Below are 57,246 nucleotides of genomic sequence, written 5' to 3'. Positions count from 1 at the left end.
ACGCCCGCTGCCAGCAGCGCCTCCCGTTGCAACCCCTTGTCGCGGGCCTGCTCGACGGCAACGGGATCGGGGCCGGCGAGACCCACCCGCAGTGCCGCCCGGGCGGCGACCGGGACGAAGTACTCGGAGCTGGAGGTGACGCCCGCGACCGGCCCCAGCTGCTGGCAGGCCCGCGCGACCGTCTCGGCGTCACCGGTGTCGAGGACGAGCGAATCGATCCCGTCCTGGGCGAGGTACGGATAACGGGACGGATCGCGGGCGAGCATGACCGGACGTAGTCCTCGGTGCCGAGCTGCCCGGCAGTAGAGCCGACCGGTCCCCGTGGTGTTGCTCTCCACGAACACCATCACCCCCGAGGCGTCCACCGATCCTCCTTCTGCTGATTGGCCGTGGTCCTGCCGTGCCGCAGCTCACGGACGGCGCTGTTCAGCTCGGCACGGGCGGCGGTCAGCCGCGCCAACTCCCGCTGACTCCGGTCGCGGACGACCCGCAACCTGCCGTACACGTCGTCGTACCCGCGCTGCCAGTCACCGGGGCCGCCGCCGGCGTCGGTGAGGCTCGCCGCGATCGCCGGGTCGGCGACCTTGGCGGCCGCCGGGAATCGCTGCGCCACCCAGTCGATGCCGGTCGGCTCGCCGCCGGCCTCGGCCAGCTGCTCCCGGATGGCCGCACCGACGGTGTGGTGCGCGACCCGGAAGGGCATGCCGTCCTGGACCAGTCGGTTGGCCACCGCCGTGGCCGTGGTGATCCCCTCCACCGCCCGCTGTCGCATCCGGCCGGGACGTGGTCGGGCGCCGCTGACCAGAACCTGACCGAGCTGTACGACGTCGGTGGCGGCTCGCAGACCCGGCCAGGCGAGTCCGACCGCCTCGGTGCCGACCTCGATCGAGTTGGTGAAGGGTGCGCCCTTCATCGCGGTGACCGCGCCCACCCAGGACGAACTCACCCTCCCCACGGCGGCCGTGACATGTTCGAGTAGGAAGGCGTTGCGCTTCTGCGGCATCGCCGAACTGCCGCCGACGAGACGGTCGGGAAACTGGATGAAGCCGAACTCCTCGGTACTCCACAGCTGCAGGTCGGTGCCGAGCCTGCTCAGCACGACGGCTACGCCGGTGGCGTCCGCCAGCAGTCGCAGCGAGACGTCCCGGCTGGCGATGGCGTCCAGGGCGTGCACCGGTGGTTCCTCGAATCCCAGCAGCGCGGCGACCCGGGCCGGATCGATCGGCAGGTCGCTTCCGGCGACCGCACCGGCGCCCATGGGGCAGCGCCGTAGTCCCCTGGCCGAGTCCCAGGCCGACTCGATCTCCCGGGTCAGCCCGGCCGCCACGCCGGTGAGGTAGTAGCCGTAGGTGATCGGCATCGCCGCCTGGTAGTGGGTGTGCACCGGCATCACGACGTCGCGGTACTCACGTCCCCGGCTCAGCAGCACCGCGACGAGCCTCGACGTTTCCTGAAGGAAGGACAGCAGCCACTCGCGCAGCCGGGTCAGGGTGATGGTGGCCTTCATGTCGTTGCGGGAACGTCCGGTGTGCAGTACGCCGCCGACGTCCTCGCCGAGTTCCGCGGTGAGGTACTGCTCGTAGGCCAGATACAGCCCGCGCGGCATCCGGGCGTTGGCGAGGGCGGCGAAGCGGCTGTCGCGAAGCTGCTCGATCAGCGTCACCAGCGCGACCGCCGCCTCGGGATCGATCAGCCGCCGCTCCCTGAGCATGACCACGTGTGCCAGGTCCACCAGGGTGGTGCGATCGAGTTCCTCGGCGATCTCGGCCGGCGTCGGCTCACCGTAGATCTGCCGCTGCGTCCGCAGGCCGATGGGCTCCTTGATCCGGCCCGTGTCGCTCATCGCGCCGCCACGCTTGCGGTGCCGCGATGTTCGAGGACCTCGTGCAGGCTCCGTCGTCCCCAGTTGAACCAGGACCACTCCGCGTGCTTGGCAAGGGGGTGGCTAGTCTCCACCGGCCGGTCCTCGGTCGAGTCGGCCAGGTGCCCCTGCTCGGCGAGCCACCGGTCGTCGTAGACGGTGGACTGGTAGCGGTAGCCCTGGTCGGGCAGCATGACCACGGTCACCGCGTCGGGGTTCGTCATCGCCGCCCGCTCGGCCACGAGAAAGGCCGCGCCGCTGGTCGGCCCCTGGAAGACGGCGTGCTCGCGGTGCAGTTTCCGGGTGGCCCGGTAGGCCTGACCGGCGCTGCACCAGTGCACCTGATCGAACGCGGTGTGGTCGAGGTTCGGCGGGATCAGACTGTTGCCGAGGCCGCGCAGGGATCGCGCTCCGTCGGGTTGACCGAACAGCACACTGCGGTGTGTGTCCACGCCGATCAGCCGCAGGTCGGGACTGACCGATCGGAGGAAGGAGGCCGTACCGCACATGGATCCGCCCGACCCGACCGGTCCGATCAGCAGGTCGACCTGGGGCAGGGCTTCGCTGAGCAGCTCGGCCACCAGGGAGTAGGAGCGGGGGTTGTCCGGGTTCGCGTACTGCTCGGGGCAGAACGAGTCTTCGTGTTCGGCACGGATCTCCGCGAGCCGCTCCAGCCGCGCCCCCTGGTAGCCACCGCTCGCGGCCATGTGCCGGACGATCTCCACGGTCGCGCCGAGGTCGGTCAGTCGCCGGTGCAGTTCGTCATCGATCACCGGGTCGCTGACCAGGATCAGGCGTCGGCGCAGCAGCGCGGTCTGCATGGCCAGGGCGAGTCCGAAGGTACCCGAGGTGGTCTCCACGATGAGCGTGTCGGGACCGATGTCGCCGCGCGCGACAGCCTGCCGCAGGATGTAGCGTGCCGGGATCATCTTCATCAGCGTGAACACGACGCCGAAGAGGTTCGGTCCCAGTCGGACGATCTGCGGTCGTTCCACCCCTGCGGTGATCTCCTCGAACACTGAGGATCTCATCCCCGTCCTCCCGTCTTGGCCGGCTGCGAACAGAACACCTCGGTATGGGTGATGCCGGCATGTCTCATGGCCCGGACACAGCGCTCGATGTCGTCCGAGACGGACGCACGCTCCGGATCGAAGATCAGGCCAGCGACGGAACCGCTGTGCGCGACCTGCACTCCGGCGGCGGCGTGCGCCTCACCGATTGCGATCAACGTTTCGAGTTCAGGCTTGGGAAGGAAGCGCTGGTTCATCCGGGCGCTCGCCGTCGCCACGGCGCCGATCAGCGTCACGTCGGCGGTGGCGATGCCGTGCCGCAACGTCGAGAGCATGACCTGCAGTCGAATCAACTCGTCCGGGTCGTACTCGGCGGGCGTGAGCGTCAACGTGTCGACGCTGAGGTCGGGACCGGCCACACAGCCGACGACGATCACCGGCGGCAGCGGGGTGGTGAAGTCCTCCAGCACCACCCCTTCGCGCTGTGCGAAGAGCACGGTCCGGTCCTCGATCATGATGGAGTCGGAGGCGCGCTCGGCGAGTACGCTCAGTCGGGCGATCTCCGCCGGTTGCAGGGACAACCGGTACCAGTCGGCCACGGCACGGATGCTGGCGACCACGTCGCTTGTGGACGCGCCCAGGCCCAGACCGCTCATAACCGCCGTGTGATTCACCAGGTGCCCGTGCACGGCAGGGCTCCCGGAGCGCTGAGCGCAGTAGTCGACGGCGAGCTCGGCGGCCCGACGGGCCTTGTCCTTACTGCCCGGCTCAACCGTGATCCGCACCGGACCGGAGCCGGCCTTTCCTCGGAATATCGCCACCGTTTTCAGGTCGACGACCGGCATCGTGACCAGACCACGACGAGGGTTACCGTATTTGTCGTGGAAAACGCCTTGAAGCAACTCGCCATGGTGCCCCATGGCAGTGCCAACGCCGACTCTACCCCACCAGGAAGGTGTCAAATCTGTCGCGATATCGGTTTGGGCAAAAGACCTCGGTTGATGTTTACGTGGCATTTCGCGGATGTCCAACAATTCCCCCCGGACTAGGGACATACTGCGACCGCCGGAGGCTCTCACGACACCGCAACGGCTCCGTCGCAAACAGTAGCGGCGACCACCAAGTCTGTCAATGCAGCCTACAGGAACCAAGAATACGCAGGTCAGAGTGCATTGGACGAGCCCATGATCAATGCTGTGTGACATTCGACGAGACATTCATCGAACACCTTGTCACGGATGTGCAGAATTAATACCCCAGCCACCTTTCAGAATCATGACATGGTGAGCAAGTTGCGGCGGCATGTATAGTAGAATCGCCCGACATCACGCGGGATGACGGCAATGTCAATGTTGGTCGTGCAGCCGGTGAACGCGGTCAGTCCAATAAGCGAGCAGGTCGTCGTCATGACTGATGGCGAGGATTCCGGCGCCCTCCCGATCCCGGTACGCGTTCAACACGTGGACGAGAGCAGCGGTGGTGGAAGCGTCCAGCATGGCGGTCATCTCGTCGCAGATCAGATACCTGGGCCGCAACGCGAGAGCACGAGCGAGACAGGCCCGCTGCAGCTGCCCGTCGCTCACCGCGTGCGGACGGCGGTCGAGCAGGTCCTCGGTGAGTCCGACGGCCCCGGCCAGCTCGGACAGCCGCTGGGTCGCCTCGGCGCGCCGGCCGTTGGCTCGCAGCGGTTCCACAATGATCTGACGCAGCGTCAGGCGGGGGTCGACGGAGATCCTCGGCCGCTGGAACAGCACGCCGATCCGGGTTCTCAGCTCGCGTGGAACGGCGTACCGGTGTCCGCTCACCGAATCGCCGTCGATACGCACCACACCGGCCGTGGGCCGGTGCAACAGGGCGAGCACCCGGGCGAGGGTGGACTTGCCGCAGCCGCTCGGGCCCTGCAACCCCAGCACCTCGCCAGGTTCGAGGTCGACGTCGACCCCTCGGACGACGGGCCGACCCGGCGTCCAGCCGGCGGTGATCCCGTGAGCGGTCAGCATGGCCGGTGACAGGCGACCAGGTGCCCACCGTCGGTCGCCGCCAGCGGCACCTGCGCACACTCGGCGCCGGCACGCTGGCAGCGCGGCTCGAACGCGCAGCCGTCCGGTAGCGAGTCGAGCTGCGGTGGCAGGCCAGGGATCGGGTGAAAGCCGTTGCGCGGCAGGGCGGCCAGCAGACCAGCGGTGTACGGGTGCCGAGGCCGATGCAGCACCGTCTCGACGGGCCCGGTCTCGACGATGCGGCTGGCGTACATGACCGCGATGTCGTCGGCGATGCGGGCGGCGGCGTCCAGGTCGTGAGTGATCAACAGAACCGCATGCCCGAGGTCGACGAGATGCCGCAACTCGTCCAGCGTCCGCCTGGCCAGAGGCGCGTCCAGGCCGGTGGTGGGCTCGTCAGCGAGCAGGACCTCAGGATCGCCGGCCAGGGCGAGGGCGGTGACGGCACGTTGCGCCATGCCGCCGGAAAGCTCGTGCGGGTAGTGATCCAGGGCGCTCGCGGGCAGGCCGACCCGTGCCCCGGCCTCGACGGCGGCCAGGTCCGCCGCCCGTCGCCGTCGCCGGGTTGGCCGCCCGATCGTCGGCCGCAGTGTGGCCAGGGTTTCGGTGAGGTGACGGCGCACCGTGTGCACGGGGGTCAGGTGCGCGGTCGGTGACTGGGGCACGAGACCGATGCGCCGGCCACGGATCTGCCGGGCCAGCACCGGTTCCGGGGCGGTGAGCAGGTCCACCCGACCGACGCCGTCGGTAAGCGCAGCGGTGCCGGCCACCTCGGCGTTGCCGGGCAGCAGACCGAGCAGGGCACCCACCAGGACGGACTTGCCGCAGCCGCTCTCGCCGACCAGCGCGAGGCAACGCCCGGCCCGCAGTTGGAAGGACGCGCCGCTCACCGCCCGCACGGTGGTCCCGCGCGGCAGCCGGAAGCGCACCGACAGATCACGTACGTCGACGAGGACCGTCACCGGATCATCTCCGAACTTCGATACGGGTCAGTGCGCTCGCGGGCGTAACCGGCGAGCCCCGCGATGGCCAGCGCGGCCGCCACCAGCAGCAGCCCAGGGAAGAAGGAGTTCCACCAGCCGCCGGTGAGCAGGGACTGCTGACCGTCGTTGAGCATGTTGCCGAGACTGGCCAGGTGGGCCGGCAGTCCGAGGCCGATAAACGACAGCGCGGTCTCATGCCAGATCGCGTGCGGCACGACGAGGGTCGCGGCGAGGGCGGCATGCCCGGCGACGTTGGGCAGCAGGTGTCGCCGGATGACGTACCAGCGGGAGGCACCGCCGACAACCGCGGCGTCGACGAACGGTCGTTCCCGCAGGGACAGGATCTCCGATCGGACGATGCGGGCGGTGCCGAGCCAGTGGGTGAGCCCGATCGACGCGATGACCGGCACCAGGCCGGGCTGGAACATCGCCACGATGAAGATACCCAGCAGCAGATGCGGTACGGAGGCGACCGCGTCTACGCCGCGCATCAGGACGCGATCGACCCAGCCGCCGAAGGCACCGGCCACCGCGCCGACGGCGACGCCGATGACGGTGGACACCGCAGCAGCGACCAGCCCGACGATGAAGGAGACGCGCAGCCCGTACACGCAACGCAGCAGGACATCTCGACCGACCTCGTCGGTGCCGAACGGGTGGGCGAACGACGGTGGCAGCAGGGCCTGCCGCAGGTCGACGCTCTGCTGGTCGAGGTCCACGATGGGCGGGACGATCAGGACCGCGAGGGTCAGGGTGGCGAGCACCGCAACCGAGACGGCCAGCCGCAGGCGGGCCCGACGCCGGTACGCCTGACCGGGCCGGGCGGATCCGGCGCGGCGGCGGGCGGCGGGCCGCCAGTGCGGCGCGATAGCCTGCTCACCCATCGGCACGCACCCGGGGATCGGCGATCGAGTAGCCGATGTCAGCCAGCAGGTTCCCCACGAGCACCGAGACGGTCCCGAGCAGGGTCAGCGCCGCCAGCAGCGCGAAGTCGACGGTGGTCGCGGCGGTGACGGTGGCGGCGGCGACGCCGGGCCAGGAGAACACCGCCTCCACGAGCACCGCGCCGGTGATCAGTTCGGGTACCCGCGCGCCGACCAGGGTGATCAGCGGGAGCAGGCCGGTGCGCAACGCGTGGCGCAACACCACCGTGCGTTCCCCCAGGCCACGGGCGCGGGCACCGAGGACGTAGTCCTGGGTCAGCCCGTGCGCCACCGACTCGCGGATGAACAGCAGGAACCACGGCGCCTGTGCCACACCCAGCACGGCGGCGGGCAGAATCAGATGTTCGGCGACCTGCGCGACGGAGATGTCGGCGCCGGGGTCGGTCAGCCCAGCCGCCGGCAGCCAGCGCAGTCGCACGGCGAACAGCGACAGGGCGCCCAGCGCCAGCCAGAACACCGGCGTCGCCTCCAGCGTGTAGGCCACCGAGGAGACCGCCCGGTCGAACCACCCGCCCCGGTGCCACGCGGCCGCCGTGCCGGCGAGCAGTGCCAGTGCCAACGCCAGCAGCAGACCCGTGCCGGCCAGTAGCGCGGACCAGCCGAGTCGGTCACCGATGAGGGTGGCGACCGGCAACCCGAACGTGCGGGAGTCGCCGAGGTCGCCGCTGAGCAGGTGTTTCAGCCACCGACCGTACTGCACCAGCGCCGGGTCGTCCGCGCCCCAGTCCCGCCGGATCTGCGCCACCTGCTCCGGGGAGGCACGCAGAATCCGCACACCGAAGTACGAGGCGACGGGGTCGAACGGCGATGCCTTGCCGAGGACGAAGATGGTGGCGCTGACCGCGGCCAACACCGGGACGGCGAGCAGCAGCCGGCGCAGGACCAGCCGACCCAGCGCCCCGGCCAGCGACCGGCGCGGCGGTGCGCTCGTCGGCTCGGCGACCGTCACCGGACCGCCGCCGCGGCCGGAGTCCACTCCTCCAGGTTCCACCAAGGCCCGTGGATCAGACCATGGTCGTGCGGCTCCACCTGGTCACGCAGACCCGTCCAGCCCTCCCGCAACACGTACGTGTGGTTCAGGAAGACCAGGAACGCCCAACCCGGATCGTCGGCGTAGGCGCGCTGGAAGTCGTGGTAGGCCGCGACGCGTGCGTCGGTGTCGCCGGCTTGCCGGCCGCGATCCAGCGCGGCGTCCACCTCAGCATTGCGGTAGCGGGTCATGTTCACATAGCCGCCGGTGTCGGCGTACTTCGAGTGCAGCAGGGTGTAGGCGGCGCTGTCCGGGTCGTAGGGGTCGCCGCCGCCCCAGAGTCCGGCGGTGCCGGTGCGCCGTTGCAACATCTGCTCGAAGGTGGCGCTCTCCGCCCGGGCCTCGACACCGATCTCGGAAATGTTGCTGGCCGCAGCCACCGCCAACTCCTTGCGCAGCACGTCGTCGCCGGGATACAGGACCGGCAACTCGGCCCGCACGCCGTCCTTGACCCGTACGCCGTCCGGGCCCGGCCGCCACCCGGCCTCGTCGAGCAGTCGTGCGGCCTGCGCCCGGTCGAACGCGAACGCCGTGCTCGGTACGTGCCACTGCGCCAGCGCGGGCGCGACCGGGCTGCTCGCCGGCGTGCCCTGGCCGGCGAGGATGGTGTCCACCATGGCCTGCCGGTCGATGGCGAGGTTGACGGCGCGACGGGTCTGCGCCGTCGCGGTGATCGGCAGGTCGACGGGCAGCCCGATGCCACGGTAGTCAGCGCTACGGCTGGAGACGACCCGGTAGCCGGGCCGGCCTTCGTAGGTCCTGGCGAGCTTCGGCGGCAACGCGGCGGCGTCGAACTCGCCGGCGGCCATCCGCTGCGCGCGTACGTTGTCGTCGGCGGCGAACACGATCGTCACGTCGGTGACCTGCGGGGCGCCCCGGTAGTGGTCGGGGTTTGCCGTCAGCACCATCCGTTCGCCGGCCCGCCAGTCCACCAACCGATAGGGACCGGTGCCGACCGGGTTCCGGTTGAACGGCGCCGTGCGGATGTCCTGCCCGGCCAGCGCCTGCTTGGGCACGATGCCCAGGGCCAGCCGCTGCGCCCACGGCTGGTACGGGTACCTGAGCCGGAACTCGACAGTGTCGGTGTCGACGGCGCGCACCGATTCCAGCGCCTCGTAGTCCGCGGCGATGGGCGACTGCGACGCGGGCGCCACCACCGCCTCGTAGGTGAAGACCACGTCCTCGGCGGTGACCGGCTGACCGTCGGAGAAGGTGACGCCGGGCCGCAGATCCGCGGTCCAGGTCAGGCCGTCAGTGGAGACCCGGGGCAGCTCCGCTGCCAGTGCCGGCCGCAGGGTCAGGTCGGCGTCCCGGTCCACCAGGCCGTCGAACAGCTTGCTCGCCCCGTTGGGTGCGTAGCCGAGTACCGGGTTGAGGTTGTCCGGTTCCGACGCCGCGCCGATGACGATGCTGGTGCCACCCAGCGCACGATCGTCCCGGGGCGGGCCACCGCAACCGCTGACGAGCGCCACGGAGAGGGCAACGGGCAAGCCGACGGCGGCGCGAATCCACGAGATGGCCACAGATGCAAGCTAAATGCATCTGCACATCTTTGGCAATAGCGCTCAGCCCTCCGTCGCCGCGAGCAGTGGGAGCGCCCGCTGACGGACGTCGACGTAGCGCTCGTGTACGTCCGGGGTGCCGGCGGCGGCCACCTCGTCGGCAGCGACCGGCCACTGTGGCGGTTCGGCTCCACCGGCCAACGCCCAGGCCGCCTGACGTGCCGCGCCGAGCGCGACGTACTCGCCAGGGCGCGGCACGCTCACCGGTGCGCCGAACAACGCCGGCGCGACCGCCCGCACCGCACGCGACCGGGCCGCGCCGCCGACCAGCAGCACCCGGACGACCGGGATGCCCTGGGCGCGGAGGGCGTCGAGGGCGTCGGCGAGACCGCCGAGCATGCCCTCCACGGCGGCCCGCGCCAGATTCGCCGCCGACGCGTTCGCGCGGGTCAGCCCGGCGAGCAGACCGCGGGCGTCAGGCAGGTTCGGGGTGCGCTCCCCGTCCAGGTACGGCAGGAGCGTCAATCCGTCAGCGCCGGGCGGTGCCGAGAGCGCCAACTCGTCGAGTTCGGCCAGCGACCGGCCCAGCAGATCGGCGACCGCGACCAGCACCCTTGCCGCGTTGAGCGTGCACACCAGCGGCAGGAACCGACCTGTCGCGTCGGCGTAGCCGGCCACCAACCCGCTCGGGTCGGCGGTCGGGACCTCACTCAGCCCGAACGCGCATCCCGAGGTGCCCAGCGACACCACCACGTCGCCGGGTCCCAGGCCGACGCCGAGTGCCGCGCCCATGGTGTCGCCGGTGCCGGCGGCGAGTATCGCACCGGACGCGGTCTCGCCTACCGTCTCGGCAGGGCCGGCGACCCGGGGCAGTGCCACGTCCCGGCCGAAGGCGAGCCGCACCAGGTCCCGCCGGTACTCCCCGGTCGCCGGTGACCAGTACCCGGTGCCGGAGGCCTCACCGCGATCCGTCGTCGGCTCTCCCCCGCCAGCGCGCAATCGATGGGTGAGCCAGTCGTGCGGCAACAGCACCGTGCTGGTCCGGGCCGCGAGTTCCGGCTCGGCGCGAGCGAACCAGCGCAGTTTGGTGACCGTGAAGCTGGCCACCGGCACCAGCCCGACCGCGTCGGCCCACGCCTGCGGGCCACCGAATTCGCCGGTGAGGTCGACCGCGGCGCGCGCCGAGCGGGTGTCGTTCCACAGCAAGGCGGGACGCACCACCTCGCCAGCCTCGTCGAGGCAGATCATGCCCTGCTGCTGCCCGCCGACGCCGATCGCGGCCACGCCGTCCAGCAGCCCGGCGCTGGCCCGCTCGAAGGCGGCCCACCACAGGTGCGGGTCGACCTCCGTCCCGTCGGGGTGCGGGGCACGGCCCTCGCGGAGCACCTCGCCGGTGTCCGCGTCGCACACCACCACCTTCGTCGACTGGGTGGATGAGTCGACGCCGGCTACCAGTGTCATCGCACGCTCCACAGGGTCCGGTGCCGGTGTGTCGAGGCACTCGGGCGATGTTGTCGCGGCCGACTCTACGGCTGGGAGCCAGTTAGTTCAATGCCCTTCCTAAGTGGTCGGGACGCTGCCGGTCCGCGACCTCACGACCGGAGAACCACCCGGTCGTACGTCGTGGAGTGCTGCAACGCGAGCAGCACCGCACCGCGTACCTCCGCGTCCCGACCGAGAGTGGAAACCTGGATCTCCACAGCACGTCGGGCGGGACCGAGCGCGTACTGCGTCGTCGTCGCCCGGAGGTGGGGCAGCAGCAGATCGGAGATCGCGGCGAGGCCGCCACCGAGAACCAGCATCGCCGGGTTGTACGCGTTGATGACCCACGACGCGGCCAGGCCCAGGTTGCGGCCCACCTCCGCCACCGCCTCGGTCGCCACGGCGTCACCGCAGCGGGCCGCGGCAGCCACGTCCCGTACGTCGAACCCGCCGTTCAGCACCGACGCCCGGCCGGCCGCGAGCGCCTCCCGCGCGAGCCGGACCAGCGCCGGCCCGGACGCCAGCGTCTCCAGGCAGCCCACGTTGCCGCAGTTGCACGGCACGGTACCGCCCGGCATCCGGCAGTGTCCGATCTCGCCGGCCGTGCCACCGGCGCCGTAGAGCACCTGGCCGGCGCAGAGCACCGCCACCGACAGGCCGGTACCCACGTACAGCAACGCCAGGTCCCCGACCTTGGCGCCGACGCCTTCGAGATGCTCCGCGACCGCCGCCGCCTGACCGGCGTTGTGCAGGTAGACCGGCACGCCGAGGATGGCGGTCAACACCTCGCCGACGGGTACGTCGCGCCACCCGAGGTTCGGCGCCAGCAGGCAGACACCGCGGTGGAAGTCGGTGAGCCCGGGCAGCACCACACCGACCGCGGCGATTCGGCCGTCCGGCACCGCCGCCCCGACGACGCCCGCCGCCTGCGCCGCGACCTCCCGCAGCACCGCCTCGGGCGTGCCTGTCGGCGTGTCGAACTCACGACGCCCCAGCTCGTGCCCGTCGGCATCGCTGACCGCCACCGTGGTACGCCGGGCGCCGATGTGCGCGCCGACGACGAGATGCGAGGCGGCGTTGAACTCCAGCAGGATCGGCGGCCGGCCGCCACCGACCGAGGTGGCCCCTCGGCCCACCTCCCGGACCAGGCCGTCGGCGATCAACTCGTCGACGATCGCGGAAACGGTCGGCTTGGCCAACGTGGTGACCCGCGCGATGCCGGCTCTCGAGATCCGTCCGCCCGCCCTGAGGGCAGCGAGCACGAGCGACCGGTTCACCTCGCGCACGACGTTCTGGTCCGCGCCGCGTCGTGGCCCCGCGCCCTCCATCGCCTCACGCTACCCGCGCCGATCACCTGATCGGAGACCGGACCCGGCCCGGCCACCGGTCGACGTCGCGCCGTACCCGACGGGCCCGCGCTTCAGGTGGTCGAAGCGGCGGCGTCGTACGCCCGGCGCGCCGCCTCGATCGCGCCCAGATGCTGGTCGGCCCAGTCCAGGAGGACGTCGATCGATGACGGGGCGTGGCCGCTCAGGCGACGCGCTCGGCGGGAGCGGGGTACGGCTCGCGAAGGGTGAACGCCTCCGGCGACGGGCCACGGCGCAGCAGTTCCAGCCGTTCGGCGGCCTCGGCGAGGGTCGGCAGGACGCCGGCGGGAATCCACCACAGCACGAGGTGGGGGCGGTCGAGCGGCAGGAACCACTCCCGCCGCCGACGCATCGGCTCCAGGTGCGCGGTCCGGTACACGAAGCCGCGCAGCGACTCGATCGACTGCCACACGGTCAGGTTCACGATGATGTCCGGTTCGAAGGGTCGCAGGGCGGTCGCGTCACCGGACTCGTCCTGCAGTCGCCACACGTAACCGGGCGAGCGCTCGGCCAGGTCGTTGACCTCGGGAAGCAGGGCCACGAAATCGGCAAGCTCGGGGCTGTCGAGAGGGGCGCGAAGCCGGGCGATGTTCAGTTGCGCCACGTGATGGTCGGCCATGCGACCAAGCCTACATTCTATGTCAATCCTGATTGTTTTTAGATCGGATCACGACGCAGCACCCGGTCGGCCCGGGGTCGAGCCGGACGTCCCAGCCACGGTCGCCGACCAGACCGTCGAGCAGTGCCAGGTTCAAACCGCAGACCAGCGCGGGGTACGCCTGGGCCAGAGCGTGGAACGGACAGTTACGCAGCCGGATCGTCTGGTCGACATCCTCGAACGGCTCGTAGCCGAGCGTCCCCAGTCGTTCGAACACCCCGCCACCGGCGAGCTTCGCGCCCAGCTCCCGCGCTGCCGAGTGGACCGCCGGTTCCACACCGGACCGCTCGACCGCACTCGCCAGCACATCGGCCAGCAGCCGATAGTCGCGCGGCGGCAGCGTGACTGCGTGTTCGGCCGCCGACCGCCGGTACAGCTTGGCCGGCCGTCCCGCACCCGGCCCGCCACTGCGCGACGCATAGGACGTCTCCAGCAGTCCGGCCTCGGCCAGCTTGTCCAGATGGAAGGCCGCCAGGGTGCGGCCGACGCCCACCGCCTCGGCGACCTCGTTACGGCTCACCGGTTCCGCCTGTGTGACAACGTACTCGTACACCGCCCGGCGCACCGGCTCCCGCAGCGCCCCGACGGCCTCCAACGACATGCTGCCGACGCTACCCGCCCGATCACTGTCACCTGCCGAGGCTGCGGCGCCCGACCAGGTTCGCCGGTCCGGGCGGCGACACGGCCAACATGTCCGGGTACCGCACTAGTCTGCCGTCATGGCGAGCACTGAGCTGGATGAGTTGATCGTCGCGGACGCCGACGCCCTGCGTGCCTGGTTGTCGGTCAACCACGCCACGTCGCCCGGCGTCTGGCTCGCCCTCACCAAGAAGGGCGGCTCGGTCACCACCGTGACCTGGCAGCAGGCGGTCGACGAGGCCCTGTGTTTCGGTTGGATCGACGGGCAGGCCCGCAAACGGGATCACGAGACCTCCTGGATCCGGTACACCCCTCGCCGACCCCGCAGTTCCTGGTCCCAGCGCAACGTGGCCCACGTCGCCCGGCTGGAGGCGCAGGGGCGGATGCTGCCATCGGGCCGCGCCGCCGTGGAGGCCGCGAAGGCGGACGGCCGATGGGCGGCCGCGTACGCCCCACCGTCGGAAGCCGAGGTGCCGGACGACCTCCTCGCCGCCATCGCGGCCGAGCCCGCCGCCCAGGCCATGTTCGACGTGCTCACCAAGACCAACCGGTTCGCTCTCATCCACCGCCTCAACGCCGTGAAGCGAGCCCAGACCCGGGAACGAAAGATCGGCGAGTTCGTCGCCATGCTGGCCCGCCACGAGACGTTCTATCCGCAGAAAGCCCGGCCCCAGCCCACGCCGGACTGAACTTCCGCAAAAAATCTTGGCGTGCCTGTCGATCGGGGTGGGTCCTCTTCGTAGCTCTGGTGAGAGCCCGGCACCGAGCCGGACGAGACGCCTGCTGGAGGGCACGATGAGCACCACCACGAACACCACCCGCGCCACCCTGCCGGCCACCGGTGCGCTGATCGGAACCGGCGTTGTCGCGACGGCTGCCGCCAGCGTCGCCACGATGGCCGTCGCCGCCGCCGGCAACGCGGCCGGTGTCAGCCTCGACATCGGCGCAGCCCCGATCCCGGTCGCCGGCTTCAGTGTGCTGACCGCCTTCTTCTCGCTGATCGGCGTGGTCATCGCCGCGCTGCTGTCCCGCTTCGCCCGACGTCCGCGGCGCACCTTCGTCCGTACGACAGTGGTGCTGACCGTGCTGTCGCTGGTGCCGGATGTGATCGTCGACGCCGGCCCGGCCACCAAGGCGTTGCTGATGCTCACCCACCTGGTCGCGGCCGCGATCGTGATCCCCGCTGTCGCGCGCCGCCTGGCCGCCTGAGCCCACCCATCGAGTTACCGGAGGATCGTCATGAAGCAGTACCTGCTGTCCGTGCACTTCGTCGAGGGCGCGCCGGAGCCGTCCGACGAGGAGATGCAGACCATGTTCAGGGAGACCGGCCGGGTCAACGACGAGATGCAGGCCGCCGGCGCCTGGGTCTTCGGCGGAGGGCTCCGGTCGCCCGACAGCGCCACCGTCGTGCGGATCGAGAACGGCGCCACCACCATGAGCGACGGGCCGTTCGCCGAGACGAAGGAACACATCGCCGGCTTCTGGGTCATCAAGTGCGCCGACCTGGACGAGGCGCTCGCCTGGGCCGAGAAGTGCGCCGCGGCCTGCGGCCCGGTCGAGGTGCGCCCCTTCGACGACCTGTCCCGGGCCTGAACCGGAGCCGGTCACCCGACATGGACCTGGCGAACGTCTACCGCGCGGAGTACGGCCGCTGCGTCGCCACCCTGGCCCGCCTCCTCGGCGACATCCACCTCGCCGAGGAGGCGGTGCAGGACGCCTTCACCACGGCGCTGCAGAAGTGGCAGACGCTGCCGCCGAACCCCGGCGCCTGGATCGTGACCACCGCCCGGAACCGGGCCGTCGACCGGCTCCGCCGGGAGACCACCCGCGAGGCCCGGCACGCCGAAGCCCTGCTACTGCACCAACCGGACGAGCCCCAGGAGGTGGGACCGGTGCGGGACGACCAACTCCGACTCATTTTCACCTGCTGCCACCCGGCGCTCGCCCCCGACGCGCGTACCGCCCTCACGCTCCGGCTCCTCGGTGGCCTCGACGTGCCGGAGATCGCCCGGGCCTACCTGATCCAGGAGGCCACCGTCGCCCAGCGGATCGTGCGCGCCAAGAAGAAGATCCGCGACGCCGGCATCCCGTACCGGGTGCCCGCCGAACACGAACTGCCGGATCGGCTACCGCCCGTGCTCACCGTGCTCTACCTGATGTTCAACGAGGGCTACACGTCCACCGCGGGGCCGCTGATCAGGACGGACCTGTGCACCGAGGCGATCCGGCTCGCCCGCGAACTCGCCGCGTTGATGCCCGACGAACCCGAGGTGCTCGGCCTGCTCGCCCTGCTGCTGCTGACCGAGGCACGCCGCCCGGCCCGGCTCGGCCCGACCGGGGAACTCGTCCCGCTGGCCGATCAGGACCGGTCGTTGTGGGACCGGGATCTCATCGCCGAAGGCCACGACCTGGTCCGCCGCTGCCTGCGGCGCAACCGGCCCGGGCCGTACCAGATCCAGGCCGCGATCAGCGCGGTGCACACCGACGGCGCCGCCACCGACTGGCCACAGGTCCTGGCACTGTACGACCAACTGCTCGCGCTGGCACCGACGCCGATCGTCGCGCTCAACCGGGCGGTCGCGGTGGCGGAGGTACACGGCCCGGCGGTGGCCCTCGCCGCGTTGGCGGACATCGACCTACCCGGCTACCACCGGCTGCCCGCCACCCGCGCCGAACTGCTGGCCCGGCTCGGCCGCGACACGGAGGCCCGGGCCGCCTACCACGAGGCCATGGCACTGGCCACCAACGAGACCGAACGCGCCTTCCTGCAACGTCGGCACACCGAACTCACCCGGACGAGGAGAACCTCATGACCGTCACCTACACCTTCGACGTCTTCGCCAGCCTCGACGGCTACGGCACCCACAGCGGCGACTGGGGCGGCTACTGGGGCAAGCAGGGCCCCGAGCTGCTCGCGCACCGCCTCGCCGCGTACCGCGCGGAGCAGCGCATGGTCTTCGGCGCCGACACGTACCGGGTGTTCGCGCAGCTGCTGGCCGAGAGCACCGAGGAGTCCGAGGTACGCGACGCCTGGGTCACCCGAATGCGCAACCTCCCGGCGACGGTGGTGTCGAACACCCTCGAAGCTCCCCTCGACTGGCCGGACGCGACAATCGCGCGCGGCGACGCCGTCGACGTCGTCGCCCGGCTGAAGGAGGAGTCCGACATACCCCTGCGGTCGCACGGCAGCCTGTCGATGAACCGGGCGCTGATGGCCGCCGGCCTGGTCGACCGCGTCCAAGTGACCGTCTTCCCGGTGATCACGGGCCAGACCGGCACGGAACCCGTCTTCCAGGGCGCGGCCGACTTCGACCTGGAACTGCTCGAAAGCCGGACCCTCGACGGCCGCGCCCAGGAACTCATCTACCGCCCCACCCTGCACGTCTGACTCCGCCCGGCCCCTCGGCCACCGCCGCACGGGCACGGCTATCTGTCAGGGCTCTGTCAGGTATTCGTACGGCACGACGCCTTCCTGCTCGAATCAGGGACATCGCCTGGATCCGCGTGGGGGAAGGATTCACGTGCACCGCAGCGCAAATGTGGATGTGATCTCCGAGGAGCACAACGAGCAGGTCAGAAGGCTCGACCCGTTGCGGTTGGACAGCGAGCTTCGGATGTTGCCCAGGTTGAACAGGGCCGCCGATGTCGCCGCGTTGGCACGGGTGCTCGGCGCTGCGCTTCCCCCGGCGGAGAGCATCGCGGCCTTCACCACCGCGGAGTGTCTCGCCGCCATGCGTGATCTCGGCATGTATCTCGGCAGCCTGCAACGGCACGGGGTGTCCGCCTTCGACGCCGTGCCGGGCGCGACCAGGTCATTCCAGCTGCTGGGCCAGCGTACCGGGATGATTCCGCGGGACACGGTGTACCACTACACGTCGTGGAATCCGACGGGTGAGCGGGAACGGCTCTACACGGGGCACCCGATGGAGCGCAGCCTGATCAACGCGGTACGCACCTGCGTGCCGAACCTCGCCCACGCGGTCGACGTCGGACGCTCGCTGATGCAGGAGGACCCGGCCGCGCCCGTCCACGCGGAGCGGATCGCGTCGCTCGCCGCGCACATCGCGGTGGCGGACACGGTCATGAGCGGTATCCAGGCGAGCGTCACCCCCGAGTTCTTCGCGCGGGTGCTCAGACCGTTCTACGAGGACGTCCGCGTCGCCGGCCACACCTACATGGGACCGGCGGCGGCCCACATTCCGATCTTTCTCATCGACCTGCTCCTGTGGGCCTCGGACCGAGGAAGTCCGGGATATCTGCAGTTCTGCCGTGAGGTGTCAGCGCAGACCCTGCCGCAGTGGCGGGAGCGGTACGCGGAGTGGGCGAACACGCCATCCATCACATCCCGCGTCGTCGCGGCCCTCGGAACCTCCGGCGCACGGTCCCCGGACGAGATCGTCGAGGCCAGTGCGAGGAGCCTGCGGCGAGCCCTGCAGACCCTCACGTCGTTCCGCGGAAAGCATCTGGTGATGGCGCGACGCGCCTATCAGGAGGAACTCCGACTGTATGAACTGGGCAGTGGCGGCGGGAGTGTGGGGCTCCTTGAGGAGATCCTCGCCCTGACAAGACAGAACCGCGCCCTGCTCAACGCCACCGCTGCGCAGCGGGTCCAACTGCCGTGACGTACCCGGAAGGTAGGACGCTGACGATGGAGATCACGATAGTGGGGGCCGGGGTCGCGGGGCTGGCCACCGCGCTCAGCCTGCACGCGGCGGGCTTCGACCGGGTCACGGTCTTCGAGGCGGAGCCGGATCTGCGTCCACACGGGCTCGGGCTCAACATTCTGCCCAACGCCGTGCGGGAACTCGCCGAACTCGGGCTGCTCGACGAGTTGCAGCAGCACGCGGTCCGCACCCGGGAACTGGCGATGTACAACACCCGTGGGGATCTCGTGTGGCGCGAGGATCGCGGCACTCAGGCGGGTTACCGATGGCCGCAGCTTTCGATCTCCCGTGCCCGGCTCGTGACGGTTCTGGCCGACGCGGTACGACGGCGCCTGGGTGACAGGGCCATCGTCGCCGACGCACGGCTCGTCGGCCTGCACAGCGAGCCAGGTCGGACGTACGGGACCTTCATGGACCGGGACGGCACCACGCGTACGGTCGACACCGGGCTTCTCATCGGCGCGGACGGCATTCACTCCGCTGTCCGGGCGACGTTCTACCCGGCCGAGGGACCGCCCCCGGCCAACGGCATGACGATGTACCGAGGGACCGCCTGGGGCCGCCACTTCCTGACGGGCAGCACGATGGCGGTGCTCGGTGACGACCGGCGGCGACTCGTGCTGTATCCCGTCGACAGGGACAACGCCACGAACAAGTCTCTGATCAACTGGGTCGCCGCCTTCCCTGACGACGAGGCCGACCCGTTGCCGCACGATCGCACGGACGCCGCCGACCGGCGCGCGGCCGTACTTCGCCAGTTCGGCAGCTGGGCGCCGCCGGGAGTGGACCTACCCCGCCTGCTCGACGACACGGCGGACGTCCAGCGGTACCCGATGATCGACAGAGACCCGATCCCGCGCTGGAGCTTCAACGACGTGACGCTTGTGGGCGACGCCGCCCACGCCATGTATCCGGCCGGGTCCAACGGGGCCACCCAGGCCATCGTCGACGCCCGGGTGTTGTCGTGGCACCTGGCGACTCACGCCGATCTGGGCAGCGCCCTGCGCGCCTACGAGGACGAACGCCGCCCGCAGATGACCGAGTTGCAGCACGCGAACCGCTCCCTGGGGCCCGAGAAGGTGATCACGCTCGCCCACCAGCGGGCACCGCACGGGTTCACGGATGTGCGGGAGGTCTTCAGCGAGACAGAACTCGCGGAAATCTCCCGCAGCTATGCCCGGACCGGCAGGTTCGACCAGGACTGGGTCAACTCCCGACCGTCGCTGGGCGTAGCTCGGCAGCCCGGCAAGAGCGCGGGTACCAGCACGGCGGCGGCGGACCTCGCCGGGCGCAACGACGAGTCCAGGGCGGTGAAGGAGACCGGCTTCATCACCGCCGTCATCAGAGCCATTGAGCACGACCGCCCCGACGCCTACCTGGTGGACCGGTACGCCAAGCTGTTGAGCACCCCGGTGTCCCGGAAGATGACGGAGGCGGCGCTGGCCGCCGGCGGCACCGTCGGGTCCGTGATCGTCCGAGCCCGGTTCGGTGACATCGCGCTTCAAGCGGCGGCCGACGCTGGCATAACCCAGGTGGTCTGTCTGGCGGCCGGCAGTGACACCCGGGCATGGCGACTGGATCTTCCCTCGCGTACCCGGTTCTTCGAGGTCGACCTGCCGGGCCAGTTGGAGGCCAAGGAGCGGATGTTGGAGCCGGTCCGGGACCGGCTCCTCTGCCGTCGGACCTCCCTCGGCGCGGATCTTCGGCATGACACGTGGCCGCAGCAGTTGCGGGCAACCGGCTACGAACCAGACGAACCGACGGTCTGGATCATCGAGGGGCTGCTTCCCTACCTTGAGATCGAGGATTTCACCCGGCTGATCGGGACCGTGCGGAAGATGTCGACGCGCGGTTCGGTACTGCTTGTCGACGCGCCGCACACCGACTACTACACCGATCCGGCCAACGAGACGTTTCTGGCCTTCATGACGTCACGGGGATCCGCCTTCCAACTCGGCTTCGACGACCTCGGCGACTTCCTGCGCCACCAGGGCTGGACGGCGGAGGCATACACGCTGCGGCAGCTCTACGCGGGCGAGTGCTCGTGGCTGCCCGCGCCGCCCGAGCGCCTCTGCCCGCCCCGTGACCATCACTGGGTTGCTCGCGCCCAGCTCGACTGAGCAGCCTCACCCCGACCGACCTCAACGCCCAACCGATGACGGCACTCCCCTGGCCGCACCGAGCACGACCGCGGCCTCGCGGAACGGTGCGGTCGGCAGTTCCGCGATGCCGCCACCGATCTGGCCGACGCCGGGCCGTCGGTGCACGATGCCGGTGCTTACCGACGGACCAAAGCCGGCACGCGCCACCCGATGCACATCGATGCCGGTGGCGACGCCCCGGAAATCGTCGCCGGCCAGCCTGAACCGGTCCCCCGGCGCGGCGGTGATCTCGCGCATCCGGGCGGTGTGCCGCGCGACACTCGCCGCCGACCAACCAAGCTGCGCGGCGACCACGGGGCTGGCGGCAAGCGCCACGGCGCCGAGACCCACGACCTCCATGACGAAGGAGTCACCCGCGATCGGGTGGGCGTCTGCCGGGCGGTACCCGTCGAAGAGCACGACCTCGCCCACCGGCGCCTCGGTGACGAACCACCGGTCGCCGGTACCGCTGACCCGGACGCCGAACTCGTTCCCGTTGGAGGCCAGCGCGGTCACGATCGGACTGCGGTCATGGCCGTGTGCGGTGTCGGCGAGCAGGCGAGCCGCGGGTGTGGCGAACGCCCCGAACAGGTGCAGGTTGGCGCGGCACCACCGGGCCACGCGGGACACGTCCGGGCCGGACAGCTGGCGACCCAGCAGGGTGGCGAAGACCTGGGTCAGTAGCAGGGAGCTACCCGCTACGGTGCGGGCATGGCACTCGTCGCCACGGCGCAGGGACTCGGCCATGATGCGGGTCACGTTGATCGGTGTCAGCCGGGCGACCTGGTCGAGCACTGGTACGACGACCTGGCCGATCCACCGGATCTGGTCGAGCACCTGCTGCTCGTGACAGCCGAAGCGCAGGCACGCGCCAGCGCCGTTCTCCAGCGGACCGAACGCCTGCCGCCCGTCGGCGTCCGCCACGACCACGACCGGCATGGACGGCGACAGCACCCCCGTCATCGGCACCACGGCACCCACATCGACCGACGGCAGCAGCCGCACCTCGCGGCGGTCGATCAGCCGCTCGGCGGCGGCGGGGCTGTCGGCCTCTTCTTCGAGAAGCAGTGCGCCCACGATGGCCGACCGCATCGGTGCCGGCGCGTCGGCGATGTCCAGCGGCGGACCGGGGTGCAGGAAGGTGCGGCGATCCAGCTCGGCGCAGACGGCGCCGGCGAGGTGCGCTCCGGCCAGGTTGACCTGCACGCTCTCCCAGCCGGGGAACGGCTGCTCCGGGCCGTGGTCAGCGGGTGGGCCGGGCATGGCCGTCCTCCTGCGAAACCGCGGTGACCTCCGCTGCGTCGAGCGGCGGCACGACCGGACCGGCCAGCAGAGCCGCCACGTCACTGCGACGGATCAGCGCGCGGCCCAGCATGGCCAGGTCCTGTTCGTCGATGCCGTGTTCCCGCATGAGGGCCCGCGCCGGTTCCGTGATCACCAGGGCAGCGGGCACGACCCGTGGGGCTTGCGGCGTACGGTCGGCCTCCTCGCGGTCCGGGCCGGCAACCGGCGGCGGCGCCTGCGACGGCGGCGTCAGTACCGCCACGACCTGACCCGGCCGGCAGTCGGCGCCGGCCGGCAGTCGGCGGCTCAGCACCCCGGTGTGCTCGGACACCAGGTCCTCCAGGGCCTTCGACGTCTCGACCGTCGCCACCGTCGCGCCGCTCTGCACCGTCGCGCCGTCGTCGACCAACCATTCGACCAGCACGTACGAGGCATCGTTGGTGTTGAGCCGGGGGATTCGGATGTCAGCCATTGACCAGCTCCTTGACGGCGTGCCGGATCGTGCCGCTCTGCACCAGCACCTGTCGTTCCAGGTGGGCTGCGGCGGGAATGATGCTGTCGAGCGAGTGGATCAGGCGGATCGGTGCGGCCAGGGTGCCCCACAGGGATGGATGCAGAGCCGCTGCGACCTCGGCGCCCCACGTGCCGCCGGCGGTGCTCTCCTCGATCACCGCCACCCGCCGCGCCGGCCCCGTCAAGCTCAGCAGGGGCGCCCGGTCCACCGGGTAGAGCCGGGACACGACAAGCAGCTCGGCCACGATCTCGTCGTGCAGAAGCAGCTCACGCAGCGCCTCGACGGCGCGGTGCACCAGCGCGCCGGAGGTGATGAGCACGCAGTCCGGCGGTACCGGGTCGTGCAGGCGGATCCGGGCCACGCCGTCGGTGAGCTCGTAGCCGAAGAGGTCGTCCACCATGCCGCCGGTGAACATGCGTTCGCCGTAGAGGACCTTGCCCTCGAACAGCACGGCGGGCACCCCGTCATCGAGCATCCGGGTGAGCAGCGTGTGGTTGTCGTGCAACGGCGACACCTCGTAGAGCGCCAGCCCGGGTACGCCGACGAGATGTTTCTGCGGGGTCTGGCTGTGGGTCGGCCCGTACCCGCGATTCCCACCGGTCGGGCAACGCACCACCAGGCGCAGGGGCAGGCGACGGCCGTACATGGCGGTCGACTTGCTGGCGAAGTTGACCAACTGGTCGAAGGCGAGCGTGACGAAGTCGGCGAACATGATCTCCGCGATGGCGGTGTCGCCGGCCAGGGCCAGCCCGCTGGCGACACCCACCAGAGCACCCTCGCTGATCGGTGTGTTGCGGACCCGGTGGGGATACCGGGTGGAGAGCCCCCGGGTGACTTTGAAGGCGCCACCGTACGGATCGCAGACGTCCTCGCCGAGCAGCATGGCCCGCTCGTCCTCGGCGAACAGCCGGTGCAACGCGGTATTGAGATCGCCGGCCACCCGGGGGGCGGTCACCGTGGGCTCCACGCCGTCAGCGGCCGGGCCAGCACCTCGGCGACGATCCGTTCGACCCGCCGCGACTGCTCCGCGTCGATTCGATCGAACTGCTCAGGGTGCCCGGCCGCGTATCCGGCCGCCCAGTCCGCCGCGCGGACCGCACGCAACTCGGCCGGCGAGCGGGAGTCGTCGCCCTTGCTGTGCGGGCCGAGGCGATGGGTGACGAACTCGACGACGAACGGCCGTGACGCGTGGCGCACCTGCTCCACCAGCGGCCGCAGGGCCGCTCGCAGCCGGTTCACGTCGGTGTCGGTGAACCGCTCGTACGCGATGCCGAAGGCCGCCGCCCGGCCACCGATGTCGCCCGCCATCTGCTGCGCGGTCGGCGTCGACTGGGCGATGCCGTTGTTCTCCGTGACGACGAGCAGCGGCAGCTCCCACCGGGCGGCGATGTTCAGAGCTTCGTAGACCACACCCTCGCCCCAGGTGCCGTCACCGGTGTAGACGCAGGCGAGCGCTCCCGGGGTGGACCGCTTGAGGTGCAACGCCACGCCCGTGGCCACCGGCAGGCTCTGCCCCTGCACGCCGGTGGAGAGGAACCGTTCGCGGAGCAGGTGCTGGCTGCCGCCGACACCGCCGCAGACAGCACCGGCGCGACCGAGCAACTCGGCGAGCAGGCCCTCGGGGTCCGCGTATCTGGCCAGGTAGTGGCCGTGGCCCCGGTGGTTGCTGAAGATGTGGTCGTCGTCGCGCAGCAGGGGCGTCAGCGCCACGGGTACGTACTCCTGCCCGAGACAGGTGTGTGTCGTGCCGTGCAGGAATCCCTGCTCGAAGAGTTTGAGCAGGCTTTTCTCGAAGTGCCGAATGAGCAGCATGGCGGACAGGTCCGCGTCCGACAGTCGGCTGCGCGACGGTGGGCCGGCGCCCTCGTCGAGCACCGCGGTGGTATTGCGCGACCGAGCATGGTTGATCATGCGCCTTCGTTCCCCCGTCGGCGTGAAAGCGATCTGGCAAAGCGCGCGAGACGTCCGATGATAGCGGCTGGATTCGTAAAGTGTCGCCGGCCGCAGTGCGGACCGGCCGGCGCGCGGGCTCCCGGACGACAATAGCCATCCCGTCAAGGCAGCGGGATGGTCCACTATGGTTTTCCGTGGTCCCGGGCCGTTGTCGAGATAGGCGCTTCTCACTGCGCGGGATGCTGGTTGACGACCCGGCGCTAGCCACGGTTCCATCATCGAGGCGTCACGACCGACTGTCACGGCGTCACACCGGAGGCTCAACAGAGACAGGTGGCCACCTTCTTCAGGCGACACCACACCGGTCGTTCAACGGGGGATTCAAATAGCACACATCGCGTACGCCCATGCCGTCGCACCACAATTGGCGACCGCATCGAGGGCTTGGTCAGCAACTGCGCAGAAGTGACGTCAGGTGCGTTGACGCGTGCCCTGACGACAATGTTGTGCGAACTGAACTGACGCTAAGTTAACAATTCGCGTCGTCGGTCGCCACGACACGGGAATGACACCGCGACCGCCGTCGGGAACGGCCTGCCGCCGTCTGGTTCTGCCATATTCGTGCCGGCTGGTGGGGTGTGCCGTGCGCCTCGACCGCGGGACAGGAGCACTCGATGAGTCGGTCCACCATCCGTACGCGATGGCGTACGCCGTGACGGCCGCCCAGCTGAATTTCGGCTTCAAGGTCGCACAGCAGCTCATCAGCTGGTCGCAACTGAAACGGCTCTGGTCCGCCGCCGACGCCGACGGCGAATGGCGGGACGCCTGGCTCTACGACCACTTCCAGCCGGTGAACGCCGCGCCCGACGGCAGCTGCCTGGAAGCGTGGACCCTGCTGGCCGCCTTGGCGACCCAGACCGCACGACTACGGATCGGCGTCCTCGTCACCGGGAACGTCTACCGGCATCCCGCCGTGCTGGCGCACATGCTCGCCACCGTCGACCACGTCTCCGCCGGGCGGGTCGAGTTCGGCTTCGGTGCGGGCTGGCACGCCGAGGAATGCCGGCGGCTCGGCATACCCCTGCCCGCTCCGGCGGAACGGCTCGCCCGTTGGGACGAGGCATGCACCGTCGTGCACCGGCTCTGCACCGAGGACACCGTCCACTTCGCCGGCCGGTACTACCAGGTGGAGGGCGCCGGTCTCAATCCGCGCCCGAGCACCCGGCCCCGCTTCGTCCTCGGGGCCTCCGGACCGCGCGCCCTGAAGGTCGTGGCCCGGCACGCAGACGTCTGGAACGTGGCCGACGGCCAGGTCAGCACCCTGCGTCGGGGCCGGGACGTCCTGGCCAAGCACTGTGTCGACAGCGGACGCGACCCTGCCGAGATCACACTGTCGGCGCAACTGCACGTGGCCGCCGGGGACCTGCTCGCGGCCCGGTTCTGGACGGCGCGGCTGGTGGCCGCCGGGGCCCGGCACGTCGTGTTCAGTCTGCCGCCCGACGCGTCGCCGACGCTGTTGCGCCGGCTGGTGACCGAGGTCATCACCCCGGTACGAGACGAGTGGCACGCGAAATCCCGTCCCGACCCGTCGGAGGTGGCACCATGACGACCCGCACCGCGGTGCCGCCCCGGGTGCGCCGCGCCCTCGCCCGCGCGTCCGAGCACGGCTTCCACGGCGCCTGCGAAGACCCGGTGGGTCCGCTGCTGGCGACGTTGGCGGCAGCGGTCCCGCCCAACGGTCGGATCCTGGAACTGGGCACCGGTACGGGGGTCGGCACCGCGTGGCTGGCCGAAGGGATCGACCGGCGCGACGACGCCCGGCTGGAGACGGTCGAGCTGGACGAGTCCCTGGCCGCAGCCGTGCGCGCCGACGACTGGCCGACGAACGTCGTGATCCACACGGGTGACGCCGAGGCGTTGCTGCCCACGCTGGGCCGGTTCGACCTCGTCTTCGCCGACGCCGTCGCCGGCAAGTGGACCGGCCTCGACCTGACGATCGACGCGCTGGCGCCCGGCGGGTTGCTCGTCGTCGACGACATGGACCTGGGGCGCTACACCGACCCCGAACACCGCGCCGCGGTGCTGCGGGTGGAACGGACGCTGACCGACGACCCCCGGCTCGTCACAGCGCCGATCCCGGCCGGCACCGGCCTGATCATCAGCACCCGACGACCTGACCTTCCGCACGACAGCCGAGATGAGGAGACCCCATGACCACGGCCGTCGCCCCGGCCAGGAGCGCCGAACCGGCCGCGCCGGACCCGGTCGCCATGTTCGCCAGCATGGTGCTGATCCGGGTGTTCGAGGAGCGGATGATGGAGCTGCGCACCGCCGGTGAGGTGATCGGGCCGGTGCATCCGTACGTCGGCCAGGAGGCCATCGCCGTCGGGGTGTGCGCGGCACTGACCCAGGCGGACTCCCTGGTCAGCCACTACCGGGGGCACGGGCACGCGATCGCCCGCGGGGTGGACCTCGACGCCCTCACCGCCGAGCTGTTCGGCCGAGCCGCCGGGCTGTGTGGCGGTAAGGCAGCCGCGCTGATCAGTGACAGCCGGACCAATCTGCTGATGTCCAGCGGCATCGTCGGTGCCGGCGTACCCGTCGCCGCCGGCGCCGCCATGGCCGCCCAGGTACGCGGTGAGCCGGCGGTCAGCGTCGCGTTCATCGGTGACGGCGCCCTGGGCAGCGGCGCGGTGCACGAGACCCTCACCATCGCCGCCGTGCAACGGCTGCCGCTGGTGCTGGTCTGCGAGCACAACGGGTACCAGGCCGGCAACCGCACCGAGGAGGTCTATCCCGAGGTGTCACTGCTGCGCCTGGCCGAGGCACACCGGGTCCGCGCGGTGGGGATCGACGGCAACGACGTGGCCGCGGTCGCGACGGCGGCCCACGATGCCGTGCGACTCGCCCGGGGCGGCGGGGGCCCGACGTTCATCGAGGCGCGGACCTACCTGACCCGGTTCCACCTGCAGTTCGAGCGCCCTTCGCCGGAGGTGCGGCCATCGGACGAGATGGCGGCGTGGCGGGCGCGGGATCCGATCGACACCGCACGACAGAGCCCACCCCTGCGGGACCGGCTGTCGGACGCGGACGTCGAGGCCATCTGGGAGCGGGCCCGCGAGCGGGTCGAGCGCGCCGTCGAAACCGCCCGCAGCTCCCCATGGCCGGCACCGGAGGAAGCGGCGACGCATGTCTGGGCGGAGGAACCGTGAACGAAGTCGGTCTGCTGGATCTCGTCCTCGAAGAGGAGTTCACCCGGGATCCGAACCTGGTGTTCCTGGCCACCAACTCACCGGCGTCGCTGCGCCGACGATTCGGCTCGGACCGGGTGCGCATCTGCGCGATCTCCGAACAGGCGATGACCGGCATGGCGGTCGGCGCGGCAATAAGCGGCCTGCGGCCGATCGTCGACCTGAACCGGGCCTCGTTCGCCATGCTGGTGATGGACCAACTGGTCAACCACGCCGGCCGGATGCACTATCTCTCCGGCGGCCAGTACCGGGTGCCGATGATCGTGACGTCGGCGACCCGCGGGCGGCAGCAGCTCGGCCCGCAGAACGAACAGTGTCCGTACGGCATCTTCATGCAGACACCGGGTCTCGCCGTGGTCGTACCCGGCTCGTTGCGGGACGCGTGCGCGTTGCTCCGCGGCGCGACGCGGTGGCCCGGCCCGGTCCTGTACTTCGTCGCACCGGAGCTGAACCGTCAGCGGGGGCTGAGTGCCGCGCTCGCCGCCGCTCCGCTGCGCTTCGGCGAGGCCGCGCACCTGCGTCACGGCGACGCGGCCACGATCGTGGCGATCGGTGGCGCCGTCAAGGTCGCGTCGGACGCGGCCGACGCGCTCGCCGCCGACGGCGTGCACTGTGACGTCCTCGACCCCCGCACGCTGGTCCCGCTGGACACCGCGGCGTTGGCCGCATCGGTCCGCCGTACCGGGCGACTGGTCTTCGTCGACGACGGCCCGCGCTCCGGTGCGCCCGCGCAGATCCTGTCCCGGCTGCTCGACGAGCCCGGGGTGGCGGCTGCGGCCGGTGGGCGGATCGGGTACGTGTGCCAGCCCGACGTTCCGGTGCCGTCCGCTCCCCCACTCGAAGAGACGATGTGGCCGACCGAGGGACGCATTCGCGCCGAGGTACAGCGGGTGCTGGGCGAGCCGGAATGACCGAGGCCCTGCGTACGCTGGCAACTCCACCGCCAGCGTCCCGCGTCGTATCCGCGCAGCCTCCGCTGCGCAGTCTGCTGCGGCACTCGGCGTTCGCCGTGCAGCGTCAGGCGGACGAGTTGGCCGCCACCGGCCGGGACGTCATCCACCTCGAACTCGGCGAGCCCGACCTGCCGACGGCGGCCCACATCGTGTCGGCGATGGTCAGCAGCGCGCGGGACGGTTGGACGCACTACACGGCCCCGGCCGGTGACCCGGAGATACGCCAGCACCTCGCCGGACACTACGCGCGGCTGCTGCGGATGCCGGTGGCCGCCGAGCAGGTGCTGCTCGTGCCCGGCAGCAACATGGTCCTGCACTTCGCCCTGCTGACCCTCGTCGCTCCCGGCGACGAGGTGCTGCTGCCGGATCCAGGCTTTCCGGTCTACGCCGAGCTGGTGCGGCTCGCCGGCGGGGTGCCCGTCAGTTATCCGCTCCGCGGTACGGCCGGCTTCGCCCCCGACATCGCTGAACTGGCCGCCCGGGTCACCGCCCGGACCCGCCTGCTGGTGGTCAACTCACCACACAATCCCACCGGAGCCGTCCTGCTCCCGGAGACCGCCCGGGAGCTGACGGACCTCGTCCGGCGGCACTCCTTCTACGTGCTGCGCGACGAGGCGTACCGGGGGTTGAACTGGACCGGTGTGGACACCGACGCGGTGCTGGCCGAGCTGCCGCCGGAACGCGTCATCGTCTCGGAGACACTGTCGAAGAGCCATGCCATGTGCGGCTGGCGGGCCGGGATCATGGTGGCTCCCCCGCACCTCGCCGCCGACTTCGCGGTCCTGATGACCAACACGAACTGCTGCATGCCGGCGTTCGTCCAGCGGGCGCTGCCCGCAGCGCTGACCGCGCCCGAGACGGCCAGCTGGTCGGCGAGGTACGCCGCCGAGTACCGCGCCCGTCGTGACCTCACCGTCACCCGGCTGCTCGACATGCCCTCGGTGCGACTCACCCCGCCGATGGGCGCCTTCTACGCGTTCCCCGACATCAGCGACACGGGCCTGCAGGACGTGGTCTTCGCGCAGCGGCTGCTCGCCGAGACGGGAGTCGCCGTCATGCCGGGCAGCAGCTACGGCCGGCATGGCAGGGGCCATGTCCGGCTGTCGTTCACCCAGCCACCGGACCGCCTGACGGACGCGCTCGACCGGATGCACCGGTTCCTGGCGGAGCTGGCGTGACGCCGGGGCCACGGCCGTTCCCCCGGTCGTGGCCCGAGGTTCTTCAGCGACCGTCGTCTGCGGCAACCCAGGCCGCGCGACGAACCGCAGGATCGACCGAGAGCCGGTCGGTGGGGCCGTCGGCCCGCCGTCCCGTTCCCTCGGCGAGCACCGGGCACTTCTCCCACGCCAGCCGGTCGTCCGGATCATCCGGCCCGTGGGCGCACCGGACGTAGCGGGACGGTGCGCGGACATCCGTCCGCTCGCCGAGCGCGGCGACGAACGCCTCGTGCAGGTCGTGCAGGTCGCCGTCGGGCGGCCCGGCCAGATAGCCGACCAACCCGGAGCCGGTCGGGGCCGGATCCTCGGCCAGGAAGACCCCACCCACGGTGGCGTCGGGCAGCAGATCGCGCCAGAGCGCGCGAGTGCCGGCCAGATCGACCCATCCGTTGGGGCCACGCACCCAGTCCGGGCCGCGCACGACCGACGGCACCCCGATGGCCTCGGAGGTCAGCTCTGCGGTGAGGTCGTCGGTCGCCGCTGCGATCACCACCCGTTCGATGCCGTGCAGCAGTGCGACGACGTCCTCCGTCGGCACGTACGCGGTGTCACAGAGCATCGACAGCCGGGTCGCCGCGCCAGCGGTGGCCACGGTCAGGAACACCCGGGCATCCATCAGGTCCCAACCGCCGGCCGGTTCGATCCTCGTGCCGGCGGCCAGCCGGCGTATCGTCCGCTCGTCCGCCGGGTCGGTCGGCACGGCGGACGTGACGCCGTCGCGTACGTCGTTGAAGTAGACGCCGATGCCGAGGACCGCGCCACGCGCGAGGTGCTCGGCGGCCCTCATCCGCCAGGCCGCCTCGGGGTCGTAGTAACCGAACCGGTACGCGCCCACGCCCGCCAGGAAGGTCCGCCGGACGATCCGCGCGAAGGAGTCCTCAGCCAGATCGACCCGGACGATGCCGTCTCCGGCGACCGTGGCGACCAGCCTTTCCCGCTCCGCGTCGCGGTTGGCGCAGATGAGCTGCACCGGCACGACGTCATGGCCGGTGTACCGGCCCAACACGAGAGCCTGCGCCGCCAACAACACCGCCGACGAGGTGACCCGCAGGCGTACGGCGGCAGCCGCGGCGGCGGCGGTGACCGCCTCGCTGTACATGATCGTCCGGCGGAATCGGGGGGACCCGGTGTCGTGGGTGCGGTAGTCGAAGATGGAGGCGGGAATGTTCCGGAGCGTACGGGCCCAGTGCCGCAGGGCTGTCTCGCTCGTGGCGTGCCCCGCCTCGGACCGCTCGTACGCGGCCTGGTCGACGGGCTGGCGTTCGGGAAGCGGCGGCCGTCGCCCGGCCAACAGCTCCGCGAGATCCGCCATGACCAGCTCGGCACCGGTGTGGTCGACGGCCAGATGACTGAACACCACCGCCACGAACCGTGGTCGGTCAGCCTCGGTCAGCACCGCGATCCGTACCGGCCACTCGTGCACCGGCAACACGAGGCCGGCGAGTTGGTACATCCGTGTCCAGGCGGCCGCGTCCGCCGAGGCGTGCCCGGCGGTGGACAACGGCTCCACCGCGACCGGCAGCTCGCCGGAGCCCTGCACCGTCTGCCGCAGGGTCGAGTCTGCGAACTCGAACACGGTTCGCAGCGTCTCGTGCCGGCGAAGCAGTTCACCGAGCGCGTCGGCGACATCGGTCAGACCGCACCGCTGCGGCACCGGCAGAACCCGCCCCGCGTTGAAGTACGGATCGTGCTCCCCCATGAACTGGATGCAGGACCAGATGGCCCGTTGTCCCCAGGTCGCTTCCGCCTCGACGGTCCGTTCGTCCGTCACCCGGACGAGAAGGGAGTTCGGCATCTTGTCGTCCCCCCGTGCGGCGGGCCTCATTCGGCCGGCAGGAACCGCTTGCGGATCCGGCCCAGTGTCCGGAAGTCATCGACGCTCAACTGCTGCAGGTCGATCGGACTGCCGGAGACCTCCTCCAGGAGGTAGACGAAATCCAGGAAGTCCAGCGAATCGATCAAGCGGGCCTCGATGAGGTCGTCGTCCTCGCCGATGTCGCCGGTCAGCGACGGGTTCCTGCTCCGGATCCACTCGCGGATCTCATCCATGTGGGTACTCCTCGATCGAGTCGGGGTCAGCGGACCCGGCCACCGCGATCGCCGCGGCCCAGCCGTCCTGATGGGTGATGCTCACCGCGACCGAACGCACGCCGCGGTACTCGGCGTGCCGCCCGGCCCGGCCGGACAACCGCACGACCGGAGCGCCGTGCGGCAGCCGCAGCACCTCGATGTCGTGCCAGGCCACAAGGTCGTCCGGGCGCAACGCCTTGACGACCGCCTCCTTGGCGGCGACCCGGCCGGCCGCCCGTTCGGGCAGATCACCGCGGACGAGTCGCAACTGCTCCAGTTCCGCCCCGGTGAACATGTCGGCCAGCCAGCGGTCCCCGTGGCGGTCGATCGCGCGGCGGACCCGATCGACCGCGACCAGGTCGAGACCGACCTCCGGCGCATCACCGACCAGCCGGCGCAGTGCCTCGACAGGCCCACACCCCGGTCCGCGACCGTCGAGATCCCGGCCCGGCAGATCCCGGAGCCCCGGACCTCGGCCCGCCAGGTCCCGACCGTCCGGTGCGCCCGGCGGCACCGTGCGGGTCACAGCGCACTTCCGACCCGCGCGACGGATTCGCCGGTGGCCGGCAGGCCCGTCAGACGCGACACGATCTCCGCGGCCGGCTCCACCGCCGTCACCCACCGGGCGCCGGTACCCGCATAGCGGGCCATCTCGGCGATCCCGCCCTGCGTCTCGACGGTCGGCACGGCGGCGGACCCGCGCGGCACCGGCAACCGCCGGCCGGTAACCGTGGTCCAGGCGACGAAGCGGCCGGCCGGCGGTTGCGCCGCCTGCGTGACGGCCGAACGCAGCACCCGGTGCCGACGACCCGGCCAGCCGATCGCGAACCGGTCGGTGACGGTGGTGGCGTCCTCGCCGGCCGCCACGATGGCGGCCTGGTAGTCCGGATGCGCGGCCGCCTCCGCCGCGACCACGAACGCCGTGCCGCACAGGCAGCCACCCGCGCCGGCCCGCAGGTGCTCCGCGACCTGGTCGGCGCGCTGGATACCACCGGCGGCCAGCACCGGCACCGACACGCCGCGGTCCAGCACCTCGGCAAGCAGATCGGCCACCGGCCGGTCCCCCAGATGGTGTCCGCCGGCCTCGACGCCCTGCACGGCGAGCACGTCGGCGCCGTCCGCCGCCGCCCGCTGAGCGTCGGCGGCCGACCCGACCTGGACCAGAACGGTGTGCCCCGCGTCGTGCGCCCGGGGTACCAGCCACGACGGCGGCAGGCCGTACACGTTGATCACCAGTCTTCGGTCGGCGGCGTCCAGCACCGCGGCGACCTGCGCGGGCAGCGTCGCCCCGGCAACCTCCGGGATGACGTTGACGCCGAAGGTGGCCGCGGTGTTCTCCGCCGTGCGGCGGACCAACTCGGCGGCGGTCGACGCGTCGACGCGGTACAGCGCCACCGTCCCCAACGCGCCGGCTTCGGCCACCGCCGCGGCCAGGGCGGGGCCGGCCACCCCGCCCATGCCGGCCTGCACCAGGGGCAGCCGGACGCCGAGCACACCGGCGGTGACCGGGACGTCAGCCACTGGCCCGCTCCGCGACCGCCAGCGCAGCGCGCACCGACCCGTGCGCGCACACCATCGCGTGAATCCAGCGTTCGACACCGAACGCGGTGCACGAGCTGTACGCGTTGTCGGCACCGAGCCGGATGTCGAGCCGCTCACCGAAGAAGTTGCGATGCCGGTTCACCGAGGCGATGGCGGTGCCGTCCACGGTGACGAACTCGTGCTTGACCGGGTCCAGCATGGCCAGCCGGGCCCGGGAACCGGTGCGGTCGTAGAACGGATCGTTGGCCGCCTCCACCGTCACCGGCACGCCGAGCCGGTTGGCGAGGTCGAGGATCATCTCGCGGGAGACGTTCAGGTGCCCGGCGGCACCGTCCTGGTCCCCCACGAACAGGATCTCCCGCATGTGGAAGCCCCAGAGCCGGCGCAGGCCCTCGAACCGCTCCTCGTTGCGGAAACATCGGCCGGTCGCGGACAGCCGTACGGGCGTGTCGAGGCGGACGCCCGTCATGGCGGTGAGCAACCCGTAGCAGGTCGCGGAGGGCAGGAGGTAGCCGGTCGGCACGGTGTCCAGCGCGGTGGGGTCGGCGCCGGCGGCGGCCTCGGCGGTCGCCTCGGGTGTCAGGCGGGCGGCCAGCACGCCCAGGTGCGGAAAGTTACGGAAGTAGTCGAGTCGGACGAGGTCCGCCGCCGGCAGCAGCGGCGGCCCGACCACGGGCGCCGCGCCGAACCGCTCCGCGACCCCGACGAAGAGCCCGTCGAGAAGGTGAAAGAGGCGAGCCTGGTCGGGGTCGAGCACGATCAGCCCGGGGCCCGGGTCGCGCAGCGCCGGCACGGCGCCGAGATGAGCTTCGGTCGGGCCCGCGGTCATGCCAGCACCCCGATCCGTCGGTAGAAGCTGTACGCGCGCCCGGCGAAGGCGTCGTGCACCGCTCGGCGTCCCGGGTCGGCCAACAGCCGCTGCCGGAACGCGGCGGGCCGGTCGATCCCCGCGTCCCGGTAGGCGTCCACGCTGTACATCTGGTGCAGAGAGGATTCGATGTACCGGGCCACGTACCGGCGGGCCTGCTCCACCTCGGCCGGCTCGCACGTGGCCCGCAACCGGTCGAACAGCACCCGGACGAGGTGGCAGCCGAACGCGATGTGCCGTGACTCGTCCTGGTGGTGCACCCGGTTGATGGCCCGGATCGTCTCCGGCAGAGTGGCGTCGGCCGCCATCCGGCTGTTGAAGTAGTCGACGATGATCTCGAAAATGAGGATCCGGCTGAAGACGATGAAGTGGTCGACGACCGGGCTGGCCGGCTCCCGGGGAAACGCCATCGTCCGGTCCGGATAGATCTTCCCGCCGTAGCGCAGGCAGAACTCGGCGAAGAACCACATGTGCTCGTTCTCCTCACCGAGGAAGTGATGGAAGAACGGGGTGGGGATCTCGAATCCGGGCGTGTGTATCCGCGCCACGACCTCGGTCATCAGGTCCCGGATCCCGTGCACGTTGAGGCTGTAGAAGTGGATGCTCTCCCACTTGGACAGCGCCAGTCGCTGCGCCGACGACAGTTCGGCGGCCGCCTCGGTGCCGTGCACGGTCATCAGGTCGGCACTCATCCACGGAATGCTCTCGTCGATGTGATCCGGCCACTCGAACGTCTGGTAGGGGTTGTAGTAGTTCTCCTCGGCGGTGTGGGTGAGGCGGTCCACCGCGGTCCGCATCTCGTCGTCCCAGGTCAGTTCGGTCACAGCGGTCATACGGCGCCTCCGGGGGTAGAAGACCTCTGCACGATCTCGGGCGTGTCCTGCGATGCTCCGGCGGGCGCGTCGAGGTGTACCCAGTCCGGACCGCTGCGGGTCCAGTCGGGTCCGCGCCGAACCACGGCGAGCCCGGCGACCGCGGCGAGGTCGGAGATCCGCAGATCGTCGGCCTCCACGGCGGTGACCAGGATCTCCTCGACCGCGCGCAGCAGGGCGAACGCCGTCTCGCGAGCCAGGTAGGCGGTGTCCGCGAGCAGGTACAGCTGGCCGGTGTCGGGGGCCGCGCCGGTGGCGAAGAACGCCTTGGCGTCCACCTTGGCGTGCGAGCCCACCACAAAGGTGCGGGTCCGTGAGCTGAGGCCGCGTAGGCCGTCGGGCGCGGCCGGCAGCCGGGGCCAGACGCCGGAGGCTCGGATGTCGTTGAAGTACGCGGACAGGTCCATCGGAGCGCCCCGCACGAGGCCGGCCTGTTCCCGCAACTGGCGAACGGCCGCCGGATCGTAATGCCCGTACCGGTACGCCGCCATCGCCTGCATGTGGCCCCGCCGCACCGTCTCGGCGAAGGAGCCCGCGTCCAGATCCAGCAGCAGCAGGCCGTCCTGGGCCGCCGGGCCGACCATGGTGCGGAACCGCCGGTCGTGCCGGTTGGCGACGATGAGCTGAAGCGCGACGCGGTCGTGCCCGGTGTGCACCCCGAGCAGGACGCCACAGGCCACGGTCAGCACGCTGGCGGTGCTCACTCCCCACCGGTGCGCGAGCTCCGTGGCGGCCACCGCCAGGGCCGGCGACTCCATGCCGACCCGCACGAACCGTAGCGTCTCCGGTTCCCGTGGCGGGAAGTCGAACAGTGTCCGTGGCGCCTGCGCCAGCGTCCGGGCCCAGTACTCCACCGACTCGGCACCCCGACCGGCGCCGGCGCCGTCGCGTTCGAACGCCACCCGGTCCAGCGGCTGCGTCGGCACGTCACCCGGGTCCGCGCCGGCGACCAGGGCGGCCCAGTCGTCGGTGAGCACCCGGATCGACCAGGCGTCCACGGCCAGGTGCGACAGGGCCAGCGCCAGCTGGGTGGCCACACCGTCGCGGCGCACCACCGCGCAGCGGAACGGCAGCTCCTCGGCGTACCGGAAGGCGCGTGCCGCGAGGTCGGCGGCGACCCGCTGCGCCACCTGCGCGTCGTCGTCCCCGGCCTCGTGCACGTCGACGCAGAGCTCGCCGGCCGCCACAACGGTCTGTCGGGCACCGTCCGGAGTGTCCGCGATCGTGGTGCGCAGCGCCTCGTGCCGCTCCACCAGCCGGCGCAACGCGGCACCGACCCGGTCCAGGTCGGGGCCGCCGACGATCGGCAGCACGTACGGGATGTTGAAGTACGGGTCGTCCTCGTCGAGCCAGCGTACGGTCCGCCAGATCGACTCCTGCCCCCAGCTCAGCGCCGCCTCGGCGGTACGGGTGCCGGCGAACGGCACGGTCATCGACGCCGTCACGTGGACACCCGCGCCTGCATGCCGAACAGCTCCGCGTACAGACCGCCGCGCGCCATCAGCTCGGCGTGGCTGCCACTCTCGGCCACCCGGCCACCGTCCAGCACGACGATCAGGTCCGCCATGCGTACGGTGGAGAACCGGTGCGACACGAAGAGCGTGACGCCACCGTTGACGGCGCCCACCCGCCCGGCGGAGTCCCGGTACCGTTCGAAGATGGCGTGTTCGGCGGCCGCGTCCAGGGCCGCCGCCGGTTCGTCGAGCACCAGCAACAGCGGTCGGTCGCGCATCATCGTCCGAGCCAGCCCGAGCCGTTGCCACTGACCGCCGGAAAGCTCCGCGCCGTCGCCGTACCCCTTTCCGAGCAGCCCGTCCAGACCACCCGGCACCGCGGCCACCGCGCCGCCGGCCTCGGCCCGGTCGACGGCGTCGGCGACCGCGTCGCGGTCCTCGACGCGCGCCACGTCACCGAGCCCGACACTCTCCCGCACCAGCAGTTCGAAGCGCGCGAAGTCCTGGAACAGCGGGGCCACCCGCTTGCGCCACTCGTCGTCCGGCACGTCAGCCAGGTCGCCGTGGTCCAGCAGGATCCGCCCGGACACCGGCTGGTACAGCCCGCAGAGGAGCTTGACCAGCGTGCTCTTGCCGGCGCCGTTCTCACCGACGATGGCAACCGAACCCCCGGCCGGCAACCGCAGGTTGATGTCGCGGAGCACGAGACGGTCGGTTCCCGGGTAGTGGAAACTGACGTTCTCCAGCACGATGCCGTCGTTCAGACGCTCCGGCACCACGCCGGACGACTCGGTGCCCACGGTGGCCGCCGCGCCGGTCGACCGGCGCAGCCGGGTCAGCCGGGCCACGGTCCGGCCGACCCCCTGCAACAGCGCGAGCAGGTTGAGAGCGCTGGCCACCTGCACCGCCACCTGCACCGCCAGGGTGATCACCAGGACCACGTCGCCCACGTCGGCGCGCCCGTCGCGTACCTGAGAGATGATCAGCACCACCGCGCCGCCGTACGCCAGCGCGAACACCGACTGGCCGGCGGAGCGCAGCGTCGCCGCCCGGCGGTGCGCCCGCCACAACAGTCGGGTCGACGCCGACCAGGCCCGTTCGTGCCGGCGCAGCAGTTCCTGCTCGCCGTGGAACAGGCGGATCTCCTTGATCGCGGCCGGAGTGGTGGCCAGTTCCAGCAGGTGCCGTGCCTGCCGGGTGGTTTCGGCGGCGTTCTCCTTGGCCGCGTCGATGGTCGCCTGGGCCCGCTTACCGATGAACACCGGCGCAAGAGCCGCGACGGGCAGCAGGAGCAGCCACGGATTCAGCATCGCCAGCACGACGGTCGTGACGAGAACCTGGAGCAGCAGGCCGCCGAGTTGCAGCACCGCCTCCAGCGCGACCCGGGTGCGGACCAGTTCCTCCTGCACCATCGTCACGCCGTCGGCGAACTCCGGGTCGTCCACCCGTTCCAGCCCGTGGCCCGCGTTGACGTGGCGCAACAGTTCCTCGTTGAGGGCCACCTCGGCCAGTTCGCCAACCTCGAAGTACGACAGGTGCGCGAAGTGGCCCAACATCAGCTCGAAGGTGAGCAGCACCGCGACGACGAGCGCGGCGATGGTGGCCGCCGAGACGTCGCCGCTCAGCGCGGCGTTTGTGAGATCCCGCAGGCCCAGCGCGATGAACGGGGTCGCGGCGTAACCCAGGAGCATCAACACGCCCGACCGGATGAGCCGGCCACGGTCCAGGCGGGCCGCCAGGCCCAGCATGAAACGGGCGGTACGCAACAGCCCTATCATGCGGTCACCTCCACGAGCGGCTCGTCGTCGCCGGAGAAGCGCCGCGCCTGGAGACGGAACAGCTCGGCGTACTGGCCGCCGGCCGCCATCAGCTCGTCGTGGCTGCCCTGCTCGGTGACCCGTCCGCCGTCCAGGACGATGATCTGGTCGGCGCGTCGTACGGTCGAGAACCGGTGCGAGATGATCACTGTGGTGAGTCCGCGGGTCAGTTCGAGGAACCGGTCGTAGAACTCGACCTCCGCGCGGACGTCGAGTTGGGCGGTGGGTTCGTCGAGCACCAGGACGGACGCGCCGTGCCGCACCGCGAACAGCGCCCGGGCGAGGGCGATCCGTTGCCACTGGCCACCGGAGAGGTCGGTGCCGCCCGCGTACTGCCGGGACAGGATCGTGTCCAGTCCGTGCGGCAGAGCGTCGATCACGTCCTCGGCGCCCGCCCGGCGGGCGGCGGCCAGCAGACCTTCCCGATCGTCGAGGTGGTCCGCCGCGCCCAGGCCGATGTTCGCCGCCGCGTCCAGCTCGTAGTGCACGTAGTCCTGGAAGATGACGGCGAGCCGTTGTTGCCAGTCCCGCGGTGAGTACTGGCGCAGGTCGACGCCGCCGACCGAGATCGCCCCGCCGGTCGGGTCGTAGAGCCGGGCCAGCAGCTTGACCAACGTCGTCTTGCCGGCACCGTTGAGCCCGACGATGGCGGTGCTCCGCCCCGCCGGCAGGGTGCAGGAGACTCCGTCGAGCACCGGGCTGCCGGCCTCGCCGTAGCGGAACGCCACGTCGTCGAAGCGGATCGGGCCGATCGTACCGGCCGGCACCGGCAGGTCACCGGCGACGCCGGCCCGGCCTTCGGCGGCGGTCCGCTCGAACGTGGTCAGCGCCTGGTACGCCTGCATGCCGTACTGGGTCTGCACGTCCGACTCCGGGAAGAACACCCCGAACCGGATCGGGATCAGCACCCCCTGGATGGCGATACCCAGCTGCGTGAGCGTCAGCGTGCCGCTGCCGGCGGCACCGGCCAGCCAGTACAGCACCGTCGCGCCGCCGACCAGCGCGACGGCGGCGTACGCGAGGAACGGGCGCAGCAGGATCCGCCGCCGGCCGACCCACAGCGGATCCAGGTAGGAACGTGAGTCGTCCCGATGCCGGCGCTGGTACCACTCCAGCAGCCCGAACATCCGCATCTCCTTGGCCACCTTCGTGCTGGTGCCGAAGGAGCGCAGATACATCACCCGCTGCCGGCTCGACAGCAGACTGACCCAGAGCGCGCCGAAGCGGCCGAGGGAACCACGCTGGCCGTACCGGACGATCAACGCGGTCGCCCCGATCAGCAGCGCAGCGGGTACCGAGAGCACGAACCCGACCAGGATGACCGCACCGGCGAGCTGGCTGTACCGCGCGATCAACGCCAGCGCGCCCGCGACCGCGTCACCCGGCGTGGGCAGCACCCGGTCGTAGCCGCCCCGCGCCTCACCGAGCAGCCCGCTGATGTCGGGGCGCTCCAGCACCGCGATCGGGGCTTCGGCAAGGGCCGCGCGGCCCAGCCGCCCGGCGCAGAAGCCGTCCACCCGCCGGATCACCACCTCGCCCAGAGCCGACTGGAACGGCACCAGCATCTGCTGGAAGACGAAGGCGGCCACCGCGATCGTCAGGCTGAGCACGACGGTGCGCCAGGCGTCCGGAGCCCCACCGGCGACTGCCGGCAGGTCACCGAGCACCTGGCCGGTCCAGATGATGAAGGCCATCGGCAGCACGCCGATCGCCAGGTTGAGCAGGACCGCGGCGATGATCACTGAGGCGCCGGCCCGGGGTAGCAGCCGGAAGATGGCCGACCAGCGTTCCCGGGTCGGCCGCGTCCAACCGCGTACGCGTTCGGTCAGGGTGGGCGACACGGCCGCCACCTTTCTCTCGGTCATCGGCGGGCCCGCCGACCGATGACGGCGGTGCGGTCGGCTGCGGTCGGCCGACACTCCACGTAGTCGAAGCCGGCCTCGGCGAACATGCCGCGCAGCTCCGCCACGGACCAGCACTTGCCGGGGGTCGAGTGCATGAGCAGCACCGAGTACTCCGCCACCGGCAACGGGCCTGATCGTTCATCGTCGATATGGGTGTCGTGCACCACGAGCCAGCCGCCGGGCGGCAGGGCGGCGGCTGAGTTCGCCAGCAGCCGGCGGACCTCGCCGGCTCCCCAGTCGTGCAGCACGTGCGAGTACAGGTGGGCGTCGTACTCACCGGGCAGGCCGGCGAACATGTCGCCGGCCACGACACCGACCCGGTCCGCGTGGCCGCGCGTGGCCAGCAGGGTGCGGGCGACGTCGTCCACCGGCGGCCGTTCGAAGACATCGACCCGCAGATCAGGCAGTCGCTCCACCAGCGCGGAGCCGTAGATTCCGGAGCCACCGCCCACATCCAGGACCGCGCGTGCGGGCAGGTCCGCGATCGCTTCGGCCAGGGCCGGGCCCAGGTACGCGCCCCGCGCGTCCATCGCGGCGGTGATCGAAGCGGCGAACTCCGGCGACGCCAGCCGATCCGACCACACCTCTTGGCCACCGGCGCCGGCCCACGCCGCAGGGCGTCCGGAACGAAGGACCGCGAGCAGATCCCGGCAGGTGGGCCGCTCCCGCAACGAGGCGTAGTAGGCCCGCAGGTCGTACGGCGAACCGGCGACCAGGTGGTCCCGGGCAACCCTGGTCGGCACGATCCGGTCGCCGACGCGGACCAGCAGCCCCCGCGCGACGAGGTAGGTGATCGTCACGTCGGCCGCCCGTGGGTCGAGGTGATGCGCCCCGCACACCTGCTCGATCCCGGCCGGGTCGTCGTGCTCGCGCTCGTACCTGTCGAGCCAGGTGAACAGGTCCAGCTCCGCGACGACCACGATGAGCAGGTCGGCGGCGTACACGCCGTCGCGGAGCCGGTACAGCTCGGTGGGATCGGTGACGACCGTCTCGTGGCGCACCGTCACTCCGGCTTGCGTGCGATCAGCACGTGTGACGAGGCCCCGGCGATCGGCTCCACCTGAGGCTCACCGAAGCCGTTGTCAATGATCAACCGGCTGAGCTCGGCCACGCTGAAGTCCCGTCCGCCCTCCCACAACACCATCGACGAGACGTTGTGCAGCGCGGAGAACAGGGGCCCGGTGCGGTCCTCGTTGAGCAGGTTGCCGTTGACGATCAGCCGGCCGCCCGGCGCGAGCGCCCGGTGCGCCCGCCGGAGCATGTCGGCGGCGGTCTCCCGCCGCTCGGAGTGCAGCATGTTGGACATGAGCACGGCGGCGAGGCCGGTGCCGTACTCCTCCCGGGTGTAGTCGCGCCCCACCACGCTGACCCGGTCGGCCATCCCGTGTTCGGCGATCACCTTGCTGGCCAGCGGCACCGCGTCCGGCAGTTCCCAGATGACGGAGGTGAGCCCGGGATGCCGCCGGCACAGCGCCATCGAATACGCGCCGCAGCCCCCGCCGAGATCGACGAGTGCACCCTCCAGCGGGCCCGGTATGCACACGGCCAGTTCCTCGGCGAGCCGGGTGGCGTACCGGAAGAACCCGACCTCCAGGTCGGCGAGGTAGGCCGGGTCCTCGGTCAGCCGAATGTCGTGGCCCAGGGCCGGCCCGCCGTTGCGGACCACGTCGGTCAGCCGCGCCCAGGCCCGGGCCCAGCGGCCCATGGTTCGTACCCACTCGACCAGGCATTCGTCGGTGTCCCCGGTGAGCAGCCGGCGGGACAGCTCGGTGTTGGCGTACACCGCTCCGGTACGGCTCAGCAACCGCAGTGCCACGCCGGCGTCGAGTACCGCCTCGGTGGCTTCCGGGTGCCACCCATGGGCGGCGGCCAGCTCCGCCGCGGTGGCCGGCTGGTCGGCGAGCGCGGTGAAGACGTCCAGCTCGGCGAGGGTGTAGAGCACCTCCGCCTGCCAGGTGCCGACGGTCAGCTGCGTCACGTGCCGCATACCCAGGTCCATGTGTCTCTCCGATCGCTCAAGTCATCCGGCTACGTCCTGGACCAGCTGGCCGCCCAGGACGTCGCGCTCTGGCCGGCCGAGGAAGTACGCCGACTGTTCGTGATTCGTGGTGGCCACGAATGCGGCGAAACCCACCTTGTAGTAGAAGGAGGTGACCAGTCGCCGTGGTTCGATCGGCACTGTCTCGCCACGTCCGATCGCCTCCACCAGGCGCGGCACGTCGAACTCGAACTCGACCGGCGCGCCGCGCAGGAAGGCCTCGCCGTCGATGTCGACCAGATCCAATCCGGCCGCTTCCAGGCTGCCCGGCTCGGCACAGGTGGGCTGGGTGACGATGTCGTACCGGAATGCCTCGTCCAGGCACCGGCGGGCCGACTCCGGCACCAGCGGACGAACCGCCTCCTGCCACCACCGGCTGAGCACCGTCTTGGCACGTGGATCGCCGTACATGTAGACCAACGCCGGACTGACCGCGCCGAACTCGGCGGCGGCGTTGGCGGCCGCCTCCCGCAGCGGCGCCGAGTCGGTGTCGTCCTGACGCTCCAACCAGTCGGCGAAGTTCAGCAGCAACGTGGACTGGCTGAGCCCGGCGTACACCCGGGCCGGTGCCCACACGTGCCGCAGCACCAGGTTCTCCGCCAGCACCCGGGCGTAGAAGATGAACCGGCGAGCCTCGAGATTCTCCCGCAGCGGCATGGTGTGGTGGGCTAGGACGTACTCGAAGTCGTCGGTGTCGCCGCGCACGGTCACGAACCCGTACGCGTCCTTCTTGTCGAAGTACTCGGTGTTCGGCAGCAGGAGCATCGGATAGACGGCGATCCGGGACACGTGTTCGGCGAGGCGGTCGTAGCCACGCAGGAACGACTGCAGGCTCTCCCCCGGGGCTCCCCAGATCAGCTCCGCGTAGCAGTCCAGTTCCTCGGCCTTGAGCCACTCGACGAGGTCGCGCCAGTCGTTGACCTTCATGTTGCGGCGGTTCATCAGCTTGAGGGCGTCGTCGGAGAGGGTCTGCAGGGCCAGGGTGAACGAGCTGCGCATCCCGGCGTTCTTCATGTCCCGGACGATCTGGTAGAAGACCTTCGACTTGTTCTTGGCCCAGGACGTCTCCAGCGTGCGCGGGTACCCGTAACGCTCACGAATCTCCAGCAGATCCGCGACGAACTCCGCGTCGATCGGCAGCATGCCGAAGTTGGCGTCGCAGAGCACCACCGTGTGCACCTTGTGCTGGGCGAGGAACTCCAGCTCGTCGCGGAGACGCTGGCGGGAGAAGGCCCGCACCCGCTGGCCTACCGCACCGCCCCAGTAGCAGAACGAGCACTTGTACGGGCAGCCCCGGTTGGTCTCCATCAGGGCGACGTCGTACCGGAACTCGCCGGCGTCGTCGAGCAGTGGGATGGCCCCGGTCAGCAGGGGCGACGGGATGACGTCCAGGTCCTCCAGGCGTGGCCGGTCCGGCGTGGTCACCACCGCACCGTCCGGATCCTGGAAGGAGATTCCGTCGATGTCGCCCAGCGACCGCGGCGAGCGCCCGTCGAGGTAGGCGGTGACCAGCTCGGTGAAGACGAACTCGCCCTCGCCGTTGACCACCACGTCGACCTCGGGAACCATCGCGAAGGTCCGCTGGGCGCGGTTGGCCACGTGGGTGCCGCCGAAGATCACCCAGCCGTCCGGGCGAAGCTGCTTGAACGTCTCCGCCAGGACCCCGAACTCCCGGTAGTTCCAACCGAGCACGGAGAACGCCAGGACATCGGGCGCGCCGTCCCGAAATAGATCTTGGGAGAGCGCGGAAAGCTTCATCCCGCCGCGGTAATTGCGGATCTCTATCTCGGTCTCCCGCGCAATCCGTTCGTCGGCGAGCGCGGTGGCCTTGAGGTAGCCGGCGGCGAGGGGCATGGATTCCATCGGCGTGTCCCAAACGCCTTGCTGCACGAGCCAAACCTGCCGTTTGGCACTGTCAACGGGCACGCGAACTCCTCATCGGGCACAACTCACAGCCGTTCACCGCGGACCGTGCGGCCCAATAGGCAGGACGGTCAGAACGGAGTTGGAGAGTGGGTGGCGCTCACCGACACGGAGGCGCGTACACCCGGCCACGAGATCGTCGCGACGCGTTTGCAGCAATCCCCCGTTGTTCGACACCGGCTGCCTGTTTGCCATCGGCGACCAGCACTTCTGCGCTCACGGGCGAGCGATGGCCGACCGTGGGCGCGCTCCCATGGTGGGACAGCCCCCTGACGGGTGTCAATGCTGCCGACGTTCTCCGGACCGCCCATACGCCCCCACCTGTGGCTCTGTCAGCATTAGCTGTCCGCATGCTGGAACGGAAACGTCCGGATGGCACTACGCAGTCCTCGCCGACAACCGCCCGCCAGCGATGCGGCAGCAATCTAGATCTCTTAACGGTGGCGGCGCGCAGACGACCACCACGAGGCGCTCGGCGGAAGGAAGACCGCCGCGGAAATGCGACAGCATTTCGGTTGACCGTGCGTGCCGGGTTGGTCTAGCGTCTGTCGCGTGTTCGGGTGGATCGGGGGAAACACCACGACTTCGCGTTCATAACGGGCGGTCATCTCCTCGCACCGGCCAGGCGCGCAATCCGCGCCGGCGACAGGTGCGGCCCAAGCTCTGCGTCGACCTCAGCCGGCAAACGTGCCCTGCCCAGTTGCGGACCGTTGGGGTCCAGCCGCTGAGCCGTCCGCCGGTTGCTGCGCTTCAGCGTCGCCGGCATCCACGCGTCGCCGCGTGCGCCTGCGTCCCGGGACCTCTCCGAGGAGTTTGAGCCTGTGAGCAACGCCGTACTGGACCGTGAGACCACCTCGTACCTCAGCCGCCTCGACGAAGGCGGCGTCCTACCAGGCCGGTATCTCCTCGTCGACGCCGAGAACGCGACGTTACGGTTGGCCGACCCGGCCGGGCGGATACGGTCCTGCACCGACTTCATGTCCGCGTTCGCCGCGGTCAACTTCGGCCATCGCAATCCGGCCATCGTGGAGGCGCTGCGACGACCGTCGGACCTCGCCGCTCCCTTCCAGACCGCCGACGCCGAACTGATCGCTCGTTGGCTGTGCCGCCGACTCGGTGGCACCGCCGACCGGCGGGTTCTGTTCCAGATCGGCGGCAGTTTCGCGGTCTCCACCGCGTTGGCCCTGGCCCGCCGGCACCGGCCCGGCCGGGTGCTGGGCGTACGCGGCGCCTTCCACGGCCTGGGCGTCGACGCAGCCGCCGTCACCACCGTCCAGCGGGAGTTCTCCCTTCAGGACACCGGATTCGTCGAGCTGCTCAACACCGAGGTCGGGCACCTCACTCCCGGCGAGGTCCCCGACGACTGGACCGACGTCTCCTGCGTCATCTACGAACCGGTGCAGGGCGCCAACGGTTACGTGCCGCTCGACGTGGACTGGCTGCGCCAGCTCTCCGAGTCGGCCCGCTCCGCCGGGGTGCTGCTGATCGCCGACGAGATCCAGTGCGGCTTCCACCGGCACGGGCCCTTCAGCCCGTCCGCCGTCGCCGGCCTCGACCCGGACGTGGTGTTGTTCAGCAAGTCACTGACCAACGGGATGTACCCGCTCTCCGCCGTGGTCTACAAACAACACCTGGAGCGGGACGCTGCCGCCGTCTACCTCGCGCACACCTTCCAGACCGGGACCATGGGCCCGGCCGCGGCGGTCGCGGTCGCGGCCTACCTCGACAGCAACGACGTCGCCGCGATGGCTGCCACCGTCGAGCGTCCGCTGCGGGATCTGGCCGACCGCCTCACCGCCGCCGGGCTCGCCGACGAGGTGCACGTCACCGGTCCGGCGCTGTCCTTCCGGCCGACCGCACGGACCAGCCGTGCGGTGGTGGCCGCCGCCTTCGAGGCGGGCGTCCTGGTGTTCGCCGGTGGCCGGCACGGCGAACGGATCCGGATCGCACCGCCGCTGACGGTGCCGGCTGATCAACTGCGCGGCGGCGTGGACACGCTGTGGAACGTACTCAACGGATGACCGGGAGGCAGCAGATGGAGCGAGAGCAGTTCTACCGTGAGGTTGTCGGGTTCCTGACCCGAACCGCGTCCGAGGCGGGCACCACCGCCCCGCCCGCCGACATAGACCCGGACGACAACCTGTTCGACCTCGGGCTGGTCAACTCCTTCTCGATGATCCGGATGATCGTCTTCGTCGAGGAGACCACCGGCGTGGCGGTCGATCTCGCCGACCACGAGCTGGAGACCTTCTACACCCTCCGCGGCCTGTACGACGTCGTCGCCGGAACGGAAGAACGGGTATGACCGTCACCGAGCAGCGGCCCACCGACGAGGAACACATCAACCGGATCCGCCGTCGCTTCGCGACCGTCGGCTGCGCCCAGCTCGCGGACGCCGCGCCCGAGTTCGTGGTGCCGCTGCACCTGCCGGCGGTGCCGCGCAACGGCCGGCCACGCGTCTGCGGGCCGGTCTTCCCGGTGGCCACGACCGACGACATGCTCCCGGCGTTGCAGGCACTGGCACAGACACCGCCCGGGCACGTGCTGTTCATTCACAACACCGTCACGCGCTCCGAGGCGATCGTCGGCGACATCTTCCTCACCTCCGCGGCGGTGCAACGGCTCGGCGGGATCGTGGTCGACGGCGCCGTACGCGACCTGACCGACCTCGCCGTCATCGACGTGCCGGTCTTCTCCACGCAGGTGACGTTCGTGTCGGCGCGCACCACCAGTCAGCGCGCCATCGACCTGCCGCAGACCGTCGAGGTGGCCGGCACCGCGGTTCGCCCCGGCGACTGGCTGTTCGGTGACCCGGACGGCTTCCTGCTGCTCCCCGCCGACCGCGTCGGCGCGGTGTTCGCCGCGGGCGCGGTCCTTCGCGACCGCGAGGAGGCACTGAAGAAGGCCATGCAGCACGACGGAAAGACCCTCGCCGACCTGACCCACCTGGACGACTTCCTGGACGGCACCGGCGACCTGGGCTTCACACCCTGAGGAGGGTTCCATGCCGACGGTCGATCTGACCGCCGGGCCGGCCGGTGAGCTGAACTTCGCCGACCCGGTCTTCCAGACCAACCCCTGGCCGCTGTACGACTGGCACCGCGAGCACCAACCCGTGTCGTACGTCCCCGCCCTGGAGTCGTACTTCGTGGTCGGGTACGACCTGGTCCGCCGGGTCGTCACCTCGCCGGACTTCACCGTCTACCACCCGTTCCGCACCAGCCGACGGGCCTTCGGGCCGTCCATGCTCGACCAGGAAGGATCGGCGCACACCCGGGCTCGGGCGGCCACGGCCGGGGTCCTGCGCCCCCGGAAGGTGGCCGCGTTCGCCCGCGACATCATCGCTCCACTGGCCGCGGCGATGCTTGACGACCTGCTGGCCGACGCCCGCCCGGACCTGGCCGACCGGCTGGCCACCGCGTTGCCGATGCGGGTCGTGTGCCGCTTCATGGGGCTGCCCGACGGGGACGCCGAGTGGCTGCACGAGGCCATGCGGCCGCTCGTCGAATACGTCGACCACGCGCCGGTTCCGCTGGCGGCAGTGGTGCAGCGGCGGCGGGAACTCGCCGCGTACTTCCGCAGCCGGATCGCCGCCGGCACGGATGACGGAGGCATCCTTGCCGTCCTCGCCGCCGACGAGGTGCTGACGGAGGCGGACGTCGTCAACAACGCGATCCTGCTGCTGGCCGCGGGCACCGAGACGACCGCAGCGGCGATCAGCAATCTGTTCGCCCGGCTGGCCGCGGATCCCGCGCTGTACGCGGGGGTCGCCGCCGACCCGACGCTGATCCCGGCGGTCGTCGCCGAGACGCTGCGGCACGAGCCACCACTGCACGTGACGCTGCGGTTCGCGGCTGCCGACGTCGAGTTGGCCGGCGTACCGATTCCACGGGCCACTCCGGTCCAGGTCTGCCTGGCCGCCGCCAACCGGGACCCGGCAATCTATCCGGACCCGCACCGGTTCGATCACACCCGCCGGGACCGACCGTCTCTCGCCTTCGGCGCCGGCCGGCACGTCTGCCTCGGCATGGGTCTCGCCCAGACCGAGCTGGAAGTCGTGCTGGAGGCGTTGGTCGAGCGGGTGGCCGAGGTGCACCCGCTCGGTCCCGTCCCGCCGGTACGCGGGCGGGGCTTCCGCGCCGCCAGCGGCCTGCGCCTGGACTGCCGGCCCCGGAGTCGACGTTGAGCGCCCCGATCGTGACGCCGGCACCGAGGGTGTGGCAGGCCGACGTCCGCCTCACGCCGGACGGCCGGCGGTGTTTCGACGATCTGCTCCCCTACTGCCTGGACGAGGCATGGTCATGGGAATGTGATCACGCCGACCAGCTCACAGTGGTCTACCACGTCGACGACAACGCGGCAGAGAAGATCGGTCAGCGACTGACCGAGGCCCTGGAGCGGGCCCGCGTCGTGCCGGACCGGCAGGCCCGGATCGTGTACGACTCCTGGTCCGCCGACGTGGCGCCGGTCACCGGCGCCGAGGGCCGCCCGGATCGCGTCGCCGTCGGGCCCGGCCTGGCCGTGCACGGTCCAGGCCCGGCCCGGCTCGTCCGCGCCCTGGACGGGCTGTTTCTCCGCCTGGCCCGGGGCTGGGGTGCCGACGAGTACCTGGTCCCCCACCTGGTCGCCTGGGAGACCATCGAGCGGGCCGGTTACGCCCGCACCTTCCCGCAGCACCTGACCACCTGCGCGGTGGTGGCCTCCGACCTGCCGGCGCTGGACCGCTTCGCCCGGGCCCGCACCGCCGCCGACCGCCGTGCCGAGCTGCGGGAGGCGCCGGTGGCCGTGGCGCCGACCGTGTGCCTGCACCTGTTCGCCGCGCTCAGCGGCACCCGGCTCACCGAGCCGCTGATCGCCACCGCCCGTCAGTCGTGCGGTCGGTACGAGGCCGGCACCACGGACGAGGTCACCCGGCTCTGGTCCTTCGACATGCGCGAGGTGATCTACGTGGGTGACCGGGCCGGTGCCCGCCGGTTCCGCGACCGGGCACTCACCGATCTCACCGAGGTGGTCCGGGAACTGGGGCTGCCGGCACGGATCGGCTCGGCCAACGACCCGTTCTTCACCGACAGCCGTGCCGACCTCGCCAGCTACCAGAGCACCTGGGATCTCAAGCAGGAGGTGTGCGGACGGATGGCGGGCAGCGGAGCCGCGGTCGCGGTCAGCTCGGTCAACCTGCACCAGCAGCACTTCGGTCAGGGCTTCGCGATGACCGAAGCCACCGGAGCGACGGCGTCGTCGGCGTGTGTCGGCTTCGGCATGGACCGCTGGCTGCACTGGATCCACGGCTACCTCGGCGACGACCCGCAGCAGTGGCCCGCGATCCTGCGGCGCGAACTGCCCGACGCCCGCTGACCGGTGTGCGGCCGGGCCGGTGGTGACGACACCGGCCCAGCCCCGCAGGTCAGGAACTCAGTTTGATCCGGACCCGCCGGTTCTGCCGACCCTTGCTCTCGACCTTGGTGACGGTCACCCGGCCGATCTGACCGGTCGACGCCACGTGAGTGCCCCCGTCGGCCTGCACATCGAGCCCGACAATGTCCACCACCCGCACCTCGGGCAGCTCCGGCGGTGCCTTGAACTGGGTCCGTACCAGGTCGGGCGTTGCGTTCGCCTCTTCCCGGGAGAGCATCCGCACCACGATCTTGCGGTCCGCGGCGATCTCGGCGTTCACCGCATCCTCCAGGCTCTGTTTGAAGCCCGGCGGGATCTCCGGCAGGTTGAAGTCCATCCGGGCCTCGCCGGGCTCCATGTTGCTGCCGGTCACCAGCACGTTGAAGTCGCGGAAGACGGTGCCACAGAGCACGTGCAGGCCCGAGTGCGTACGCATCAGCGAGCTACGGCGGTCGTCGTCGATCGCACCGGTCACCGTGGTGCCGACCGGGGGCACCGGGTCCCCCGGCGCGGGCAACAGGTAGAGGTCGTCGCCCTTGCGGGTGCCGACGATCCGCGTCTGCACACCCTGCCAGATCAGCACGCCGTGGTCCGGCGGCTGACCGCCACCGCCAGGGTAGAACGCGGACCGGTCCAGCACGATGCCCTGGTCGGGATCCGCCGGATCCGACCACAGGACCGTGCAGTCCCATTCGCGAAGTGTGACGTCTGCCCAGTCCAGCCGTTGGGTCCGGCCGTGGTGATCAATACCCATAGGTTGATGGGGAGGGCGACCCTCGACGGCTCGCCACTCCGTCCCCCTTCAGCGCTCGTGTGGTCATCTGCACCACGATTATTCGTGCAGTGGACATCGAGGACAAACACCCCGGTGGCGCTAAGTGATCAGACGCAGCATGGCGGCGGTACCGGCGCCGAGGGCGACAACCAGCAGGAACGGTGCCCGCAGCAACGCCGCCACCAAGGCGACGGCGAAGCCGGCGGCGCGCGCGTCGAGCACCAGATCGTGGCCGGTGGCGAAGGTCTGCACCGCGACCAGGGCGGCCAGCAGCGCCACCGGAAGCAACGCCGACGCCTCCTGCACCTGCGGCTGCTCCAACACCGACTTGGGTACGCAGAGCCCGACGAGCTTGAGCAGGTACACCCCGAGGGTGCCCAGCAGGACCGCCGTCCACATCAGCGGTCACCCGCCCGGCGAGCAGTAAACGCCGCGACGATGGCGGTCAGCCCGGCCACCAGCACCGGTATCCCGGCCGGCAACAGCGGCACCATGATCAGCGCGATGACCGCAGCGGCGACGGCGAGTGCCCACAGCCGTCGGCCGCGCAGTCGCGGCAGCAGCAGGGCGACGAACGCGGCCGGTGCGGCCACGTCGAGCCCGAGTGCTTCCGGGTCGGGCAGCACGTGTGCGCCGAGCGCACCGGCCAGCGTGGCGATGTTCCAGAGGACGAAAACGGAGATCCCGGTGGCCCAGAACGCCAGACGCGCCTCGCGCGGGTCGCTGCGGGCCGTCGCCATCGCCGAACTCTCGTCGAGCACCAGGTGCGCGCCGACCAGGCGCCGCGCCCCGTGAAGCCGCAGCAGCGACGCGAGGTTCAGGCCGTAGAGGCTGTTGCGCACCCCCAGCAGGGTGGCGGTGGCCGCGCCGGTCAGCGCGCCACCGCCGGCGCCCATCACCCCGATCACGGCGAACTGCGACGCGCCGGAGAACATCAGCAGCGACAGCGCTGAGGTCTGTGCGACGGAGAAGCCGGCCAGTACCGACAGTGCGCCGAAGGAGAGCCCGAGCGCACCGACGGCCACGCCCACCCCGACCGCGTCGCGGAGGACAGCGGTACGCGCCCGCGACCAACTCCGATCCGCGATCGTGTCTGTCGTACTCACGTCGGCGTCCCTTCACGTACCTGCTCGCGCAGCTCGGTCAGCCCTTCACCGCACCGGCTCGCGGGCCCGGCAGTGGCGGGCCCGGTCGGATAGTCGGCGGCGCCGAGGGTTCGGAAAACCCGCACCTTACCCGGCAGGTCGGCGCAGCGGGCGAGGGCGGCGGCGGTCCGCTCCTCGCCCTCTCGATGTTCGCCGAGCAGGATACCGAGGTAGGTCCCGCTGTGCGCGATCGCCAACCCCAGGCCGCCGAGCTCACGACACACCTGACGCAGCTGCGCGAAGTCAGCACGGGGATGCCGGTGCACGTGCAACTCGGCGCTGCGGGTGGCGATCCGGCCGACCGTGATCAGGTCACCGGCCCGCACGGCGGTGGCCATCTCGGCCAGCAGCGCGCGGTACTCGTGGCGGACCCGCATCGGGGGGAGGACGGTCGACCGGTTGAACCGGATCGTGTCGACCATGCCGCCGAGGTCGTGCGCCACGATGGTCAGCGGCGGCAGGAAGCCGAGCTTCTCCCGCAGCCGTACCTCTCGATGGTGGTAGCTGACGATGCCCGGATACATCACCCCGTCGGAGGGCTCCACATCACGCAGGAAACCCTCGATCGCCGCGGCGTCCAGAGAGATGCCGATGGCATCGGCGATCGCCCGGGCGGTGGCGACCAGGTCCGCCGAGGAACTGGCCAGGCCCTTGCCCTCCGGCAACGCGCCACCGAGTTCCACCACGCCGCCGCCGGATATCCCGTACGTCCGCAGCAGGCGCATCGCCAGCCGGCGGGCCTTGGTCTTGTGCGCCGGCCGCACCTCGACCTCCGGCCGGTCCGGAAGATAGTGGAATGCCGCGTGCGCCCAGCCGGCTATCGGGAGGGTCACCAGGAAGTGGCGCTCGTCCTCCGGCAGGACCCCCTGCAGCAGTTCCCCGAACGTGCCGTTGGCTGTCCCGAAGCCCGTTACCTTCCGCAGATACATCGAGTCCCCGTTGGTGGTGTCAATTTCGGTGGGATGAAGAATGCGCGGCCGGTCGCCGCCGGCAAGGGCGGCGCCGACCCGCTAGCGACCCGTCACCGCCTGGTCCGCTTCCGAATGGTGAAGGCGAGGCTCTCGTGCTCGTGGAACCAGGGCCGGTAGCCGGCATGCGGCGGCTCCGTCCAGCGCAGCAGTTCCACCCCGGCGACCTCCTCGCTGACGCCGCCGGCCTCCAGATAAGCCGCCAGATCGTCCCGGTCGTAGAACTTGCAGTAGAAGCCGGCGTGGTCGAGGTACTCCTTGGGCCCGGTCTCGACCATGCCGGGGTCGGTGACCTGGCAGTCGTTCATGGTCCACATGTTCGCGACGATGTGACCACCGGGCCGGCAGATCCGGTACAGCTCCTGAAGCGCCTTGACCGGCTCGGTGAGGTGACCCAGCAGATCCCAGCAGAAGATGCCGTCCACGGCGTCGTCGGGCAGACCGGTGGCGAAGACGTCCACCGCGCGGAGGACGACATTGTCCGCGTTCGCCTTGGCGATCACCCGACGGGCGAGGCCCATCGCGTTGACGGAGGTGTCGCCACCGATCACCACCGTCGCAGCCTGCGCCAACGGAGACAGGTTCCGTCCGTCGCCACAGGGGAGGTCCAGCACGACCATCGCGTCGTGGTCGGCGAAGAGCTTCGCGGCGTTCACCACGTACGGCACCGGCGGATCACCCCAGAGGTTGGGGTGCCCGTCGAGCTGATACGCCTCGTTCCACTGGTGCTTGGCAGCCTCGTCGGCCTCGGCCAGGGTACTCATGACTGCGGTCCTTTCTGCTTGTGGAACATCTCCGCGACGCAGCGGTGCGCGTCGACGAAAGCGCGGGAGTATCCCGGGGTGGGGATCAGGTGGTTGTAGAAGGTGGGGCCCTCACACAGCGGCCCGATCAACCAGAGCCGCGGATCGCTGCCGTCCTCACCCACCGGATGCAGGTTCGCGTCCACGTCGGCGGCGTGTACCGCGGCGCTGCCGGGCGCGTGCCGCCGGAGGCGTCCTCGCCGGTACAACGAGCGCACCAGCGGGCTGGCCGAGGAGTGCACGGTGGGCCAGGGGGAACTGCCGGCGCAGAGCCAGTCCGCGTGTTCGCGGTGCACCATGGCCAGGCGGGTGGAGGTCAGCTCCCAGCGACCGGCGCCGGGGTTGAAGGCGGCGCGCGGCGCGGGCCCCAGCGGGAACCGGATCAGGCCGGCCTCCGCCAGGGTGACCAACTCGTGGTGGCGATCCTTCTGTGGGCCGACGACGGCGCGGTTCATCAGGGGCACCACCTGCCCGAAGAAATGCTCCCGGGAGCCCGGGGCGAGCCCCTGGGCCGCGACCGCGTCGCGTAGGAAGTCCCGGACGTCGCGGATCGCCTCCAGGGCGGCCTTGACCGGACTGCCCAGCACCCCCCGGTCGGCCTCGTCGAGGTCAGCCCGGATGGTGGCCAGCAGCCAACGCTGGTAGCTGTCGCTGTCCTCCATGCGCACGGCCGCTGACCCGTCCCAGAGTTCGGCGGGGTCTATCCCACCGTGCAACCGGTCGAGCGAGTCCACCGCGGCGACCAGCTTGCCGTCACCCGCAGCTTCGGCCAGACCGGCGGCCAACTGCTCCTGCGCGTCCGGCCCGTCCCGGAGCAGGGTGCGGCACCTGTGGTACGCGACCCGCATCTCGATCATCAGTAGCGGCAGGATCGCGCGGTCGAAGTCGATCGGCCCGGCGTCGCGCAGTCGGCGTACCGCGGCCCGGGTGAGCGCGATCGGCGGGAAGGCGGTGGCGATTTCCGCCCGGTCCGGCCGGGCCCGGAAGGGCACGCCGGACCGGGAGTACAGCAGTATTCGTGGTTCGGCGCCGCTCGGCCGGTACCGCAGCGCGCCGCCCTGCCGCTCGAACCTCCCGCCGCGTCCGACCGTGAGGCTCGCGATGACGTCCATGGCCGACAGTCCGAAGCCGGCGACGGCGACGGTCTCCCCCGCGCCGATCACGTCGAGCCGCCGGGGCAGCGGGTACGGATCGGTGATCCGACGGTCCGCCCCGGCGTCCCCGGCACCCTCCGGCGGCGGCTCGTTGCCCGTGTGTCCGATCGTCAGGAACGCGTAGTCGGTGCGGACGTGGGAGCCGTCCGCCAAGGTGATTGTCACACCACCGCGCTGGTCGGAGTCGAGGTCGACGGCGGCCGAACGGTGCACCGTCACCCGCATACCATCGGGAACGCCACCGCGTACCTGCTCGAAGAACCAGCGCAGGTATTCGCCGAGGACGCGTCGGGGAAGGAAATCGGTGGGCCGGACCGGACGGCCGGCAGGCCCGAGAGTGTGCCCGTCCTCGGCCAGCCGGAGGCCGCGATCGGTCACCCAGCTGTGCAGATCCGGGCCGACCGGCCCGCAGTACGACCCGACCGACTCCTCGTCGGGATACATGGAGATCTCACCGCAGAGCGTATTGAGCAGCAGGTAATCCGGCTGGTCGGTGCCATGCAGTCCCTGGCCGCCGGAGAGCGGGTCGATGATCTCCACTCGGGTGGGCGCACCGGGCACCCCGAGCCGGGCGAGCGCGACGATACGCTCGAAGACGCTGCATCCTCTCGATCCCAGACCGACAATTGCCACCGCATACTCGGACGGCATCCGATACTTCCCCCGTGACACGAAACGAACGAGACGCCACCACCGCGGCGTTCAGAAAGGACTCGCCGCAGCCCCATTCACGGACGGCGAGAATTCCGGATGAACATTAGGTTCACTCCGGCGGGGCGACCCCAACGTGCCCCGACCTCTCTGCTGACCAGCAGAATCCACCATCAAGTGGACGTAGAAATGTGTCCAGCGAATCCTATGTCGACGTGACGGCGATCCGTCAATAGTTATCCACATGTTGGACGCGGTCCATCGTGGCGCGTACAGAGACAGTGCACATGCGCATTTGCATTCGCGGTGCGGCACACATTACCGGCCTGGATCCGGGCCTGTCAATCCCCGTAAATCATGGGTGGGCCGTTATACGGACATACCCCGAGTGCGGTCTTTGATCATTGGCAGTAGGCCAGGGATGTACCTCATGGTGCGGCCGCCTCCGGGTCGAGTCCCCGGGCCGCCCCGCGGGCAACCCCATCTCAGGATGGGCGACGGATGTCGATCGCGGAGCAGCCAACGCCCATCCCCCGCCATGATAGGCAACCAAACGCTGGCCCATCACGGCGCTGGGCGGTCGCGTCGTGAGGCCCGAAGACCTCGACCCGGACCCGCTCAGATCAGGGTTGGGGACCGGCCGAGCCATCGGCGTGCGGCTTCGGGTTGTCGAGCCCGTAGGTCCTGCGCTGCAACACCGCACGCGCCGCCTGCAACAGCGCGGCCAACAGAGGATGATCGGAATCGGGAAGCCACGCCAGGGCCGCGGTGGAGGGCGCAAGATCGACGACGTCGACGTAGGCGACGCCGCGCCGGGAGTAGTCCCGACGGGCCTCGGCAGGCAGAAAGGCGATGGCCTGGCCACGGGCGACAGCCGACAGCAACGCGTCCATGTCACCAGCGACAGGCCCGTAGCGGACCGCTCTGCCGTCCGGACGAGGGTTGACCGTCCAGAAGTCCCACCATTCGCGCAACTCGGGAACGGGAACATCGACCATCAGGTGGTCGCAGAGATCGGCGAGCGCCAGCGGTGCCCTGCCCACCAGTGGATCATCGGCGGGAAGGCAGGCGATTCGCGGCTCGCTCGACAGGTGCATGCTCCGGAAACCGGACGGCAGCGGCGGGCGCAGGAACGCGGCGTCGATCTCTCCGCGTGGCAACGCGTAGACCTGTTCGACGAAGTTGACCGAGCGGATCTCGACGTCGATGCCCGGGTGCCGGGCGGCCAACTCGGCGAGGATGTCGATGACGTAGGGCATGAAAGCCTCCCCACCGATGGCACCGATCCTCAGGCTGCCCTGGAACCGCCGGGCATGCACAGCGGCGACCGCCTGGAGGTCGGTCATCGCCGCAACGAGGCGGCGGGCCTCCGGCACCAGGGCGCGGCCCGCATCGGTGAGGTCGATCTGGCGGGAGGAGCGCTGCACCAGGTCGACGCCGAGCCGATCCTCCAGCGCCCGGATCTGCTGGCTGAGCGTGGGTTGCGCGAGAAAGGCCCGCTGAGCAGCCCGACCGAAGTGAAGCTCCTCGGCGAGAATGAGAAACAGTCGCATCTGACGCAGGCTCGGCTCCAGGCGCCCTCGCTCCGGAACATGTCGCACCATAGCCGGAACGCTATCAATAGGCCGCAGAAGCTAATCACGTGATCGTTGATCTATCCCCGTGCCGCCGGTCAGGATTGGGCTGCGGACGTTCCATCCAGGACAGCGGTGAGATCACGTCGCCGGGTCAGCCGCATCGCCAGCAGGCACTACCTCAAGGGGACGTGCTCCCTGCTGCCGATGCTCACCCGCTGATCGTGTTGCCGGGCCCGACGGATGAATGGTCGTTGTCAATCCTTTTACTCACCTGGAGATCCCTGTGAGACAGCTCTTCTGCCCGAGGCGGGCAGGCATCGCGGTCACGGTCATCGCACTCGCGCTGAGCGCCCAGGCACCAGCAGTGGCCGCCCCGTCGGACGAAAGCCCCGAATCCGTGGCTCTTGCCTATCCCACCTCACCCTGCGACCCGAGCGGCCCGACCTCTGCCGACGCCGCACTCGCCGCTCAGTTGAACAGTCAGCTGCAGGCGAAGATGCGCGGATACATGACCGCCTATCGGGTGTCGTGCGCGCGCATGGTGACAAAGGCCGTACGGGATCGGGGCCTGGAGGTGCGCGCCGCGGCGATCGCCATCACCACCACGATCGTCGAGACGAGCATCCAGAACATCAACATCGAGGTCGACCATGACAGCCTGGGCCTGTTCCAGCAGCGTGCGTCGTGGGGCAGTCGCGCGCAACGGCTCGACCCGACATGGGCGACAAATGCGTTCCTCAACAAGATGCTGAGCTCATTCCCGAACGGCTCCTGGAAGACCGCCCCGATCGGTCAGGTCTGCCAGACTGTCCAGGTATCCGCCTACCCCGACCGATACGCGGTCGAAGCCGGCGACGGCGTCAAGATCGCTAACGCGTTGTGGTCCCTTTTGGACCTA

53 protein-coding genes and 1 pseudogene (1 of these 54 only partly in view) are annotated in these 57,246 nt (G+C 70.7%); 18 read left to right on the top strand and 36 right to left on the bottom strand.

All coding sequences use genetic code 11. The annotated features are described in order from the left end of the window. From Vse01_RS25375 to Vse01_RS25315, 13 genes are all read right to left on the bottom strand, one after another. Nucleotides 1–365: the beginning of an ATP-grasp domain-containing protein gene (locus Vse01_RS25375; protein ID WP_093408916.1), read on the bottom strand. Its footprint begins 877 nt before the window's first position; the window shows 365 of its 1,242 coding nt (coding positions 1–365); its start codon is at nt 363–365; its stop codon lies beyond the left edge, outside the window. Further along, nucleotides 347–1,843: an argininosuccinate lyase gene (locus Vse01_RS25370; RefSeq protein WP_093408919.1), complete on the bottom strand. Its 1,497-nt coding sequence runs from the start codon at nt 1,841–1,843 to the stop codon at nt 347–349. Before Vse01_RS25370 ends, Vse01_RS25375 begins: the two co-directional genes overlap by 19 nt. Further along, nucleotides 1,840–2,892 (bottom strand): cysteine synthase family protein, encoded by a 1,053-nt coding sequence (locus Vse01_RS25365; protein ID WP_093408921.1) that lies wholly within the window; start codon nt 2,890–2,892, stop codon nt 1,840–1,842. The genes Vse01_RS25370 and Vse01_RS25365 overlap by 4 nt, the downstream gene beginning before the upstream one ends. Continuing rightward, entirely contained in the window at nt 2,889–3,902 is a 1,014-nt protein-coding gene (locus Vse01_RS25360) for a GHMP family kinase ATP-binding protein (protein ID WP_170863570.1), read from the bottom strand. The genes Vse01_RS25365 and Vse01_RS25360 overlap by 4 nt, the downstream gene beginning before the upstream one ends. Nucleotides 3,903–4,217: 315 nt before the next feature. Next, complete coding sequence (locus Vse01_RS25355) at nt 4,218–4,871, bottom strand: ABC transporter ATP-binding protein (protein WP_093408926.1); 654 nt, start codon at nt 4,869–4,871, stop codon at nt 4,218–4,220. Continuing rightward, nucleotides 4,865–5,833 carry an ABC transporter ATP-binding protein gene (locus tag Vse01_RS25350; RefSeq protein ID WP_093408929.1) on the bottom strand — a complete coding sequence of 323 codons (969 nt, stop codon included), beginning with the start codon at nt 5,831–5,833 and terminating at the stop codon, nt 4,865–4,867. Before Vse01_RS25350 ends, Vse01_RS25355 begins: the two co-directional genes overlap by 7 nt. After that, on the bottom strand, nt 5,830–6,738 hold the full coding sequence (locus tag Vse01_RS25345; protein WP_093408931.1) for an ABC transporter permease: 909 nt from the start codon (nt 6,736–6,738) through the stop codon (nt 5,830–5,832). Before Vse01_RS25345 ends, Vse01_RS25350 begins: the two co-directional genes overlap by 4 nt. After that, entirely contained in the window at nt 6,731–7,774 is a 1,044-nt protein-coding gene (locus Vse01_RS25340) for an ABC transporter permease (protein WP_232511395.1), read from the bottom strand. The genes Vse01_RS25345 and Vse01_RS25340 overlap by 8 nt, the downstream gene beginning before the upstream one ends. Next, nucleotides 7,744–9,351: an ABC transporter substrate-binding protein gene (locus tag Vse01_RS25335; protein WP_198413238.1), complete on the bottom strand. Its 1,608-nt coding sequence runs from the start codon at nt 9,349–9,351 to the stop codon at nt 7,744–7,746. The genes Vse01_RS25340 and Vse01_RS25335 overlap by 31 nt, the downstream gene beginning before the upstream one ends. A gap of 42 nt (nt 9,352–9,393) precedes the next feature. After that, on the bottom strand, nt 9,394–10,791 hold the full coding sequence (xylB, locus tag Vse01_RS25330; RefSeq protein ID WP_093408934.1) for a xylulokinase: 1,398 nt from the start codon (nt 10,789–10,791) through the stop codon (nt 9,394–9,396). 131 nt (nt 10,792–10,922) lie between these two features. Next, on the bottom strand, nt 10,923–12,140 hold the full coding sequence (locus Vse01_RS25325) for an ROK family transcriptional regulator (protein WP_093408936.1): 1,218 nt from the start codon (nt 12,138–12,140) through the stop codon (nt 10,923–10,925). Nucleotides 12,141–12,342: 202 nt separating this feature from the next. Continuing rightward, nucleotides 12,343–12,798: a DUF3291 domain-containing protein gene (locus Vse01_RS25320; RefSeq protein ID WP_093408939.1), complete on the bottom strand. Its 456-nt coding sequence runs from the start codon at nt 12,796–12,798 to the stop codon at nt 12,343–12,345. A 22-nt stretch (nt 12,799–12,820) separates the two neighbouring features. After that, nucleotides 12,821–13,438 (bottom strand): helix-turn-helix transcriptional regulator, encoded by a 618-nt coding sequence (locus tag Vse01_RS25315; RefSeq protein WP_093408941.1) that lies wholly within the window; start codon nt 13,436–13,438, stop codon nt 12,821–12,823. Between the two features lie 118 nt (nt 13,439–13,556). On the opposite strand from Vse01_RS25315, the gene Vse01_RS25310 reads away from it, so the two are divergent. The 7 genes from Vse01_RS25310 (at nt 13,557) to Vse01_RS25280 (ending at nt 20,260) form a co-directional block, all read left to right on the top strand. Then, a complete protein-coding gene (locus Vse01_RS25310; protein WP_093408944.1) occupies nt 13,557–14,165 on the top strand; it encodes a YdeI/OmpD-associated family protein in 609 nt (202 codons plus the stop codon). Nucleotides 14,166–14,271: 106 nt separating this feature from the next. Further along, on the top strand, nt 14,272–14,685 hold the full coding sequence (locus tag Vse01_RS25305) for a DUF6069 family protein (protein WP_093408946.1): 414 nt from the start codon (nt 14,272–14,274) through the stop codon (nt 14,683–14,685). A 30-nt stretch (nt 14,686–14,715) separates the two neighbouring features. Continuing rightward, on the top strand, nt 14,716–15,069 hold the full coding sequence (locus Vse01_RS25300) for a YciI family protein (RefSeq protein ID WP_093408949.1): 354 nt from the start codon (nt 14,716–14,718) through the stop codon (nt 15,067–15,069). 20 nt (nt 15,070–15,089) lie between these two features. Beyond that, a complete protein-coding gene (locus Vse01_RS25295; protein ID WP_093408952.1) occupies nt 15,090–16,289 on the top strand; it encodes an RNA polymerase sigma factor in 1,200 nt (399 codons plus the stop codon). After that, a complete protein-coding gene (locus Vse01_RS25290) occupies nt 16,286–16,864 on the top strand; it encodes a dihydrofolate reductase family protein (protein ID WP_093408955.1) in 579 nt (192 codons plus the stop codon). Before Vse01_RS25295 ends, Vse01_RS25290 begins: the two co-directional genes overlap by 4 nt. Before the next feature lie 133 nt (nt 16,865–16,997). Further along, nucleotides 16,998–18,098, top strand: coding sequence for a monodechloroaminopyrrolnitrin synthase PrnB family protein (locus Vse01_RS25285; RefSeq protein ID WP_139233220.1), 1,101 nt, complete (start codon nt 16,998–17,000; stop codon nt 18,096–18,098). Nucleotides 18,099–18,124: 26 nt separating this feature from the next. Next, a complete protein-coding gene (locus Vse01_RS25280; RefSeq protein ID WP_170863571.1) occupies nt 18,125–20,260 on the top strand; it encodes an SAM-dependent methyltransferase in 2,136 nt (711 codons plus the stop codon). 21 nt (nt 20,261–20,281) lie between these two features. On the opposite strand, the gene Vse01_RS25275 is transcribed toward Vse01_RS25280, so the two are convergent. The 4 genes from Vse01_RS25275 to Vse01_RS25260 are packed head-to-tail and all read right to left on the bottom strand — an operon-like array spanning nt 20,282 to nt 23,990. Next, nucleotides 20,282–21,544 (bottom strand): oxamate carbamoyltransferase subunit AllG family protein, encoded by a 1,263-nt coding sequence (locus Vse01_RS25275; protein ID WP_093408960.1) that lies wholly within the window; start codon nt 21,542–21,544, stop codon nt 20,282–20,284. Next, nucleotides 21,525–22,037 (bottom strand): biotin/lipoyl-containing protein, encoded by a 513-nt coding sequence (locus Vse01_RS25270; RefSeq protein WP_093408964.1) that lies wholly within the window; start codon nt 22,035–22,037, stop codon nt 21,525–21,527. The genes Vse01_RS25275 and Vse01_RS25270 overlap by 20 nt, the downstream gene beginning before the upstream one ends. After that, on the bottom strand, nt 22,030–23,034 hold the full coding sequence (locus tag Vse01_RS25265) for an alpha-ketoacid dehydrogenase subunit beta (RefSeq protein ID WP_232511396.1): 1,005 nt from the start codon (nt 23,032–23,034) through the stop codon (nt 22,030–22,032). Before Vse01_RS25265 ends, Vse01_RS25270 begins: the two co-directional genes overlap by 8 nt. After that, complete coding sequence (locus Vse01_RS25260) at nt 23,031–23,990, bottom strand: thiamine pyrophosphate-dependent dehydrogenase E1 component subunit alpha (protein WP_093408969.1); 960 nt, start codon at nt 23,988–23,990, stop codon at nt 23,031–23,033. Before Vse01_RS25260 ends, Vse01_RS25265 begins: the two co-directional genes overlap by 4 nt. 682 nt (nt 23,991–24,672) lie before the next feature. Between Vse01_RS25260 and Vse01_RS25255 the strand changes: the two genes are divergently transcribed. From Vse01_RS25255 to Vse01_RS25235, 5 genes are read left to right on the top strand one after another with little or no spacing between them, the layout of a single operon-like run. Continuing rightward, the gene (locus Vse01_RS25255) at nt 24,673–25,578 is read left to right on the top strand and encodes an LLM class flavin-dependent oxidoreductase (RefSeq protein ID WP_170863572.1); all 906 of its coding nucleotides are present in this window, start codon (nt 24,673–24,675) and stop codon (nt 25,576–25,578) included. Continuing rightward, complete coding sequence (locus tag Vse01_RS25250) at nt 25,575–26,186, top strand: O-methyltransferase (RefSeq protein WP_093408974.1); 612 nt, start codon at nt 25,575–25,577, stop codon at nt 26,184–26,186. Before Vse01_RS25255 ends, Vse01_RS25250 begins: the two co-directional genes overlap by 4 nt. Further along, nucleotides 26,183–27,184 (top strand): thiamine pyrophosphate-dependent dehydrogenase E1 component subunit alpha, encoded by a 1,002-nt coding sequence (locus Vse01_RS25245; RefSeq protein ID WP_093408977.1) that lies wholly within the window; start codon nt 26,183–26,185, stop codon nt 27,182–27,184. Before Vse01_RS25250 ends, Vse01_RS25245 begins: the two co-directional genes overlap by 4 nt. Next, nucleotides 27,181–28,134, top strand: coding sequence for an alpha-ketoacid dehydrogenase subunit beta (locus Vse01_RS25240; protein ID WP_170863573.1), 954 nt, complete (start codon nt 27,181–27,183; stop codon nt 28,132–28,134). The genes Vse01_RS25245 and Vse01_RS25240 overlap by 4 nt, the downstream gene beginning before the upstream one ends. Next, nucleotides 28,131–29,354 (top strand): pyridoxal phosphate-dependent aminotransferase, encoded by a 1,224-nt coding sequence (locus Vse01_RS25235; protein ID WP_093408982.1) that lies wholly within the window; start codon nt 28,131–28,133, stop codon nt 29,352–29,354. The genes Vse01_RS25240 and Vse01_RS25235 overlap by 4 nt, the downstream gene beginning before the upstream one ends. Before the next feature lie 43 nt (nt 29,355–29,397). On the opposite strand, the gene Vse01_RS25230 is transcribed toward Vse01_RS25235, so the two are convergent. The 12 genes from Vse01_RS25230 to Vse01_RS25175 are packed head-to-tail and all read right to left on the bottom strand — an operon-like array spanning nt 29,398 to nt 43,848. Beyond that, entirely contained in the window at nt 29,398–31,188 is a 1,791-nt protein-coding gene (locus tag Vse01_RS25230; RefSeq protein WP_170863574.1) for a condensation domain-containing protein, read from the bottom strand. A gap of 26 nt (nt 31,189–31,214) precedes the next feature. After that, a complete protein-coding gene (locus Vse01_RS25225) occupies nt 31,215–31,442 on the bottom strand; it encodes an acetyl xylan esterase (RefSeq protein WP_093408987.1) in 228 nt (75 codons plus the stop codon). Continuing rightward, nucleotides 31,435–31,989, bottom strand: coding sequence for a holo-ACP synthase (locus tag Vse01_RS25220; protein WP_170863575.1), 555 nt, complete (start codon nt 31,987–31,989; stop codon nt 31,435–31,437). Before Vse01_RS25220 ends, Vse01_RS25225 begins: the two co-directional genes overlap by 8 nt. Further along, nucleotides 31,986–32,984, bottom strand: a complete 999-nt coding sequence (locus tag Vse01_RS25215) for an NAD(P)H-dependent flavin oxidoreductase (protein WP_093408992.1) — start codon at nt 32,982–32,984, stop codon at nt 31,986–31,988. Before Vse01_RS25215 ends, Vse01_RS25220 begins: the two co-directional genes overlap by 4 nt. Continuing rightward, nucleotides 32,977–33,834, bottom strand: a complete 858-nt coding sequence (locus tag Vse01_RS25210; protein WP_093408995.1) for an aminoacyl--tRNA ligase-related protein — start codon at nt 33,832–33,834, stop codon at nt 32,977–32,979. The genes Vse01_RS25215 and Vse01_RS25210 overlap by 8 nt, the downstream gene beginning before the upstream one ends. Beyond that, on the bottom strand, nt 33,831–34,706 hold the full coding sequence (locus Vse01_RS25205) for a diiron oxygenase (protein WP_093408997.1): 876 nt from the start codon (nt 34,704–34,706) through the stop codon (nt 33,831–33,833). The genes Vse01_RS25210 and Vse01_RS25205 overlap by 4 nt, the downstream gene beginning before the upstream one ends. After that, complete coding sequence (locus Vse01_RS25200) at nt 34,703–36,190, bottom strand: condensation domain-containing protein (RefSeq protein ID WP_093409000.1); 1,488 nt, start codon at nt 36,188–36,190, stop codon at nt 34,703–34,705. Before Vse01_RS25200 ends, Vse01_RS25205 begins: the two co-directional genes overlap by 4 nt. Further along, nucleotides 36,187–37,977 carry an ATP-binding cassette domain-containing protein gene (locus Vse01_RS25195; protein WP_093409003.1) on the bottom strand — a complete coding sequence of 597 codons (1,791 nt, stop codon included), beginning with the start codon at nt 37,975–37,977 and terminating at the stop codon, nt 36,187–36,189. Before Vse01_RS25195 ends, Vse01_RS25200 begins: the two co-directional genes overlap by 4 nt. After that, nucleotides 37,974–39,857, bottom strand: a complete 1,884-nt coding sequence (locus Vse01_RS25190) for an ABC transporter ATP-binding protein (RefSeq protein WP_198413239.1) — start codon at nt 39,855–39,857, stop codon at nt 37,974–37,976. The genes Vse01_RS25195 and Vse01_RS25190 overlap by 4 nt, the downstream gene beginning before the upstream one ends. Before the next feature lie 20 nt (nt 39,858–39,877). Beyond that, a complete protein-coding gene (locus Vse01_RS25185) occupies nt 39,878–40,921 on the bottom strand; it encodes a methyltransferase (protein WP_170863576.1) in 1,044 nt (347 codons plus the stop codon). Between the two features lie 2 nt (nt 40,922–40,923). Beyond that, nucleotides 40,924–41,919 (bottom strand): methyltransferase, encoded by a 996-nt coding sequence (locus Vse01_RS25180; protein WP_093409009.1) that lies wholly within the window; start codon nt 41,917–41,919, stop codon nt 40,924–40,926. A gap of 21 nt (nt 41,920–41,940) precedes the next feature. Continuing rightward, nucleotides 41,941–43,848: a KedN5 family methylcobalamin-dependent radical SAM C-methyltransferase gene (locus tag Vse01_RS25175; protein WP_170863577.1), complete on the bottom strand. Its 1,908-nt coding sequence runs from the start codon at nt 43,846–43,848 to the stop codon at nt 41,941–41,943. An 854-nt stretch (nt 43,849–44,702) separates the two neighbouring features. Between Vse01_RS25175 and Vse01_RS25170 the strand changes: the two genes are divergently transcribed. The 5 genes from Vse01_RS25170 to Vse01_RS25150 are packed head-to-tail and all read left to right on the top strand — an operon-like array spanning nt 44,703 to nt 49,236. Further along, the gene (locus Vse01_RS25170; RefSeq protein ID WP_139233223.1) at nt 44,703–45,902 is read left to right on the top strand and encodes an aminotransferase class III-fold pyridoxal phosphate-dependent enzyme; all 1,200 of its coding nucleotides are present in this window, start codon (nt 44,703–44,705) and stop codon (nt 45,900–45,902) included. Between the two features lie 14 nt (nt 45,903–45,916). After that, nucleotides 45,917–46,186, top strand: a complete 270-nt coding sequence (locus Vse01_RS25165) for an acyl carrier protein (RefSeq protein WP_170863578.1) — start codon at nt 45,917–45,919, stop codon at nt 46,184–46,186. Further along, nucleotides 46,183–46,875: an RraA family protein gene (locus Vse01_RS25160; RefSeq protein ID WP_093409019.1), complete on the top strand. Its 693-nt coding sequence runs from the start codon at nt 46,183–46,185 to the stop codon at nt 46,873–46,875. The genes Vse01_RS25165 and Vse01_RS25160 overlap by 4 nt, the downstream gene beginning before the upstream one ends. Nucleotides 46,876–46,885: 10 nt before the next feature. After that, complete coding sequence (locus Vse01_RS25155; protein ID WP_093409022.1) at nt 46,886–48,067, top strand: cytochrome P450; 1,182 nt, start codon at nt 46,886–46,888, stop codon at nt 48,065–48,067. Continuing rightward, complete coding sequence (locus Vse01_RS25150) at nt 48,064–49,236, top strand: class-II aminoacyl-tRNA synthetase family protein (protein WP_139233224.1); 1,173 nt, start codon at nt 48,064–48,066, stop codon at nt 49,234–49,236. The genes Vse01_RS25155 and Vse01_RS25150 overlap by 4 nt, the downstream gene beginning before the upstream one ends. Before the next feature lie 49 nt (nt 49,237–49,285). Here Vse01_RS25150 and Vse01_RS25145 read toward each other — a convergent pair whose 3' ends face one another. From Vse01_RS25145 to Vse01_RS25115, 7 genes are all read right to left on the bottom strand, one after another. After that, nucleotides 49,286–50,029, bottom strand: a complete 744-nt coding sequence (locus Vse01_RS25145) for an alanyl-tRNA editing protein (protein WP_093409027.1) — start codon at nt 50,027–50,029, stop codon at nt 49,286–49,288. Between the two features lie 120 nt (nt 50,030–50,149). Next, nucleotides 50,150–50,449, bottom strand: a complete 300-nt coding sequence (locus Vse01_RS25140) for an AzlD domain-containing protein (RefSeq protein ID WP_093409029.1) — start codon at nt 50,447–50,449, stop codon at nt 50,150–50,152. Further along, entirely contained in the window at nt 50,449–51,156 is a 708-nt protein-coding gene (locus tag Vse01_RS25135) for an AzlC family ABC transporter permease (protein ID WP_093409032.1), read from the bottom strand. Before Vse01_RS25135 ends, Vse01_RS25140 begins: the two co-directional genes overlap by 1 nt. After that, the gene (locus Vse01_RS25130; RefSeq protein ID WP_093409034.1) at nt 51,153–52,124 is read right to left on the bottom strand and encodes a GHMP family kinase ATP-binding protein; all 972 of its coding nucleotides are present in this window, start codon (nt 52,122–52,124) and stop codon (nt 51,153–51,155) included. Before Vse01_RS25130 ends, Vse01_RS25135 begins: the two co-directional genes overlap by 4 nt. A gap of 92 nt (nt 52,125–52,216) precedes the next feature. Further along, nucleotides 52,217–52,927, bottom strand: a complete 711-nt coding sequence (locus Vse01_RS25125) for a class I SAM-dependent methyltransferase (RefSeq protein ID WP_093409037.1) — start codon at nt 52,925–52,927, stop codon at nt 52,217–52,219. Continuing rightward, entirely contained in the window at nt 52,924–54,771 is a 1,848-nt protein-coding gene (locus Vse01_RS25120) for an FAD/NAD(P)-binding protein (RefSeq protein WP_093409039.1), read from the bottom strand. The genes Vse01_RS25125 and Vse01_RS25120 overlap by 4 nt, the downstream gene beginning before the upstream one ends. A gap of 623 nt (nt 54,772–55,394) precedes the next feature. After that, nucleotides 55,395–56,324, bottom strand: a complete 930-nt coding sequence (locus Vse01_RS25115) for a LysR family transcriptional regulator (protein ID WP_198413240.1) — start codon at nt 56,322–56,324, stop codon at nt 55,395–55,397. Nucleotides 56,325–56,631: 307 nt separating this feature from the next. Here Vse01_RS25115 and Vse01_RS25110 point away from each other — a divergent pair. Further along, a pseudogene (locus tag Vse01_RS25110) lies at nt 56,632–57,246 on the top strand (hypothetical protein); the annotation flags it as partial.

It is taken from the genome of Micromonospora sediminimaris (genome assembly GCF_016863575.1).
Classification (GTDB): domain Bacteria; phylum Actinomycetota; class Actinomycetes; order Mycobacteriales; family Micromonosporaceae; genus Micromonospora; species Micromonospora sediminimaris.
The sequence above is the reverse complement of the archived record's forward strand: the minus strand, read 5'-3'. Positions and strand labels throughout refer to the sequence as shown.

Coding starts and splice junctions, on each gene's coding strand:
- Vse01_RS25195 (WP_093409003.1), bottom strand. CDS start 37,977: ATGATAGGGCTGTTGCGTACCGCCCGTTTCATGCTGGGCCTGGCGGCC.
- Vse01_RS25205 (WP_093408997.1), bottom strand. CDS start 34,706: ATGACCGCTGTGACCGAACTGACCTGGGACGACGAGATGCGGACCGCG.
- Vse01_RS25310 (WP_093408944.1), top strand. CDS start 13,557: ATGGCGAGCACTGAGCTGGATGAGTTGATCGTCGCGGACGCCGACGCC.
- Vse01_RS25145 (WP_093409027.1), bottom strand. CDS start 50,029: ATGGGTATTGATCACCACGGCCGGACCCAACGGCTGGACTGGGCAGAC.
- Vse01_RS25155 (WP_093409022.1), top strand. CDS start 46,886: ATGCCGACGGTCGATCTGACCGCCGGGCCGGCCGGTGAGCTGAACTTC.
- Vse01_RS25300 (WP_093408949.1), top strand. CDS start 14,716: ATGAAGCAGTACCTGCTGTCCGTGCACTTCGTCGAGGGCGCGCCGGAG.
- Vse01_RS25245 (WP_093408977.1), top strand. CDS start 26,183: ATGACCACGGCCGTCGCCCCGGCCAGGAGCGCCGAACCGGCCGCGCCG.
- Vse01_RS25280 (WP_170863571.1), top strand. CDS start 18,125: ATGGAGATCACGATAGTGGGGGCCGGGGTCGCGGGGCTGGCCACCGCG.
- Vse01_RS25370 (WP_093408919.1), bottom strand. CDS start 1,843: ATGAGCGACACGGGCCGGATCAAGGAGCCCATCGGCCTGCGGACGCAG.
- Vse01_RS25160 (WP_093409019.1), top strand. CDS start 46,183: ATGACCGTCACCGAGCAGCGGCCCACCGACGAGGAACACATCAACCGG.
- Vse01_RS25255 (WP_170863572.1), top strand. CDS start 24,673: ATGGCGTACGCCGTGACGGCCGCCCAGCTGAATTTCGGCTTCAAGGTC.
- Vse01_RS25270 (WP_093408964.1), bottom strand. CDS start 22,037: ATGGCTGACATCCGAATCCCCCGGCTCAACACCAACGATGCCTCGTAC.
- Vse01_RS25345 (WP_093408931.1), bottom strand. CDS start 6,738: ATGGGTGAGCAGGCTATCGCGCCGCACTGGCGGCCCGCCGCCCGCCGC.
- Vse01_RS25365 (WP_093408921.1), bottom strand. CDS start 2,892: ATGAGATCCTCAGTGTTCGAGGAGATCACCGCAGGGGTGGAACGACCG.
- Vse01_RS25225 (WP_093408987.1), bottom strand. CDS start 31,442: ATGGATGAGATCCGCGAGTGGATCCGGAGCAGGAACCCGTCGCTGACC.
- Vse01_RS25275 (WP_093408960.1), bottom strand. CDS start 21,544: ATGCCCGGCCCACCCGCTGACCACGGCCCGGAGCAGCCGTTCCCCGGC.
- Vse01_RS25315 (WP_093408941.1), bottom strand. CDS start 13,438: ATGTCGTTGGAGGCCGTCGGGGCGCTGCGGGAGCCGGTGCGCCGGGCG.
- Vse01_RS25165 (WP_170863578.1), top strand. CDS start 45,917: ATGGAGCGAGAGCAGTTCTACCGTGAGGTTGTCGGGTTCCTGACCCGA.
- Vse01_RS25355 (WP_093408926.1), bottom strand. CDS start 4,871: ATGCTGACCGCTCACGGGATCACCGCCGGCTGGACGCCGGGTCGGCCC.
- xylB (WP_093408934.1), bottom strand. CDS start 10,791: ATGACACTGGTAGCCGGCGTCGACTCATCCACCCAGTCGACGAAGGTG.
- Vse01_RS25290 (WP_093408955.1), top strand. CDS start 16,286: ATGACCGTCACCTACACCTTCGACGTCTTCGCCAGCCTCGACGGCTAC.
- Vse01_RS25230 (WP_170863574.1), bottom strand. CDS start 31,188: ATGCCGAACTCCCTTCTCGTCCGGGTGACGGACGAACGGACCGTCGAG.
- Vse01_RS25235 (WP_093408982.1), top strand. CDS start 28,131: ATGACCGAGGCCCTGCGTACGCTGGCAACTCCACCGCCAGCGTCCCGC.
- Vse01_RS25125 (WP_093409037.1), bottom strand. CDS start 52,927: ATGAGTACCCTGGCCGAGGCCGACGAGGCTGCCAAGCACCAGTGGAAC.
- Vse01_RS25210 (WP_093408995.1), bottom strand. CDS start 33,834: ATGACCGCGGGCCCGACCGAAGCTCATCTCGGCGCCGTGCCGGCGCTG.
- Vse01_RS25130 (WP_093409034.1), bottom strand. CDS start 52,124: ATGTATCTGCGGAAGGTAACGGGCTTCGGGACAGCCAACGGCACGTTC.
- Vse01_RS25140 (WP_093409029.1), bottom strand. CDS start 50,449: ATGTGGACGGCGGTCCTGCTGGGCACCCTCGGGGTGTACCTGCTCAAG.
- Vse01_RS25180 (WP_093409009.1), bottom strand. CDS start 41,919: ATGGACCTGGGTATGCGGCACGTGACGCAGCTGACCGTCGGCACCTGG.
- Vse01_RS25115 (WP_198413240.1), bottom strand. CDS start 56,324: ATGCGACTGTTTCTCATTCTCGCCGAGGAGCTTCACTTCGGTCGGGCT.
- Vse01_RS25260 (WP_093408969.1), bottom strand. CDS start 23,990: ATGATCAACCATGCTCGGTCGCGCAATACCACCGCGGTGCTCGACGAG.
- Vse01_RS25325 (WP_093408936.1), bottom strand. CDS start 12,140: ATGGAGGGCGCGGGGCCACGACGCGGCGCGGACCAGAACGTCGTGCGC.
- Vse01_RS25305 (WP_093408946.1), top strand. CDS start 14,272: ATGAGCACCACCACGAACACCACCCGCGCCACCCTGCCGGCCACCGGT.
- Vse01_RS25250 (WP_093408974.1), top strand. CDS start 25,575: ATGACGACCCGCACCGCGGTGCCGCCCCGGGTGCGCCGCGCCCTCGCC.
- Vse01_RS25295 (WP_093408952.1), top strand. CDS start 15,090: ATGGACCTGGCGAACGTCTACCGCGCGGAGTACGGCCGCTGCGTCGCC.
- Vse01_RS25320 (WP_093408939.1), bottom strand. CDS start 12,798: ATGGCCGACCATCACGTGGCGCAACTGAACATCGCCCGGCTTCGCGCC.
- Vse01_RS25120 (WP_093409039.1), bottom strand. CDS start 54,771: ATGCCGTCCGAGTATGCGGTGGCAATTGTCGGTCTGGGATCGAGAGGA.